Annotated in this window: 56 protein-coding genes and 1 riboswitch; of the genes, 19 read left to right on the top strand and 37 right to left on the bottom strand. The window is 62.1% G+C overall.

The window, feature by feature from the left end:
• Positions 1-58 precede the first annotated feature (58 nt).
• The 13 genes from JZ00_RS14680 to cobO form a co-directional block, all read right to left on the bottom strand.
• Positions 59-607 carry a glutathione peroxidase gene (locus JZ00_RS14680; protein ID WP_039591930.1) on the bottom strand — a complete coding sequence of 183 codons (549 nt, stop codon included), beginning with the start codon at positions 605-607 and terminating at the stop codon, positions 59-61.
• Between the two features lie 182 nt (positions 608-789).
• On the bottom strand, positions 790-1,998 hold the full coding sequence (locus tag JZ00_RS14685) for an MFS transporter (RefSeq protein WP_039591929.1): 1,209 nt from the start codon (positions 1,996-1,998) through the stop codon (positions 790-792).
• Between the two features lie 52 nt (positions 1,999-2,050).
• Positions 2,051-2,455, bottom strand: a complete 405-nt coding sequence (locus JZ00_RS14690) for a MarR family winged helix-turn-helix transcriptional regulator (protein WP_039591928.1) — start codon at positions 2,453-2,455, stop codon at positions 2,051-2,053.
• 72 nt (positions 2,456-2,527) lie between these two features.
• A complete protein-coding gene (locus JZ00_RS14695; protein WP_039591927.1) occupies positions 2,528-3,259 on the bottom strand; it encodes an adenosylcobinamide-GDP ribazoletransferase in 732 nt (243 codons plus the stop codon).
• A 2-nt stretch (positions 3,260-3,261) separates the two neighbouring features.
• Positions 3,262-3,837: an alpha-ribazole phosphatase family protein gene (cobC, locus tag JZ00_RS14700; protein ID WP_039591926.1), complete on the bottom strand. Its 576-nt coding sequence runs from the start codon at positions 3,835-3,837 to the stop codon at positions 3,262-3,264.
• Positions 3,834-4,889, bottom strand: a complete 1,056-nt coding sequence (gene cobT / locus JZ00_RS14705) for a nicotinate-nucleotide--dimethylbenzimidazole phosphoribosyltransferase (RefSeq protein ID WP_039591925.1) — start codon at positions 4,887-4,889, stop codon at positions 3,834-3,836. Before cobT ends, cobC begins: the two co-directional genes overlap by 4 nt.
• Positions 4,886-5,407, bottom strand: a complete 522-nt coding sequence (gene cobU, locus JZ00_RS14710; RefSeq protein ID WP_039591924.1) for a bifunctional adenosylcobinamide kinase/adenosylcobinamide-phosphate guanylyltransferase — start codon at positions 5,405-5,407, stop codon at positions 4,886-4,888. The genes cobT and cobU overlap by 4 nt, the downstream gene beginning before the upstream one ends.
• Positions 5,408-5,519: 112 nt before the next feature.
• A complete protein-coding gene (locus JZ00_RS14715) occupies positions 5,520-6,971 on the bottom strand; it encodes a cobyric acid synthase (protein WP_039591923.1) in 1,452 nt (483 codons plus the stop codon).
• Entirely contained in the window at positions 6,968-7,960 is a 993-nt protein-coding gene (cobD, locus tag JZ00_RS14720) for a threonine-phosphate decarboxylase CobD (protein WP_039591922.1), read from the bottom strand. Before cobD ends, JZ00_RS14715 begins: the two co-directional genes overlap by 4 nt.
• Positions 7,953-8,861, bottom strand: coding sequence for an adenosylcobinamide-phosphate synthase CbiB (gene cbiB, locus JZ00_RS14725; RefSeq protein ID WP_039591921.1), 909 nt, complete (start codon positions 8,859-8,861; stop codon positions 7,953-7,955). The genes cobD and cbiB overlap by 8 nt, the downstream gene beginning before the upstream one ends.
• Entirely contained in the window at positions 8,858-9,505 is a 648-nt protein-coding gene (gene bluB, locus JZ00_RS14730; RefSeq protein ID WP_039591920.1) for a 5,6-dimethylbenzimidazole synthase, read from the bottom strand. The genes cbiB and bluB overlap by 4 nt, the downstream gene beginning before the upstream one ends.
• Positions 9,502-10,839, bottom strand: coding sequence for a cobyrinate a,c-diamide synthase (locus JZ00_RS14735; RefSeq protein WP_039591919.1), 1,338 nt, complete (start codon positions 10,837-10,839; stop codon positions 9,502-9,504). Before JZ00_RS14735 ends, bluB begins: the two co-directional genes overlap by 4 nt.
• Entirely contained in the window at positions 10,836-11,447 is a 612-nt protein-coding gene (cobO, locus tag JZ00_RS14740; protein WP_039591918.1) for a cob(I)yrinic acid a,c-diamide adenosyltransferase, read from the bottom strand. Before cobO ends, JZ00_RS14735 begins: the two co-directional genes overlap by 4 nt.
• Before the next feature lie 80 nt (positions 11,448-11,527).
• Positions 11,528-11,753, bottom strand: a riboswitch (cobalamin riboswitch).
• Positions 11,754-11,913: 160 nt separating this feature from the next.
• Here cobO and JZ00_RS14745 point away from each other — a divergent pair.
• On the top strand, positions 11,914-12,498 hold the full coding sequence (locus tag JZ00_RS14745) for a hypothetical protein (protein ID WP_039591917.1): 585 nt from the start codon (positions 11,914-11,916) through the stop codon (positions 12,496-12,498).
• Positions 12,499-12,602: 104 nt separating this feature from the next.
• A complete protein-coding gene (locus JZ00_RS14750; RefSeq protein ID WP_039591916.1) occupies positions 12,603-13,913 on the top strand; it encodes a PQQ-dependent sugar dehydrogenase in 1,311 nt (436 codons plus the stop codon).
• Between the two features lie 12 nt (positions 13,914-13,925).
• Here JZ00_RS14750 and JZ00_RS14755 read toward each other — a convergent pair whose 3' ends face one another.
• From JZ00_RS14755 to JZ00_RS14775, 5 genes are all read right to left on the bottom strand, one after another.
• A complete protein-coding gene (locus tag JZ00_RS14755) occupies positions 13,926-14,459 on the bottom strand; it encodes a C40 family peptidase (RefSeq protein WP_039591915.1) in 534 nt (177 codons plus the stop codon).
• A 165-nt stretch (positions 14,460-14,624) separates the two neighbouring features.
• On the bottom strand, positions 14,625-15,251 hold the full coding sequence (locus tag JZ00_RS14760; protein WP_039591914.1) for a C40 family peptidase: 627 nt from the start codon (positions 15,249-15,251) through the stop codon (positions 14,625-14,627).
• Positions 15,252-15,463: 212 nt separating this feature from the next.
• A complete protein-coding gene (gene hda / locus JZ00_RS14765) occupies positions 15,464-16,168 on the bottom strand; it encodes a DnaA regulatory inactivator Hda (RefSeq protein WP_003178999.1) in 705 nt (234 codons plus the stop codon).
• Between the two features lie 169 nt (positions 16,169-16,337).
• Entirely contained in the window at positions 16,338-17,411 is a 1,074-nt protein-coding gene (locus JZ00_RS14770) for an AI-2E family transporter (protein WP_039591913.1), read from the bottom strand.
• 32 nt (positions 17,412-17,443) lie between these two features.
• Entirely contained in the window at positions 17,444-18,499 is a 1,056-nt protein-coding gene (locus JZ00_RS14775; RefSeq protein ID WP_039591912.1) for a DUF2066 domain-containing protein, read from the bottom strand.
• A gap of 367 nt (positions 18,500-18,866) precedes the next feature.
• Between JZ00_RS14775 and purM the strand changes: the two genes are divergently transcribed.
• From purM to JZ00_RS14795, 4 genes are all read left to right on the top strand, one after another.
• A complete protein-coding gene (gene purM / locus JZ00_RS14780; protein WP_003204658.1) occupies positions 18,867-19,925 on the top strand; it encodes a phosphoribosylformylglycinamidine cyclo-ligase in 1,059 nt (352 codons plus the stop codon).
• Between the two features lie 11 nt (positions 19,926-19,936).
• Entirely contained in the window at positions 19,937-20,587 is a 651-nt protein-coding gene (gene purN / locus JZ00_RS14785; RefSeq protein WP_039591945.1) for a phosphoribosylglycinamide formyltransferase, read from the top strand.
• 8 nt (positions 20,588-20,595) lie between these two features.
• Entirely contained in the window at positions 20,596-21,309 is a 714-nt protein-coding gene (locus JZ00_RS14790) for a DUF3108 domain-containing protein (protein ID WP_030142402.1), read from the top strand.
• A gap of 273 nt (positions 21,310-21,582) precedes the next feature.
• Positions 21,583-21,777, top strand: coding sequence for a hypothetical protein (locus JZ00_RS14795; RefSeq protein WP_039591911.1), 195 nt, complete (start codon positions 21,583-21,585; stop codon positions 21,775-21,777).
• Between the two features lie 80 nt (positions 21,778-21,857).
• Here the strand turns inward: JZ00_RS14795 and JZ00_RS14800 are convergent, their stop codons facing one another.
• From JZ00_RS14800 to cysM, 5 genes are all read right to left on the bottom strand, one after another.
• The gene (locus JZ00_RS14800) at positions 21,858-22,397 is read right to left on the bottom strand and encodes a DUF2058 domain-containing protein (RefSeq protein ID WP_039591910.1); all 540 of its coding nucleotides are present in this window, start codon (positions 22,395-22,397) and stop codon (positions 21,858-21,860) included.
• Positions 22,398-22,423: 26 nt separating this feature from the next.
• Positions 22,424-23,257, bottom strand: a complete 834-nt coding sequence (mazG, locus tag JZ00_RS14805; protein ID WP_039591909.1) for a nucleoside triphosphate pyrophosphohydrolase — start codon at positions 23,255-23,257, stop codon at positions 22,424-22,426.
• 64 nt (positions 23,258-23,321) lie between these two features.
• Positions 23,322-25,568: a GTP diphosphokinase gene (relA, locus tag JZ00_RS14810; protein ID WP_030142406.1), complete on the bottom strand. Its 2,247-nt coding sequence runs from the start codon at positions 25,566-25,568 to the stop codon at positions 23,322-23,324.
• Positions 25,569-25,668: 100 nt separating this feature from the next.
• Complete coding sequence (rlmD, locus tag JZ00_RS14815) at positions 25,669-27,039, bottom strand: 23S rRNA (uracil(1939)-C(5))-methyltransferase RlmD (protein ID WP_039591908.1); 1,371 nt, start codon at positions 27,037-27,039, stop codon at positions 25,669-25,671.
• Entirely contained in the window at positions 27,039-27,941 is a 903-nt protein-coding gene (gene cysM, locus JZ00_RS14820) for a cysteine synthase CysM (protein ID WP_039591907.1), read from the bottom strand. Before cysM ends, rlmD begins: the two co-directional genes overlap by 1 nt.
• Before the next feature lie 310 nt (positions 27,942-28,251).
• Here cysM and JZ00_RS14825 point away from each other — a divergent pair, with 310 nt between their 5' ends.
• The 4 genes from JZ00_RS14825 (at position 28,252) to JZ00_RS14840 (ending at position 33,000) form a co-directional block, all read left to right on the top strand.
• Complete coding sequence (locus JZ00_RS14825; RefSeq protein ID WP_039591906.1) at positions 28,252-31,002, top strand: response regulator; 2,751 nt, start codon at positions 28,252-28,254, stop codon at positions 31,000-31,002.
• 66 nt (positions 31,003-31,068) lie between these two features.
• On the top strand, positions 31,069-32,058 hold the full coding sequence (locus JZ00_RS14830) for a 2-hydroxyacid dehydrogenase (protein ID WP_039591905.1): 990 nt from the start codon (positions 31,069-31,071) through the stop codon (positions 32,056-32,058).
• 103 nt (positions 32,059-32,161) lie between these two features.
• The gene (locus JZ00_RS14835) at positions 32,162-32,596 is read left to right on the top strand and encodes a hypothetical protein (protein WP_039591904.1); all 435 of its coding nucleotides are present in this window, start codon (positions 32,162-32,164) and stop codon (positions 32,594-32,596) included.
• Positions 32,596-33,000 (top strand): META domain-containing protein, encoded by a 405-nt coding sequence (locus JZ00_RS14840; protein ID WP_039591903.1) that lies wholly within the window; start codon positions 32,596-32,598, stop codon positions 32,998-33,000. The genes JZ00_RS14835 and JZ00_RS14840 overlap by 1 nt, the downstream gene beginning before the upstream one ends.
• 57 nt (positions 33,001-33,057) lie before the next feature.
• On the opposite strand, the gene JZ00_RS14845 is transcribed toward JZ00_RS14840, so the two are convergent.
• Positions 33,058-33,525, bottom strand: a complete 468-nt coding sequence (locus JZ00_RS14845) for a TlpA family protein disulfide reductase (protein ID WP_039591902.1) — start codon at positions 33,523-33,525, stop codon at positions 33,058-33,060.
• A gap of 104 nt (positions 33,526-33,629) precedes the next feature.
• Here JZ00_RS14845 and arsC point away from each other — a divergent pair, with 104 nt between their 5' ends.
• From arsC to JZ00_RS14860, 3 genes are read left to right on the top strand one after another with little or no spacing between them, the layout of a single operon-like run.
• Positions 33,630-33,983: an arsenate reductase (glutaredoxin) gene (gene arsC, locus JZ00_RS14850; protein ID WP_039591901.1), complete on the top strand. Its 354-nt coding sequence runs from the start codon at positions 33,630-33,632 to the stop codon at positions 33,981-33,983.
• The gene (gene wrbA, locus JZ00_RS14855; protein ID WP_039591900.1) at positions 33,980-34,585 is read left to right on the top strand and encodes an NAD(P)H:quinone oxidoreductase; all 606 of its coding nucleotides are present in this window, start codon (positions 33,980-33,982) and stop codon (positions 34,583-34,585) included. Before arsC ends, wrbA begins: the two co-directional genes overlap by 4 nt.
• Positions 34,578-35,003, top strand: a complete 426-nt coding sequence (locus tag JZ00_RS14860) for a DUF2069 domain-containing protein (RefSeq protein ID WP_039591899.1) — start codon at positions 34,578-34,580, stop codon at positions 35,001-35,003. Before wrbA ends, JZ00_RS14860 begins: the two co-directional genes overlap by 8 nt.
• A gap of 44 nt (positions 35,004-35,047) precedes the next feature.
• Here JZ00_RS14860 and JZ00_RS14865 read toward each other — a convergent pair whose 3' ends face one another.
• Positions 35,048-35,722 (bottom strand): DNA-3-methyladenine glycosylase I, encoded by a 675-nt coding sequence (locus JZ00_RS14865; RefSeq protein WP_039591898.1) that lies wholly within the window; start codon positions 35,720-35,722, stop codon positions 35,048-35,050.
• 68 nt (positions 35,723-35,790) lie between these two features.
• Positions 35,791-36,615: a tRNA 2-thiocytidine(32) synthetase TtcA gene (gene ttcA, locus JZ00_RS14870; protein WP_039591897.1), complete on the bottom strand. Its 825-nt coding sequence runs from the start codon at positions 36,613-36,615 to the stop codon at positions 35,791-35,793.
• Between the two features lie 395 nt (positions 36,616-37,010).
• Between ttcA and JZ00_RS14875 the strand changes: the two genes are divergently transcribed.
• Positions 37,011-37,613 carry a Yip1 family protein gene (locus JZ00_RS14875; protein WP_039591896.1) on the top strand — a complete coding sequence of 201 codons (603 nt, stop codon included), beginning with the start codon at positions 37,011-37,013 and terminating at the stop codon, positions 37,611-37,613.
• Positions 37,614-37,772: 159 nt separating this feature from the next.
• The gene (locus tag JZ00_RS14880; protein WP_039591895.1) at positions 37,773-38,267 is read left to right on the top strand and encodes a SprT family zinc-dependent metalloprotease; all 495 of its coding nucleotides are present in this window, start codon (positions 37,773-37,775) and stop codon (positions 38,265-38,267) included.
• 26 nt (positions 38,268-38,293) lie between these two features.
• On the opposite strand, the gene JZ00_RS14885 is transcribed toward JZ00_RS14880, so the two are convergent.
• Both JZ00_RS14885 and JZ00_RS14890 read right to left on the bottom strand, forming a co-directional pair.
• On the bottom strand, positions 38,294-39,475 hold the full coding sequence (locus tag JZ00_RS14885) for a CaiB/BaiF CoA transferase family protein (protein WP_039591894.1): 1,182 nt from the start codon (positions 39,473-39,475) through the stop codon (positions 38,294-38,296).
• A 169-nt stretch (positions 39,476-39,644) separates the two neighbouring features.
• On the bottom strand, positions 39,645-40,976 hold the full coding sequence (locus JZ00_RS14890; protein WP_039591893.1) for a dicarboxylate/amino acid:cation symporter: 1,332 nt from the start codon (positions 40,974-40,976) through the stop codon (positions 39,645-39,647).
• A gap of 331 nt (positions 40,977-41,307) precedes the next feature.
• Between JZ00_RS14890 and JZ00_RS14895 the strand changes: the two genes are divergently transcribed.
• The gene (locus JZ00_RS14895; RefSeq protein ID WP_039591892.1) at positions 41,308-42,306 is read left to right on the top strand and encodes an AraC family transcriptional regulator; all 999 of its coding nucleotides are present in this window, start codon (positions 41,308-41,310) and stop codon (positions 42,304-42,306) included.
• 33 nt (positions 42,307-42,339) lie between these two features.
• Here the strand turns inward: JZ00_RS14895 and JZ00_RS14900 are convergent, their stop codons facing one another.
• The 3 genes from JZ00_RS14900 to JZ00_RS14910 all read right to left on the bottom strand — a co-directional run bounded on the left by JZ00_RS14900 (position 42,340) and on the right by JZ00_RS14910 (position 45,053).
• A complete protein-coding gene (locus JZ00_RS14900) occupies positions 42,340-43,686 on the bottom strand; it encodes an ATP-binding protein (RefSeq protein ID WP_039591891.1) in 1,347 nt (448 codons plus the stop codon).
• Positions 43,683-44,360: a response regulator gene (locus JZ00_RS14905; RefSeq protein ID WP_039591890.1), complete on the bottom strand. Its 678-nt coding sequence runs from the start codon at positions 44,358-44,360 to the stop codon at positions 43,683-43,685. Before JZ00_RS14905 ends, JZ00_RS14900 begins: the two co-directional genes overlap by 4 nt.
• A gap of 93 nt (positions 44,361-44,453) precedes the next feature.
• Positions 44,454-45,053, bottom strand: coding sequence for a membrane protein (locus JZ00_RS14910; protein ID WP_039591944.1), 600 nt, complete (start codon positions 45,051-45,053; stop codon positions 44,454-44,456).
• Positions 45,054-45,196: 143 nt separating this feature from the next.
• Here JZ00_RS14910 and JZ00_RS14915 point away from each other — a divergent pair, with 143 nt between their 5' ends.
• Together JZ00_RS14915 and JZ00_RS14920 are read left to right on the top strand one after the other, a co-directional pair.
• Entirely contained in the window at positions 45,197-45,988 is a 792-nt protein-coding gene (locus JZ00_RS14915) for a dienelactone hydrolase family protein (protein ID WP_039591889.1), read from the top strand.
• A 137-nt stretch (positions 45,989-46,125) separates the two neighbouring features.
• Positions 46,126-46,860, top strand: coding sequence for a 4'-phosphopantetheinyl transferase family protein (locus tag JZ00_RS14920; protein ID WP_198725485.1), 735 nt, complete (start codon positions 46,126-46,128; stop codon positions 46,858-46,860).
• 19 nt (positions 46,861-46,879) lie between these two features.
• On the opposite strand, the gene JZ00_RS14925 is transcribed toward JZ00_RS14920, so the two are convergent.
• Both JZ00_RS14925 and JZ00_RS14930 read right to left on the bottom strand, forming a co-directional pair.
• Entirely contained in the window at positions 46,880-48,490 is a 1,611-nt protein-coding gene (locus JZ00_RS14925; RefSeq protein ID WP_039591887.1) for an ATP-binding protein, read from the bottom strand.
• On the bottom strand, positions 48,487-49,209 hold the full coding sequence (locus tag JZ00_RS14930) for a response regulator (RefSeq protein ID WP_039591886.1): 723 nt from the start codon (positions 49,207-49,209) through the stop codon (positions 48,487-48,489). The genes JZ00_RS14925 and JZ00_RS14930 overlap by 4 nt, the downstream gene beginning before the upstream one ends.
• 760 nt (positions 49,210-49,969) lie before the next feature.
• Here JZ00_RS14930 and JZ00_RS14935 point away from each other — a divergent pair.
• Positions 49,970-52,861: a ribonucleoside-diphosphate reductase subunit alpha gene (locus tag JZ00_RS14935; RefSeq protein ID WP_039591885.1), complete on the top strand. Its 2,892-nt coding sequence runs from the start codon at positions 49,970-49,972 to the stop codon at positions 52,859-52,861.
• Positions 52,862-53,116: 255 nt separating this feature from the next.
• Here JZ00_RS14935 and flgE read toward each other — a convergent pair whose 3' ends face one another.
• Genes flgE through flgB form a run of 4 tightly spaced genes read right to left on the bottom strand, consistent with a single transcriptional unit; the run spans position 53,117 to position 56,036 of the window.
• The gene (gene flgE / locus JZ00_RS14940; protein ID WP_039591884.1) at positions 53,117-54,415 is read right to left on the bottom strand and encodes a flagellar hook protein FlgE; all 1,299 of its coding nucleotides are present in this window, start codon (positions 54,413-54,415) and stop codon (positions 53,117-53,119) included.
• Between the two features lie 28 nt (positions 54,416-54,443).
• Positions 54,444-55,166: a flagellar hook assembly protein FlgD gene (flgD, locus tag JZ00_RS14945; protein WP_039591883.1), complete on the bottom strand. Its 723-nt coding sequence runs from the start codon at positions 55,164-55,166 to the stop codon at positions 54,444-54,446.
• A 15-nt stretch (positions 55,167-55,181) separates the two neighbouring features.
• On the bottom strand, positions 55,182-55,625 hold the full coding sequence (gene flgC / locus JZ00_RS14950; RefSeq protein ID WP_039591882.1) for a flagellar basal body rod protein FlgC: 444 nt from the start codon (positions 55,623-55,625) through the stop codon (positions 55,182-55,184).
• Positions 55,626-55,628: 3 nt separating this feature from the next.
• Positions 55,629-56,036, bottom strand: a complete 408-nt coding sequence (gene flgB / locus JZ00_RS14955) for a flagellar basal body rod protein FlgB (protein ID WP_039591881.1) — start codon at positions 56,034-56,036, stop codon at positions 55,629-55,631.
• Positions 56,037-56,066: the final 30 nt, after the last annotated feature.

Here is a 56,066-nt window from a genome sequence, read left to right on the forward strand (position 1 = left end):
CTGAAGCGAAAAAAGCCCCGCTCTCTGCAAAGAGGCGGGGCTTTTTGATGGCTGATGATCAGGGTTTGGAAGCAATAGCCGTCTCGACTGCCTTGATGAAATCAGGATCGTCGGGCTTGATCCGGCTGGAAAAACTGCCGACCACCTTGCCCTGGCGATCAACGACGTATTTGTAGAAATTCCACTTCGGCGCGCCGGACTGTTCGGCCAGATGCCTGAACAAGGGAATGGCGTCCGCACCTCGTACCGGCTGCGGCTCGGTCATAGTGAAGGTCACGCCATAATTGACGTAGCAGACCTTGGCCGTCTCCGCCCCGTCCTTCGACTCTTGCTTGAAATCATTGGACGGCACGCCCAGCACTTCCAGCCCTTCGCCTTTGTAGCGCTGGTTAAGCGCCTCGAGCCCTTTGAACTGCGGAGCGAACCCACAGAAGCTGGCCGTGTTGACCACCACCAAAGGCTTGCCGGCGAAGCGCTGGCACAAGTCAACGGTTTCCTTGGCCCGCAACTTGGGCAGCGACCCCTCCAGCAGCGGCGGGCACCCGGCTGCCCATACGTGCCCGGTCACAGCCAGCAACAGGGCGGGAACAGCAAACCAACGCATCATGTCGGATTTTCCTTGTAGACCTGTCAGACCACGACGTTACTCCGCGCGCCCAGTGCCGTCCACACGTCAACAGTTGCCCATGCCCAGCTGCATCAAGGCCAACCCGCCTTGGTGCCAGCCCCACCAGGCAATTGCCAGCAGCGCCGCGGCGCCGAGTGCGATCAACCATGGGCCGAAGCGGCTCATGCCGCACCGGCCTGGGCTTGCAGGCGCGCCACCGGACGCTCGCGTACCGGCCAGTTCAATGCCGCAGCCAACAGACTGAGCAGGATCGACACCTGCCAGATCAAGTCGTAGCTGCCGGTGCGGTCGTACACGACGCCGCCCAGCCAACCGCCGAGGAACGATCCCAGCTGGTGAAACAGGAACACGATCCCACCCAGCATCGAGAGGTTTCGTACGCCGAACAACGTGGCGACCGTCCCGTTCGTCAGCGGCACCGTCGACAGCCAGAGGAAGCCCATCGCCATGCCGAACAGATAAGCCGTGGTGGTTGTCACCGGCAACCACAGGAACAGCCCGATGACCACCGCCCGCGCCAGATAAAGCCCGGTCAACAGGCGCGGCTTGGACATCCGCCCGCCCAGCCAACCGGCGGTGTAGGTGCCGAAGATATTGAACAGCCCGACGAGGGCCAGCACGGTGGTGCCGACGCTGGCCGGCAGGTGCTGGTCCACCAGATAGGCCGGCAGATGCACACCGATGAATACCACCTGGAAACCACACACAAAAAAGCCAACGGCCAGCAGCCAGAACCCTGAATGACTGCACGCTTCGCGCAACGCTTCGGAGAGGGTTTGCTCATGCCCGGCCAGCGGCGCTGGCGCGTCCTTGAGCATGCTAACCAGCGGCACGATCAACGCCACCAACAGGCCCAGCGCCAACAGCGCCGCGGACCAGCCGAGCCACCCGATCAAGCCCAACGTGCCCGGCAGCATGGCGAACTGGCCGAAGGAGCCGGCCGCACTGGCGATGCCCATGCCCATGCTGCGTTTTTCTGGCGGCACGGCCCGTCCAACCACGCCAAGGATCACTGAGAACGAAGTACCGGACAGGCCGATACCGATCAACAGGCCGGCACTCAACGACAGCGACCAGGGCGAGTCGGCCATGCCCATGAACACCAGGCCGAGCGCATAGAGAACGCCACCGATCAATACTACTTTTGCCGCGCCGAAGCGATCCGCCAGGGCACCGGTGAAAGGCTGCGCCAAGCCCCAGATCAAATTCTGCAAGGCAATGGCAAAGGCAAACACTTCACGGCCCCAGCCGAATTCCGCGCTCATCGGCGCCAGGAACAGCCCGAAGCCATGCCGCACACCCAATGACAACGCCAGTATCAGCGCACTGCCCACCAGGACCCAACCACAGGTACGCCACATCGATGTCATTCTTATTCTCCAGTCGCGGGTATATACCCACTTGTCATCGGACGAACCGGCTTCACGCCAGTTCATCCAGCAAGGCCAGCAAGGTCGCACGCTTTTCGGCACCGAGCTTATCGATCAATTTCTGTTGCGCCGCTTCCCAGGCCGGCAACGCCGCCGCCAACCGGGCCTTCCCCGCGTCGGTGAGCACGACGATGCGGTTGCGCAAATCGTCGCCCTCAGCCAGCTTCACCAACCCCTCGCCTTCCAGCACCCGCAGGTTGCGCCCGAGGGTGCTGCGGTCCAGACCCATGGCCTCGGCCAGGGAGGAAATGCTCGGCTGGTCCAGGCGCGCCAGGTTATTGAGCAGAGAATACTGGGCAACGTTGATCCCGAAGCCATCGAGAGCGCCGTCGTAATACCTGCTGACGCCACGCGCGGCGCGACGCAGGTTGATGCACAGACATTGGGAAGGCAGCATGATGCGTGTATATACCCGCGACTAGATGAATGCAAATTTAAATCAGCGCTCGCCCGCTGGCAACGTGCGAATTCAGCTTAAGACCAATGCCACCAGAACGGCCGTTTCCAGCAGCTCCAGCAAGGCACCCGCGGTGTCGCCGGTGCAACCCTGCAGCCTGCGCAACATTATCTGCCTCAAGCCGATGAATACGGCCGCGGCGACTACCAGCGTCCACAGCCCTGGCCCCCCCATCACCAGCACGCAGCCCAGTGCGCTGATCGACAGCACCTGCCAACCCGAGCGGCGCGGCAAGTGATCAGCCAGTGCCTGGCCCAGCCCTCCGGCACGCACATACGGCGTAGTGAGGAACAAGCCCAGCAAAGCAGCACGCCCCAGCATCGGCACAATCAGTAACGCAAGTGGCTGCCTCTGCTCGATCAGCGCCACCAGCGCCGTCCATTTGAGCAGCAACACCAGCACCAGCGTGACCACGGCGATCGGCCCGCTGCGCGGATCCTTCATGATCAGCAACGTACGTTCGCGATCACCGAAACCGCCGAGCCAGGCATCGGCGCTGTCGGCCAGGCCATCCAGGTGCAAGCCGCCGCTGAGCAGCACCCAGGCCGTCAGCAGCAGCGCGGCATGCAGCGTCACCGGTGCGCCCAGCAACACCGCATCGAGCAGCCAGAGCAGACCACCGAACAACAACCCCACCATGGGATAGAACAACAGCGAACGCCCGAGCTGCCCGGGCTCTGGCATGCCTGGCAAGCGGACCGGCAAGCTGCTGAGGAATTGCAGGGCGATCCAGAAGGGCAACATGCTCAGCCCGCCTCTTCAAGCACTGGACCGGACGACACCGTCAGGGAAAACAGCGCACCATGGCCGACTTCGACGTTCAATAATTGTTCGCGCGGCATTGCGCGGGCCTGTGCCAGCAGCAACCGCATCACGCCGCCATGACTGACCAGCAAGACGCGCTGTCCGGCATACGCCAGGTGCAAGCGTTCGACGGCCGCCAGGACCCGCGCCGAAAACGCCAGCACCGGCTCACCGTCGGGTGGCGTAAAAGCGTAAGGATCGGCCCAGAAGCGGCCGAGGGCGTCGGCGTCGGTCTCCATCAACGCTGCTGCGCTGCGGCCTTCCCACGCGCCGAAATGCAACTCTTGCAGGTCTTTGTCCACATGCACCGGCACACCCAGCCGGGCGCCGAGTTGTTCGGCGAAACGGGCGCATCGCTGCAACGGCGAACACACCAGGCGATCCCAGGGCCCGCCCTGCGCCACCGCTGCATGCATTTGCTCCCAACCCTTGGCCGTCAAGGCGTCATCGAGACTGCCGCGCAAGCCGCCGCCCAGTTCGGTTTCGCCGTGACGCAGCAGGTCCAGGCGCAAGGTCATGCCGGGCGATCCGCCACGGCCGCTTCGGCAAACGTCGCCATCTGCCCATGAAGGTCACAGGCCAGGCGTAACAACGGCACCGCCAACGCCGCACCACTGCCCTCGCCCAGGCGCAAATCCAGATCCAGCAGCGGTTCGGCACCAAGGGTTTCCAAGACGTGCTTGTGGCCCGGCTCGGCGCCGCGATGACCGAACAGCAACCATGCCCGGCATCCAGGATTGAGCCGCATCGCCACCAACGCCGCAACGCTGCAGATGAAACCATCCACCAGCACGGCGATGCCCTGCTGGGCACAGGCCAGATAGGCGCCGGCCAACGCCGCGATTTCAAAGCCACCGAGATTAAACAAAACCTGCAACGGATCGCCATTCGCGCCGCCGTGCAGCGCCAGGGCACGCTCGATCACCCGCGCCTTGCGACTGACACCCGCCGCATCCAACCCCGTGCCGGGCCCCACCAGGTGCGTCACCGGACAATCGAGCAAGGCACAAGCCAAGGCGCTGGCCGCGGTGGTGTTGCCAATGCCCATCTCGCCGCCAATGAACAATTGCGTCCCGCCGACAACGGCACGCATCACACTGTCGCGCCCGGCTTGCAAGGCCAGCTCGCCCTGGGACTGGCTCATCGCCGATCCCTGGATGAAATTCGCGGTGCCAGGGCCAAGGTTCAAATGACGCACGCCGGGCAGGTCCAGCGAAAGCGTCACGGTGCCCAGGTCCACGACTTCCAGCGAAGCGCCCAGTTGCCGGGCGAGCACGCTGATGGCCGCGCCACCCTTGACGAAGTTGTGCAGCATCTGCCCGGTGACTTCCTGGGGATAAGCCGAGACACCTTCGGCCACCACGCCGTGGTCGCCAGCGAAAATCGTGATCCAGAGCCGGTCCAGGCTCGGCTTGAGCTGCCCTTGCAGGCCCGCCAGTTGCACCGCCACCGATTCCAGGCGCCCGAGGGAGCCGGTCGGTTTGGTCAGCTGTTGCTGACGGGCCGCAGCCTGCTCCAGCGCCTGGTTATCGACGGGCTTGCACGGGTCCAGCCACCAGCGATGATTCATAATGCAGTTCCTTTAAGGGTCAGGGACAAGCCGGCGACGGTCAACACGACGCGTTGGCAACGTTCGGCCAGGGCTTGATGCAGCCAACCGGCTTCATCGACATAACGGCGCGTCAGCTCGCCCAGCGGCACGACGCCCATGCCGGTCTCGTTGCTGACGAATATGACTTCACCGGGGAGCACGCCGATGCAGTCCAACAGCGCTTCACGCTCGGCAATCAACCGTTGCGGATCGTCGAGCATCAGCAGGTTGGTGAGCCAGAGGGTCAGGCAATCCACCAGCAGGCACCGATCGCTTGCGGCGTTTTCCCGCAGCACCCACGCCAGCGCCAAGGGTTCCTCCACCAGCGCCCATTCGGCCGGACGCCGGGCACGATGCTGGGCGACACGCTGGTTCATCTCGCCGTCGAGGGGTTGGCTGGTGGCGATGTAGGTCACCGGCAAACGAGTGTCCGCCGCGAGTTTTTCGGCCAGGCGACTCTTGCCGGAGCGGGCGCCGCCGAGGATCAGTTGCAGCATGGAGCGTTACCTTTTATGTGTGGGCCTATTCGTGAGCAAGCCCGCTCGCGCAGGGGAATGCAATTCAATATGCAAGAGCGGGCTCGCTCGCGAAGGGGTCGGTAGCGTCACCTCAAATCCCACAGAGTTCACGCAACAACCCAGTGTCCAGATGCCGCTCCACCAGGTCCGCCAGTCGCTCGATATCCCGCTCGCGCAAGCCGTGGTAATCCACTGCCTGTACGTCCTCCAAACCGGCCCAACGCAGCAAGGCACTGCTGGCCGCGGGTGATTCGAACAACCCATGCAGATAGGTGCCGAAAACCTGCCCGTCGAGGCTTTGGGCGCCATCGCAACGGCCGTCGTCCAAGTGCACCGCAGCGTTTTCCAGGGCGGGGCCGACGGTTACGCCTGCGTGGATCTCATAGCCGCTGATTGCGGCGTTTTCCAACGTCAGTCGCCCATGAACGTTGCGCAGTTGCTTCTCGCGTTCCAGGGTCGTTTCGAAATCCAACAAGCCCAATCCGGCACTGGAGCCTGCCGCCCCTTCCAGCCCGAGCGGGTCATGGACGTGGTGGCCGAGCATCTGCAAACCGCCACAGATGCCCAATAACTTGCCGCCGTAGCGCAGGTGTCGATGGATCGCCGTTTCCCAACCATTGGCGCGTAGAAAGGCCAAGTCGCTACGCACACTTTTCGAACCGGGCAAGATGATCAGGTCGGCTGGCGGGATGGCCTGGCCGGGGCCGATGAATTGCAGATCGACTTGCGGATGCAGGCGCAGCGGGTCGAAATCGGTGTGGTTGCTGATGCGTGGCAATACTGGCACCACCACCTTGAGCACCTGTTCGGCCTTGTCGGCCTGGCGCCGGTCGAGGCCATCCTCGGCCTCCAGGTGCAGGTCCATCACGTAGGGCAACACGCCAATTACCGGCTTGCCGGTGCGCGCTTCCAACCAATCCAGCCCCGGCTGCAGCAAGGCGATATCGCCGCGAAAACGGTTGATGATGAACCCCTTGACCCGCGCCTGTTCACTGGACGAAAGCAACTCCAGGGTGCCGACCAGATGGGCGAATACCCCGCCACGATTGATGTCGGCGATCAGCAGCACCGGGCAGTCCACCGCCTCGGCGAAACCCATGTTCGCGATGTCGCCGGCCCGCAGGTTGATCTCTGCCGGCGACCCCGCGCCCTCGACCATGACGACCGGATACGTCGCGCTCAACCGTGCATGGGAGGCCAGCACCGCTTGCATCGCAATGGCTTTGTAATCGTGATAGGCGACGGCGTTCATGGTGGTGACGGCACGACCATGGATGATGACTTGCGCGCCCGTGTCGCTGTTGGGCTTGAGCAGGACCGGGTTCATGTCGGTGTGCGGTTCGAGGCCGCAGGCCTGGGCCTGGACCGCCTGGGCCCGGCCGATCTCGCCGCCGTCGGCAGTTACCGCGCTGTTGAGCGCCATGTTTTGCGGCTTGAACGGCACCACGCTCACACCCTGGCGCGTGACCCAACGGCACAATGCGGTAACCAGGGTACTTTTGCCGGCATCGGAGGTGGTGCCCTGCACCATCAGGGTCGTCATCGAATGTCCTTGGTGTAGGCCTCGAAAGCCTGTTCGAGGCGCAGGAAACCGGCGTCATCGGCCGGCAGTCCGAAACGCAGGCTGCTGGTGTGCGTGAACAAGCGCAGCAGAATGCCGCGATGGGCCATGAATTCGTACAGGGCCTGGGCGTGCTCGGTCACCAGCCATTGAAACAATGCGCAACCGCCCTGGGGCTTGAAACCGAAGCGCTCCAGCGTCAGTGTCAGGCGTTGGCTGGTGGCTTCGCAGCGCTGTCGTTGGCGAATGTGGGCCTCGGTATCCAGGAGACACGCCTCGCCCAGGACCCGGGTCGGCCCGCTCACGGCCCACGGCCCGACTTGCTCGGCAAGCAGCTTGAGCAGGCGTCGCTCGGCCAGGACAAACCCCAGGCGAACCCCGGCCAGGCCAAAGAACTTGCCAAACGATCGCAACACGATCAGCCCGACCTGATGGGCGTGGGCGCTGAGGCTCAGGTGCGGCGTGATGTCCATGAACGCTTCGTCCACCACCAGCCAGCCGCCGCGCTGGGCCAACCGTGCGTGCCAGTCCAGCAAGCGTTCGGGGCTCAGGCTCAGGCCCGTGGGGTTGTTCGGATTGACCACCACCAGCACATCGAGGCTGTCGAGGAAGAAATCCACTTCCGTCTCCAGCACTTCGCGCACGATGTAACCGCTGCGCCGCCAGGCTTCGGCGTGTTCGGCGTAACAAGGAGACAAGACACCGACCTTGCCGGCCCGGCGCAGGCGCGGCAAGAGCTGGATGGCCATCTGCGAACCGGCAACCGGCAACACGTGCGTCGCTTCGTAATAATCGCAAGCGGCCTGTTCCAACCCATCATCGGCCTCGGGCAGGCGCGCCCAGGCCCGTAGTGGAACCGGCGGAATATCGAACGGCCAGGGCGCTAGGCCGCTGGACAGGTCGAGCCAGTCGGCCTCGGCAATGCCGTATTGCCGGGAAGCGTTGCGCAGTCGTCCACCATGCTCAAGCATAGAACTCGGCTCCGAGGCAGAGAATCAGCAGCCATAACCATACGCCGCGCTGCACCAATTGCCAGCCGCGATCAATCGAATCGGCGCTGGCCGGAACGCCTTCGCCCAAGGGCGGACGTTGATGCAGCTCGCCGTGATAGACCGCCGCGCCGCCCAACTCCACACCCAGGGCTCCGGCACCGGCGGCCATGACCGGCCCGGCATTGGGGCTGTCCCAGGTCGCCCCCTGGGTGCGCCAGCATTTGAGCCCCAGGCGGGTCTTGCCAAGCAGCGCGTAGGTCAACGCCACCAGCCGCGCCGGAATATAGTTGAGCAGGTCATCGATCTTTGCCGCCGCCCAGCCAAAACGTTCGAAGCGCTCGTTGCGATAACCCCACATGGCGTCGAGGGTATTGCTCAACCGATACAACACCACCCCAGGCGCGCCTGCCACCGCGAACCAGAACAAGGCGGCGAATACTGCGTCGCTGCCATTTTCCAGCACCGACTCGGTGGCGGCGCGGGCCACGGCGTTTTCATCCAGCCCAGCGGTTTCGCGGCTGACCAGGTAACTCACCCGCTGGCGTGCCTCGTCCAGATCGCCCCTGCGCAGCGCGCGGGCAACCGGCTCGACATGCTCGCCGAGGCTGCGCAAGCCGAGGGCGCAGTACAACGCAAGGATGTCCACCAGCCAGCCCAGCAATGGCGCCCAGGACAAGGCCGTGGCCAGCAAGGTCAAGGGCAGCACGGCGATGATCCACGCCGTGACACCGTGACTGCGCCAGCCTCGCCCACCGGAGTTGAAACGTTGTTCGAGACGATTGGCAAAACGACCGAACGCGACCAACGGATGCCCGCGCCGGGGCTCACCCAGCAGCGCATCCAGCGCCACCGCGGCGGCACTGAGCAACGCTACGCTCATGGGCGCACGCCCCAGCGATTTTCGTAGATCAGTTCGTTGAGCGGCCGCGGTTGCGCCCAGCCTTCCAGGGCGAGCATCGGCGCCGGATAAAAGCCCTCGACCGGACCCAGGCACAAGATTGCCAGCGGCTTTGCCCCGGCGGGCAAGCCCAGCAGATCAGCCAGGGCCTGGGGCTCGAACAATGACACCCAGCCCATCCCCAACCCTTCGACGCGGGCCGCCAGCCATAGATTCTGGATGGCGCAGGACAGCGAGGCCAAGTCCATTTCCGGTAAGGTCCGGCGGCCAAAGATGTGCCGCTCGCGATCGTCCATCAACGCGGCCACCAGCACCTCGGCGCAGTCGTGGATGCCTTCGACCTTGAGCTTCATGAATTCGTCGCTGCGCTCGCCCAGCGCTTCGGCAGTGCGGACACGCTCTTCTTCCACCAAATGCTGGATTTCGCCGCGCAAGGCGCGATCACTGATGCGAATGAATCGCCACGGTTGCATCAGCCCGACGCTGGGAGCCTGGTGTGCGGCTTCCAGCAAACGGCCCAGCAGTTGCGGCTCGACGGAGCCGCCACTGAAATGGCGCATGTCGCGGCGCTCGGCGATGGCGCGGTAGACGGCTTCGCGTTCGGCCGCAGAGAAGGCGTCAGTCATGGCTTGCTCGCAAAGACTGCAACAGGGGCCGGAGCAAACAGCGCGGCAATCGCCCTCGGATTGGACGGGAAATAAAAATGCACATAGGAGGCCGTCATCCGCCCTTGTCGGAAAACCGCCTCCGCCCCTCGCCCACCATTGGGGCTATGGCCGCGGGCAATCGGCTCAAGGGAGGTGCTGGACAGGGAATGATGATAGGTATGCCCGCGCAGGTTGCCTTCCGGCAAATCCACCGATTGCAATGCGAGCGCCGCCAGGCGCTTCTGCATTTGCGCATCACCGCTCAACAAACCGAGCAGTTCGGCGCGCGTGCCGTCGACGTCGGTCAGTGAATCGAGCAGGTACAGCATGCCGCCGCATTCGGCGAGCAGCGGTTTGCCATCTGCATGATGGGCACGGATTGCTGCAAGCATGGGCGCGTTCTGCGCGAGTGCGACGTGGTGCAGTTCGGGGTAACCGCCGGGCAGATAAAGGCTGTCCGCGTCGGGCAATCGGGTGTCGTGGATCGGCGAAAAGAAACTCAACTGCGCGCCCATGGCCCGCAGCAGATCGAGGCTTGCGCCATAGGTGAAGGCGAACGCTTCGTCACGGGCCACGGCGATGCGTACCCCGTCGAGCCACGGTTCAACAGCAGTCAATTGCGGAGCCGCGAATTCCACCGAAGGCGGCAAGGCCACTTCACAACTGCCCGCCAGCGCCTCGGCGGCGGCATCGAGACGGACATCCAGATCATTCAGCTCGCTGGCCTGCACCAGGCCCAGATGGCGGCTCGGCAGTTCGATGCCGGTTTCCCGCGAGAGCGCGCCGTACCAGCGCAAGCCCTCGGTCAGGCTGCCTTCGAGCAACTGCGCATGGCGCAAGGTGCCGACCCGGTTGGCCAAGACCCCGGCGAAGGGCAAGTCGGGTTGATACCGCGCCAAGCCCAGGGCCAAGGCGCCGAACGTCTGGGCCATGGCCGTGCCGTCGATGACCGCCAGCACCGGCACGCCGAAATGCCGGGCCAGGTCGGCGCTGGACGGCGTGCCGTCGAACAGGCCCATTACGCCTTCAATCAAAATCAGGTCTGCTTCTGCAGCGGCTTCCCACAACAGCCGGCGACTTTCCTGTTCGCCAACCATCCACATGTCCAGCTGATAGACCGGCGCGCCGCTGGCTCGCTCAAGGATCATCGGGTCGAGAAAGTCGGGACCACACTTGAACACGCGCACCTTGCGCCCCTGGTTGCGGTGCAACCGTGCGAGGGCCGCGGTGACGGTGGTCTTGCCCTGGCCCGAGGCCGGGGCGGCAATCAATACCGCCGGACAGTGGCGGCTGGCAGTCGACGCATGGCTCACAGTTCGACGCCTTTCTGCGCCTTGATACCGGCCTGGAACGCGTGCTTGATCATGCCCATTTCGGTCACGGTATCGGCCAGCTCGATCATCTCGGGCTTGGCGCCGCGCCCGGTCACGACCACATGTTGCATGGGCGGACGGGCTTGCAGATCGCTCAAGACTTGATCGAGGTCGAGATAGCCGTGCTTGAGGGCAATGTTCAGTTCGTCGAGCACCACCAGGCCGATCGACGGATCGCTGAGCAATTCACGCGACACGGCCCACGCGGCTTCGGCGGCGGCGATGTCGCGCTGGCGGTCCTGGGTTTCCCAGGTAAAGCCTTCCCCCATGACGTGAAAGCGCACCTGTTCCGGGAAGCGGCGGAAAAACAGCTCTTCACCGGTGCTGTTGCGACCCTTGATGAATTGCACCACGCCGCATTGCATGCCATGCCCCATCGCCCGGGCCAACATGCCGAATGCCGAACTGCTTTTGCCCTTGCCATTGCCGGTCAGCACCAGCAGCAGGCCACACTCGTTCGGTGAATTGGCGATACGCTCGTCAATCACGGCTTTCTTGCGCAGCATGCGCGCCAGGTGGCGTTCGTCGCGATCGGGCGTGTCGGTCATGGGGGAGCTCTCCGTTGGGACTGGATAACGGCGGGCGGGCAGAAAAAAGACGGCAAGGTGCCTGGCATCGCCCACCGTGATGCCGTTGGATGAATCAGGCCGGTCTCCGGGCTCATGAGCGGCGTAATGCCTGGCTGCGCGCCTTCCCATGTCATTCGACACAGTGGCGGGGGCCTGTGTGGCCACAAGCGCAGCGTTGACTCATTTACCGTTGCGGGGGCAGCGCCGGGTTTGCATGTACGCACCGGCTTCCCTGTTTCACCCTATCGGCCGTTGCCATAGAGCACCTGAAACAAGCCGCGAAGGTTAGAGGGTTGGGGGTGGAGCGTCAATTAAAGCCGCGATGGGCACCACGACGGATATTGGCCGGGATCAATAAACTGACGTCAATCTTGTGTGAAGCTGGCGCAAGTGATATCAAATAGACATTACGACCCGATATCACAAGAACAAGAGGGCAATTCACATGCAAGGCATGATCATCAGCAATCCGAAGCTGGAATTCCTGCGCCCAGTGCTGGAACGCTGGTTTGATTGTATCGACCGATACAACGCCGTGCGCGGCGATAACGACACGCCCTATTGGCACAATGAAAAAGCCAATCTCGGATTGCTGGCGGCCGCCGCCTGGATGGCGGAGATGGTCACGCTCCAGGGCGCAGCGACCCGCAAACAGAATGAAGAAGGCGAACGCAACGTCAGCGCCGACCTGTTGATCGCCAGCAGCGATGAGCGCGCCTTCATCCAGGCCACGCAACGCTGGCCGAAGGTCAACAACCTGAACCTGACCCAACCTTTGCTGGAAGCCACCAGCGACGCCAAGCGCATCAGCTACGCCAGCGACCTGAAATTGGGCTGCCTGTTCGTCGCCCCGCAAAAAGCCCAGCAAAGCGCCACGCCAGAAGAGTTGCAGGACATGATCGACGACCTGCAGAAGGAAAACACCTGCGCCGTGGCCTGGTATTTCCCATATGCCTACCGCAAGTTGCGCAACGAGGCCGGCCACTATCACCCGGGGATCGCCGTGCTGTTCAAGCAGGCTCATGGCTGATTCTGCCTACAAGGATCGCTTGATTGGCTGGCAGCCCCGCTATTGAACCATCCCACGTCTACGCTTCTCTATGAGTAACCACATGCACTCATAGGGAAGCCCGCATGCTCAAGCCAAATCACCTGTTGATCGCCGCCCTTGCCACAGGGCTTGTCGCTTGCGGCGAGTCGTCGACCTTGCAGGTTTCCGACGGCATCGGCCCGTCACCGAAACTGCCCGAGCCGAACAAGACCCTGATGCCTACGGTGAATATCGCCGAAGCCGTCGGCTGGCCGGATGGCGCCAAGCCAACGCCGGCGCCAGGCCTGCAGGTGATGGCCTTTGCCGAAGGCCTGGATCATCCACGCTGGCTCTACGTGCTCCCCAACGGCGATGTGCTGGTGGCCGAGACCAACGCCCCGCCCAAGCCCGACGATACCCAGGGCATCCGTGGCTGGGTGATGAAAAAAGTCATGGACCGTGCCGGCGCTGGCGTCCCCAGCCCAAATCGCATCACCCTGCTGCGGGACGCCAATCACGACGGCGTCGCCGAGACCCGGACGATTTTCCTGGAAAACCTCAATTCACCGTTCGGCATGACGCTGGTGGGCACTGACCTGTATGTGGCCGACACGGACCGGTTGATCCGTTTCCCTTATAAAGAAGGCGAGACGCAGATCAAGGCACAACCCACCAAGGTCGTCGATTTACCCGGCGGCACGCTCAACCACCACTGGACCAAGAACGTGATCGCCAGCCGAGACGGCAGCAAGCTGTACGTCACCACCGGCTCGAACAGCAACGTCGCGGAAAATGGCATGGAAGCGGAAGAAGGTCGTGCGGCCATCTGGGAGGTGGATCGGGCTACCGGCAGTCACCGCATCTTCGCCTCAGGCCTGCGCAACCCCAACGGCTTGGCATGGGAGCCTCGCAGCGGCGCATTGTGGACGGCGGTCAACGAACGGGACGAGATTGGCAGCGACCTGGTGCCGGACTACATCACCTCAGTGAAGGACGGCGGCTTTTATGGCTGGCCCTACAGTTATTACGGGCAGAACGTCGACGTCCGGGTCGAGCCACAGAATCCCGAGCTGGTGGCCAAGGCCATCGCGCCCGACTATGCCGTCGGCCCTCACACTGCGTCCCTGGGACTGACTTTCGCCGAAGGCAGCACGTTGCCCGCGCCGTTCATGGAGGGCGCCTTCGTCGGGCAACACGGCTCCTGGAATCGCAAGCCCCACAGCGGCTACAAAGTGATCTTCGTCCCGTTCAAGGCGGGCAAGCCGGAGGGGCAGCCTGTGGATGTGCTGACGGGTTTTCTCAACGCAGACGAAAAGGCCCAGGGCCGGCCGGTGGGCGTGGTCATCGATAAACAGGGTGGGTTGCTGGTGGCCGATGACGTGGGAAACAAGATCTGGCGGGTGTCAGCCAAATGACCATCAGCAAACCTATGGATTGCGCGCCAGGTGCTCCGGCTGCAATACACGCTTGGCTCCCAAGTACGCTTTCTGCCAATAGGCCTTGGATAAGCTGTCGAGCTTGACCGTCCCGCCCGTGGCAGGCGCATGGACGAAACGTCCCTCGCCCACGTAAATCCCGGCATGGCTGACCTGGGAACCGCCGTTGGTGGCGAAGAACACCAGGTCGCCCGTCTGCAATGCGTCTTTGCCGACCTGCGGCGCGCGCATGCTGATCATCTCGCGAGTGGAACGCGGCAAGGAGATCCCGGCGGCGTCACGGTACACATAACCGATCAAGCCACTGCAATCGAAGCCTGAATCCGGCGTATTGCCGCCCCAACGATAGGGCGTCCCCACCAGGCCCAGCGCGCGGAAAAGCACGTCTTCAGCAGCGGGGGAAAAAGTCTGGGAGGGTGCGAATACCACCGGAGCGCGCACTGGCGCGGGCGGTGGAGTGCGACTGGCACAGGCGCTGAGCAGCGCGGCAAGAACAATCAGAGCGAGGCGGGCCGACGTCGACATATGCAGAACAATCCTGATCTGGATGCGGCTTTTCTGCCGTGGAGATGAAAACAAATCCGCCCGCGCAGTACGCAGGCGGATTGCCATCAATCAATGATCAAGGATTCTAGCGGCTATGGGGCAAACTTCAAGTAAGACTTTAAGTTTGCCTTACAAGTTGTGTGCTTACTTGCGAGCCGTGACCACGGTTGGAGCCATGGCGAGGGCGCGCTTGGCTTCGATGAAGGTCTTGCTCCAGTAGCTGTCGCCGAGGCTGTCGATCCGCACGCCACCGCTGCGGCGGCTGCTGGAATGGATGAACTGGTTGTCGCCCAGGTAGATACCGGCGTGGCTGACGCGACCGCGACGACCATTGGTGCTGAAGAACAGCAGGTCACCGGGTTCTAGCTGGTTGCGAGCGACCAGCGGAGCCTTCACGTTGATCATTTCGCGAGTGGAACGTGGCAGGTTCATACCCGCCTCTTCGCGAAACAGGTAGCCGATGAACCCGCTGCAATCGAAGCCGGCTTCAGAGGTACCGCCAAAACGATAACGAGTGCCGATCAGGGACATGCCTCGTTCCAGGATGCTGTCTGCCAGCACCGGAAGCTGATAAGGCTTGCTGCCGGCAAAGTCTGCCAGCTCTTTATCGGAGGCCACTTCTTCCTGGAACGCTACGGAGGAAGACTGGGCGGTTACAGTGTTCTTGACCTGTGGTTGTTGTGCTTGCTGGGACACCGGGGAGTGGGCAGCGCAACCGAACAACAGGGTAACGAGTGCGAGAGGCACGAGGGGTGCGAAGCGATTTAGCATGGGCACGACCGTGGCTGAAGTAGTAAAGATGGCGAGACTATGCCTTCTATCAACCTCATTTGCAAATTCAATCGGTGCAAATGTGACTTCTCGGTTTTACGTTTACATCTAAGCGCTTAAGCCCATTTTGAACGTCATGTGGCCTGCCACCCAGCAGGACCGCAGGTTTCGCCGCGTCCGGAACAGGCTATCGGCCACTACGGGTGACGGTTCTACCAACCCAGGGTTTCTTTCAAAAAAGGAATAGTCAGCTTGCGCTGCGCCTGGAGCGAGGCCTGGTCGAGGCGTTCGAGCAGCTCGAACAATGCGCTCATGCTGCGAGTGCCTCGGGTGAGGATGAAATGCCCGACCTCGTCGGTCAGGTGCAGGCCACGCCGGGAAGCGCGCAGTTGCAGCGCGCGCAGTTTGTCTTCATCGGAAAGCGGGCGCATCTGGAAAATCAGCGCCAGGGTCAGGCGGGATTTCAAGTCCGCCAGTTTCACCGGCAACTCCCGTGGCGAGGTCGACGCGGCGATCAGCAAGCGTCGGCCGCTGTCGCGCAACCGATTGAATAGATGAAACAGCGCCTCTTCCCAGTCAGCCTTGCCGGCCACGGCCTGGAGGTCGTCCAGGCAGACCAGTTCGTACTGCTCAAGGTTGTCGAGGATTTCTACGCCGCGATCCAGCAGTTCCGCCAGCGGCAGGTACACCGCAGGTTCGCCCAGTTGTTCGAACCGCAGGCACGCGGCCTGCAGAAGATGCGTACGCCCTACTCCGTCCTTGCCCCACAGATAGATCAGGCTTTCGGTCCAGCCGGCGTCGGCTTCGCAAAGCCGCTCGACATAGCCGAGTGCAGCGGCATTGGCGCCTGGGTAGTAGTTGATAAAGGTGGCGTCATCACGCAGACGCACACCAAGGGGCAGCTGAATCGGTTTCATGCTGACTGAACGGTTCCAAAGGAACCATTAGTGGCCTCTGTGTAAAGTTCGCAAAGTTTATACCCGTGACGCGGACCGCACAATGCGCCGGACCACGAGCAAAATCAAAGGTTTGCAGCGGCAAGGGCGCGGAGCGCCAGTTTCCCTGACACCCCGTGCGCCCTGCACACTACAGGTCGGGGTCTTCAATGCCGCTGTAGATGTCCGAATCCTTGTACAAATCGTGCATATGGCGCACCAGCACCATGATGACTGCCGCAACCGGCAACGCCAGCAGTACCCCGGTGAAGCCGAACAACTCTCCGCCCGCCAGGATCGCAAAGATCACCGCCACCGGATGAAGGCCAATGCGGTCGCCCACCAGCAGCGGCGTCAGCACCATGCCCTCCAGGGCCTGCCCGACCATGAATACTGCCACGATGCCAATCATCGGGTAGAGATCGCCGCCGAACTGGAACAACCCGGCGATCAATGCCGCGCCAATGCCAATCACAAACCCCATGTACGGGACGATGGCCGCCAGGCCGGCGATCAGGCCGATCAACAGCCCCAGCTCCAGCCCCACCAACATCAGCCCCGCCGCATAAATAAAGCCCAGCGCGACCATGACCAGCAATTGCCCGCGCACGAACGCCCCCAGCACTTCATGGCATTCACCGGTCAGCGTCATGATGCGTTCTTCGCGGTGACGCGGCAGCAGGCTGCGGATCTTGGCCATCATCAGGTCCCAGTCCCGCAGCAGATAGAAGGCCACCACGGGAATCAGTACCAGGTTTGCCAGCCAGCCGATCAACGCCAGGCTCGACGCCGTGGCCTGGGTCAGCACCACCCCGACGATGTCGGTGGTCTGGCCCATGTGCTCGCTGATGGCCGCCTTGACCTTGTCGAACTTCCAGAAGCCGTCCGCCAACCCCAGTTTCGATTGCACCCACGGCACCGCGCTGTGTTGCAGCCAATCGAGCATCTGCGGCGCCAGCTCATACAGGCGCAGCAGTTGCTTGGCGAGCATGGGGATCAGTACCAGCAACAGGGCGCTGACGATCAAGGTAAACAGCGCGAACACCGCCACCACGCCCCACGTCCTGGACAAGCCGAGCTTTTCCAGGCGATCCACCACCGGATCGAACAGATAGGCCAACAGCAGCGCAACCAGGAATGGCGTGAGGATCGGGTGCAGCAAATAGATAAACGCAACCAGCAGGGCGACCCCACCCAACCAGAACCAACGCCGCGTATCGCCCATGAACCACTCCTGACTCTATAAAGGAAGAAATCCTACCAGCGAAACCGCAGGTTCGGCGCTGGCGCGGGCGTCGGTTGCGGCGAAATTGCCCCATCGGCTGCTGGCTGGGCCACAGGTGGCGGCACGACAACTTCACCGACGGGCATTTCCTGCAGCTTGGTCAAGGCCAATTGCGCCTTCAACTGTTCCGCGCTGCCATTGACCTTGTAGACGATCACGTCGCCTTCGACCCGTTGCAACTGCCCTCCAAACGGTTCAAGCAGGCGCCCCAGCGCCGCATAACGTTCCAGATTCATGCCCTGCACTTCGAGCAACTGTTCGGTCGCCACGCCCGGCTTGGCGACGAAGCGCGGCGCCAGGCGCTGGCTCACCGCCAACATCACGGCATCGGCCAGTGCCGCAGGGTCGCCACCCTGGGCATTGCCCTGCTCGCGCTGGTCACCCAGCCACAGGCGCCAGGTCGCTTGCCACTGGCCGCCCTCTTCCTTGGCGTGGACCGCCAACAACGCGTCGGAACCATAACGCTCCGACACCTCGCGCAACGGCGCCGGGTCATTGCCTTCCAGGTTCGGCGCGGTGGCGACAATCTGCTCGCTCAAGTCCGCCAGCGGCAGGTGCAGCGGCAATCCCCGGTGCTGGGCGGCGCGGCGCAGCGGCGTGGCACTGGCCTGGCCATCCCCCACCAGGCTGGAACCCTCCGCCGAGTCGTTCAGCCACCACCCCAGGATCGAGGGCCGATTGGCCCCCCACAGCGACAACCCCGCCGAACGCAACGCGCGGTCGGTGCTGGCGGGATCGAAATCCACCTGCAGGCTTTCCGGCGGACCGGCCTCGTAGCCATATTGAAGAATGATTTGTTGCGGGTCCTTGCGGATCGCCGCCAGGCCAGGGCTCTGCGCGGCCTTGGCGTCGCCGGTCAGGCGCAGCACCAAGGTATCCAGCGCTCGCAACGTTGCCTGGTTACGCTCATCCGGCGCCTGGCTGCTGACCGGTTCACGTACCTGATAAAGGTTGTTGAGGGTTTCGGCATGGCTCGCCAGGCTGATCAGCGACAGGCAGCCAACAGACAAGAGTTTGAACAGACGCATGGAAAATTCCCGGACATAACGGCTGGCACCGGCCGTGTGGAGAAGACTGAGCATGGCTGTGACACGGCACCTGGCAAAACATTCAGCCGCCCGATGCAAGTTTCGACGCTGCCACAACCATAGTCGCTTACCGCTACACCTTATACAGACGCGCCACGCAGTACCAACAGAAGAAATATCGGTTTTTTTCCAAGGATATGTCCCTGCCCGTCGGCACGAGGATGGCCGCTGCCCCTCAAGCCTGATAAAATCGCGCGCCTTCGCAGACCGGCATTGGCTGGGCATCCGGAATAATTCATACAACGGTTATTCAAGGGCCCCGGCGATCGGTCGTTACCCAGAATTCCCCCCTTTAAAGGCCTGGATCATGAGCAAGCAACCCTCCCTGAGCTACAAGGACGCCGGTGTGGACATCGACGCCGGTGAAGCATTGGTCGAACGCATCAAGAGCGTCGCCAAGCGCACTGCGCGCCCGGAAGTCATGGGCGGCCTGGGCGGTTTCGGCGCCCTCTGCGAGATCCCGGCCGGCTACAAGCAACCGGTGCTGGTCTCGGGCACCGATGGCGTCGGCACCAAGCTGCGCCTGGCTTTGAACCTGAACAAGCACGACAGCATCGGCATCGACCTGGTCGCCATGTGCGTGAACGACCTGGTGGTGTGCGGCGCCGAACCACTGTTCTTCCTCGATTACTACGCCACCGGCAAGCTGAACGTCGACACCGCTGCCCAGGTGGTGACCGGCATCGGCGCTGGCTGTGAACTGTCCGGTTGCTCCCTGGTGGGCGGCGAAACCGCTGAAATGCCTGGCATGTACGAAGGCGAAGACTACGACCTGGCCGGTTTCTGCGTCGGCGTCGTTGAGAAAGCCGAGATCATCGACGGCTCGAAAGTTGCCGCCGGCGACGCCCTGCTCGCCCTGCCGTCCTCCGGCCCGCACTCCAACGGCTACTCGCTGATCCGCAAGATCATCGAAGTCTCGGGCGCCGACATCGAGAACACCCAGCTCGACGGCAAGCCGCTGGCCGACCTGTTGATGGCCCCGACCCGTATCTACGTCAAGCCTCTGCTCAAGCTGATCAAGGACACCGGCGCCGTCAAGGCCATGGCCCACATCACCGGTGGCGGCTTGCTGGACAACATCCCGCGCGTACTGCCAAAAGGCGCCCAGGCGGTGGTCGACGTGGCGAGCTGGACCCGCCCGGCCGTGTTCGACTGGCTGCAAGAGAAAGGCAACGTCGATGAAACCGAAATGCACCGCGTGCTGAACTGCGGCGTGGGCATGGTCATCTGCGTGGCCCAGGAGCACGTCGAGACTGCCCTGAACGTATTGCGTGAAGCCGGTGAGCAACCTTGGGTCATCGGCCAGATCGCCACTGCGGCCGAAGGCGCCGCACAGGTCGAGCTGAAAAATCTTAAGGCACATTGATGCACGAGCAGATGCCTGCAACCTGTAACGTCGTGGTGCTGCTGTCCGGCACCGGCAGTAACCTGCAGGCCCTGATCGACAGCACACGGACCGGCGACAGCCCGGTCCGTATCCGCGCGGTGATTTCCAACCGCGCCGATGCCTACGGCCTGCAACGTGCCAAGGACGCAGGTATCGACACCCGCGTCCTGGATCACAAGGCGTTCGAGGGCCGCGAAGCCTTCGACGCCGCGCTGGTCCAACAGATCGATGCGTTCGATCCGCAACTGGTGGTCCTGGCCGGCTTCATGCGCATCCTCAGCCCCGGCTTCGTGCGTCACTACCAGGGACGCCTGTTCAATATCCATCCCTCGCTGTTGCCCAAATACAAAGGGTTACATACTCACCAGCGCGCGCTGGAGGCCGGAGACACGGAGCATGGCTGCTCGGTGCACTTCGTCACCGAGGAACTCGATGGTGGACCACTGGTCGTACAGGCAGTAATACCGGTAGAGTTGCACGACACGCCGCAAAGCCTGGCGCAAAGGGTTCATGCCCGCGAGCACCAGATCTACCCGATGGCCGTGCGTTGGTTTGCCGAAGGCCGGCTGACCCTCGATGATCGGGGAGCCTCACTGGACGGCCAGTTGCTCGCCGCCAGCGGCCATTTGATTCGATACTAGGAGATTTTATGCGTCGCGCCCTGCTCTTCGCTTGCGCTCTGCTTGCCTTGCCACTGGCACAGGCCGCAGACCTTCAACCGTTCTCCGCCAGCTACACCGCCGACTGGAAGCAGTTGCCCATGAGCGGCACCGCCGAGCGCAGCCTGACCAAGGAAGCCAACGGCACCTGGAAGCTGAGCTTCAAGGCTTCGATGATGATCGCCAGCCTGACCGAAGAAAGCACCCTGACCCTTGACAAGGACACCCTCCTGCCGCAGTCCTATCACTTCGAGCGCGGCGGCCTGGGCAAGGCGAAAAAGGCTGACCTGGATTTCGACTGGAACACCAAGATGGTCACCGGCACTGATCGCGGTGACGCGGTCAAGATTCCGCTGAACCGGGGCATGGTCGACAAATCCACCTATCAGCTGGCGCTTCAGCACGATGTGGCGGCCGGCAAGAAAAGCATGAGTTATCAGGTCGTCGATGATGGCGAGATTGATACCTATGATTTCCGCGTCCTGGGCTCGGAGAAAGTCGACACCAAGGCCGGCCAGATCGACGCGATCAAGGTCGAGCGCGTACGCGACCCGACACAGAGCAAGCGCATCACCGTGCTCTGGTTCGCCAAGGACTGGGATTACCTGCTGGTGCGCCTGCAACAGGTCGAGACCGACGGCAAGGAGTACAACATCATGCTCCAGGACGGCACGGTCAACGGCAAGGCCGTGAAAGGCAGCTGATCCACGCCGATAGCAAGAAGCCCCGCGAATGCGGGGCTTTTTTATACCTGAATTCAGGCCCCCCACAGGATCTGGCGTCCGCTTGACGACATGAAAACTTCTTCATGAACGCCACCTGCGACCGAATGCCGCGCACTACTTGGCCTGCCGGATCGTTTCACTTTTCATGAAAACTTCTTAACGCACCGGGGCATTTACTTAGCACGCTATCCAAACCTATAACAAAGTCCTGCACACGCCTTGCTGCAGATAACAGAGATTGGAGCTTGCAAGATGACTGTGAAAGTAACTGAACGCGACGACGCTCACATGTCCCACGAAGGCATTGCCGCCGGCATCCGGATCTGGGACGTGCATCAACAGGATTTGCTGGTGGGAATGTTCCACTCCGAAACAGACGCCCACAGCTACAAGGCTGAGCTGGAGCGAGAGGAAAGGCAGCGCTTGCGCGAGACCGCGCAATCCTGAACCGCATAAAACACCTGTGGGAGCGAGTTTGCTCGCACCCATAGGTTTCTGTGTTTCAACTCAATGACACTGCGCCCTGCTTACCACATCAAGTCATCAGGAATCTGATAAGCCGCGTACGGATCATCGGCATCCACTTCTTCGGTCTGGGTGTTGAGCTGGACGATGCGCTTGGGGTCGCGCTCCTGAATTTTCAGCGCAGCCTCGCGCGGGATCACTTCATAACCGCCAGCATGGTGGACGATCGCCAGGGAACCACTGCTCAACTTGTTGCGCATCAGGGTATTGACGCAGATGCGCTTGACCTTCTTGTCGTCGACAAAATTGTAGTAGTCGTCAGTGGTCAGCTTCGGCAGGCGCGAGACTTCGATCAATTGCTTGATCTGTGCAGCACGGGCCTTCTGCTCGGCCTTCTCCTGCTGCTGGCGGTTGAGTTCCTGGTCGCGCTTGACCTTTTCGGCCATGGCTTCCTGCGCCGCCCGCTGCTGGGAATCATCCAGTTCGATCTGGCCTTTGTGGGCCAGGCGCTGCTGTTTCTGTTTCTCTTTGCCGACCTGCTTGGCCTGCTTTTGGTTGACCAGCCCTGCTTTAAGCAACTGGTCGCGAAGGGAAAGGCTCATGGTGCTTACTCACTTAGGCAACGGCCTCAGCCACAGCTGGGCAAATTCTTTTCCTGACGTTTGGCTTCGCCCCACAAGGCGTCCAACTCTTCGAGGGTGCAATCTTCCATGGGACGACGGGTGTCGCGCAATGCCTGTTCGATAAATCGGAACCGCCGCTCGAATTTCCCGTTGGCATCGCGCAGCGCGGTTTCCGGGTCGACCTTGAGGTGGCGAGCCAGGTTCACCACACTGAACAGCAGATCGCCGATCTCGTCGCTGATGGCTGCCGGATCGTTGTCAGCCATGGCTTCGAGCACTTCATCCAGTTCCTCGCGGACTTTGTCGAGCACCGGCAAGGGTCCCGGCCAGTCGAAACCCACCTGTCCCGCACGCTTCTGCAACTTCGCCGAGCGGGACAACGCCGGCAGCGCTCCCGGTACATCATCGAGCAGCGACAACTGTTCGGGGGCCGACGCCTTTTCGGCGCGTTCTTCTGCCTTGATTTCCTCCCAGCGCTGCTTGACCTGCTCTTCGCTCAGGCGCGGGATATCCACGGGTGCATACAGGTCACCAGTAGGAAACACGTGGGGATGGCGACGGATCAGCTTGCGGGTGATGCTGTCGACCACGCCGGCGAATTCGAAGCGGTTCTCTTCCCGGGCCAACTGGCTGTAGTACACCACCTGAAACAGCAAGTCGCCCAACTCACCTTGCAAGTGATCGAAATCGCCGCGCTCGATCGCATCGGCCACTTCGTAGGCTTCTTCCAAGGTATGAGGGACGATGGTGGCGTAGGTTTGCTTGATGTCCCAGGGGCAACCGTACTGCGGGTCCCGCAGGCGGTTCATCAGGTGGAGCAGGTCTTCGAGGCTGTACATCAATCGATCCCGTCACAAAAAAACTGTGGGAGCTTGCTCCCACATAAACCAAGGCAACCAGCGCTTAACCCGGCGTCCGGTTACGCCGGGTCTCGATGATGTTCGGCAACTGGGAAATCCGCCCCAGCAGCCGCCCCAGCGCATCCAGCCCCGGAATCTCGATGGTCAGGGACATCAGCGCAGTGTTGTCTTCCTTGTTCGAACGGGTATTGACCGCGAGCACGTTGATGCGCTCGTTCAGCAACACCTGGGACACGTCACGCAGCAAGCCGGAACGGTCGTAGGCGCGGATGACAATGTCCACCGGATAGGTAAGCACCGGCACCGGACCCCAGCTGACCTGGATGATCCGTTCCGGTTCGCGCCCCGCCAATTGCAGCACCGAGGCACAGTCCTGGCGGTGAATGCTCACGCCGCGACCCTGGGTGATGTAGCCGACGATCGCATCCCCCGGCAGCGGCTGGCAGCAGCCGGCCATCTGGGTCATCAGGTTGCCCACGCCCTGGATCTGGATGTCGCCGCGCTTGCCTGGCTTGTAGCCGGTGGCCTTGCGTGGAATCAGCTCCAGTTGCTCGTTGCCGCGCTCCGGCTCCACCAATTGTTGGGCGAGGTTGACCAGTTGCGCCAGGCGCAGGTCGCCGGCACCGAGGGCGGCGAACATGTCCTCGGCGGTCTTCATGTTGGCTTTTTCGGCCAGCTTGTCGAAGTCCACCTGCGGCAGGCCCAGGCGACTCAGCTCGCGTTCGAGCAAGGTCTTACCGGCCGCGACGTTCTGGTCACGGGCCTGCAGTTTGAACCAATGGACGATTTTCGCCCGTGCCCGCGAGGTGGTGATGTAGCCCAGGTTCGGGTTCAGCCAGTCGCGGCTTGGCGTACCGTGCTTGCTGGTGATGATCTCGACCTGCTCACCGGTCTGCAGGCTGTAGTTGAGCGGCACGATCCGCCCGTTGATCTTGGCACCACGGCAGTTGTGGCCGATCTCGGTGTGGACGCGGTAGGCGAAATCCAGCGGCGTCGCGCCTTTCGGCAGGTCGATGGCGTGGCCGTCCGGGGTGAAGATATAGACCCGGTCCGGCTCGATGTCGACGCGCAACTGTTCGGCCAGGCCGCCAATGTCGCCGAGTTCCTCGTGCCATTCCAGCACTTGGCGCAGCCAGGAGATTTTCTCTTCGTAGTGATTGGACCCGGACTTGACGTCGGTGCCCTTGTATTTCCAGTGGGCGCAAACGCCCAGCTCGGCTTCCTCGTGCATGGCATGGGTGCGGATCTGCACTTCCAATACCTTGCCCTCCGGACCGATCACCGCAGTGTGCAGCGAGCGGTAGCCGTTTTCCTTCGGGTTGGCGATGTAGTCGTCGAACTCCTTCGGAATATGCCGCCACAAGGTATGGACGATCCCCAGCGCGGTGTAGCAGTCGCGCATTTCAGGGACCAGCACGCGAACGGCGCGAACGTCGTAGATCTGGCTGAATTCCAGGCCCTTGCGCTGCATTTTGCGCCAGATCGAGTAGATGTGCTTGGCCCGGCCACTGATGTCGGCTTCGACGCCGGTGGCCTGCAACTCTTCGCGCAGCTGGGTCATCACATCGGTGATGAAGCGCTCGCGATCCAGGCGCCGCTCGTGCAGCAGCTTGGCGATCTGCTTGTATTGGTCGGGTTCCAGATAGCGGAAGGACAAGTCCTCCAGCTCCCACTTGATGTGACCGATGCCAAGACGGTGGGCCAAGGGCGCGTAGATGTCGAAGACTTCCCGGGCAACGCGATTGCGCTTTTCGTCATCGGCGGACTTCACGGCACGGATGGCGCAGGTGCGCTCGGCCAGCTTGATCAGCGCGACGCGCACGTCGTCGACCATCGCCACCAGCATCTTGCGCAGGTTTTCCACCTGGCCCTGGGTGCCCAGTACCATGGACTGGCGCGGGCTGAGACTGGCGCTGATCGCCGCCATGCGCAACACGCCATCGATCAGCTTGGCGACCACGGTTCCGAAACGCTGGCTGACAACCGGAAGTTGGATCTGCCCTTCGCGGACACCGCGATAAAGCACTGCGGCGACCAGCGAATCCTGGTCCAGCTTGAGGTCGGCGAGGATCTCGGCAATCTCGAGGCCCGTCTGGAAACTCGACGTCCCTTCGGACCACAGGTTCTTCGCCGCATTGTGTTGCTGCTCCGCCTCGCGAGCGAACTCGCAGGCGGCCTTCAAGGCCTCGCGATCCAGTGCCGTGTCGATACTGACCGCGTGATCGAGCCAAGCCTCGAGATTGATACTGCCGTCAGTGTTGATCGGCTGGTGTGCTCTCACCTGTACCATCTTTACCTACCTTCCCTACGACGCAGATTCAATGCGTCAACTTCGCTGACCTTCGCTGCCCGTGTTCCCGCCCAGGGCTGTGGCGGGTGGCACGAGCGGGTCAGTCGGACAAGCCATCCTGGCTCGCTTCAAATAACGCCATGGCCTCGACATGCGCCGTTTGAGGAAACATATCGAGAATCCCGGCACGTTTTAACCGGTAGCCCTGCTTGATCAGTTCGACCGTATCCCGCGCCAAAGTTGCCGGGTTGCACGATACATAAACCAACCGTCTGGCCCCGAGGGATGCCAGCTTGCGCACCACCTCGAAAGCACCGTCACGGGGTGGGTCCAAGAGTACCGCAGAAAAGCCTTCGCCGATCCATTCGGCACCCGCCAATGGCTGGGATAAATCGGCCTGAAAAAAAGCAGTGTTATGCAAATTGTTGCTGATGGCGTTGGCGGCAGCACGCTCGACCATGGTCTGCACGCCCTCCACCGCCACCACTTCGCGCACCTGCCTGGCCAGCGGCAAGGCAAAATTGCCCAGGCCGCAGAACAGGTCCAGCACCCGTTCCTCGGGGCGCGGCGCCAACCATTGCAACGCTTGGGCGACCATCGCTTCGTTGACGGCGGCGTTCACCTGGATGAAATCCCCTGGCCGGTAAGCCAGGTCCAGGTCCCAGGTTTCCAGGCGATATCCCAGGGATTGCCCGGGATCGACCGGTTGCGGCTCACCTTCGCCATGCAGCCACAATTGGGCTTCGTGGAACGCGCAGAAGTCCTTGAGGATCGTCAGGTCGGCTTCCGACAACGGCGCCATGTGGCGTAGCAATACCGCGAGGGACGAACCTGCGAACAATTCCACATGCCCCAGCGCCTGGGGTTTGCTCAAACGTCGCAGCATTTCCGGCAGGCGGCTCATGATCGGCTGCAAGGGCTGTACCAGCACCGGGCAATCACCGATGGCAACGATGTCCTGGCTGCCGGCGGCGCGCAAACCCACTTCGAGTTTTTTCGCCTTCAGGTCCCAACGCACCGCTACCCGGGCGCGACGGCGATAACCGAACTCCGGCCCGCTCAACGGTGCGGCCCATTCATCCGGCTCGACCCCGGCGACCCGCGACAGTTGCTCGGCGAGCATGCGCTGTTTCAGGGCGAGTTGTTCGTCATGGGGCAAATGCTGGACGCTGCAGCCACCGCAACGACCGGCATGGATACACGGCGCTGGGCGGCGCAGTTCACTGGACAGGAACACCCGCTCGGTACGCGCCTCGACCACTTTGCCGTGGGCACCGAGCACCCGCGCCTCGACCTCCTCACCCGCCAGGGCGCCGAGGACGAACCAGGTACGGCCATCGACGAACGCAATGCCGCGGCCGTCATTGGCCAGGCGTTCAATGGTCAGGCGCTGCTTTTTACCGGTGGGCACTTGCGGGGCCCGGCTTCCGCCGCTGGGCTGGAAGCGCAAGCCTCTATCTTGCTTGGCCATCAGTTGGGCGCGTCGAAAATGCCGGTCGACAGGTAACGGTCGCCACGGTCGCAGATGATCGCGACGATCACTGCATTCTCAACCTCCCTGGACAAGCGCAGCATTCCCGCCACGGCACCGCCCGAGGACACGCCGCAGAAGATGCCTTCTTCACGCGCCAGGCGACGGGTCACGTCCTCGGCTTCGCTTTGGGCCATGTCGATGATGCGGTCCACGCGCTCGGCCTGGTAGATCTTCGGCAGGTATTCCTGGGGCCAGCGGCGAATACCGGGAATCGCGGAACCTTCCATCGGTTGCAAGCCGACAATCTGGACGTTCGGGTTCTGTTCTTTCAAATAGCGCGACGTGCCCATGATGGTGCCAGTGGTGCCCATCGAGCTGACGAAATGAGTAATCGTGCCGTCGGTCTGGCGCCAGATCTCCGGACCGGTGGTGGTGTAGTGGGCCTCGGGATTGTCACCGTTGGCGAACTGATCGAGCACCTTGCCCCGGCCTTCGGCCTGCATGCGCTCGGCCAGGTCCCGGGCGCCTTCCATGCCCTCCTCCTGGGTCACCAGGATCAACTCGGCGCCGTAGGCCGTCATCGCGGCCTTGCGCTCGGCGCTGGAGTTGTCGGGCATGATCAGGATCATCTTGTAACCCTTGATAGCCGCCGCCATCGCCAGGGCGATGCCGGTGTTGCCGGACGTCGCCTCGATCAGCGTATCGCCGGGCTGGATCTGCCCGCGCAACTCACCACGAGTGATCATCGACAGCGCCGGGCGGTCCTTGACCGAACCCGCCGGGTTATTCCCTTCGAGCTTGAGCAACAGCGTATTGCTGGTCGCACCGGGCAGGCGCTGCAGGCGAACCAGCGGAGTATTGCCGACGCAATCGGCGATGGTGGGGTACTGCAAAGTCATGGCGTATTCGCAATCCGGGCTGCGGGGGCGCCTATCATACCGGCAAACCCGGCGAGGCCATATCACGCAAAGTAAGGGGGTTATGGCTTCTGGGAATAAGCGATTGGCAATCGGATCCCACCCCGTGGCGAAGGAGCCTGCTCGCCTCGCCACAACGACAACGTCCGGCGCAGAGGCGAAAACCGTGTTTCGTATGCACGGGGACACGAATTTTACGGAGAAGGCTCGCCCGCGAATCGCTACACTGCGCAGATAATGCGTGCCGGATGCGCGCACAGTTCAATCAGACCGCTGGATGCAGGAGACAAGTGTGCTCAAGAAACTGGGAATCAAAGGCCGTGTGCTGTTGCTGACCCTGTTGCCGACCAGCCTGATGGCGCTGGTCCTGGGCGGCTATTTCACCTGGATGCAGCAATCGGACCTGCACGCCCAGTTACTGCAACGGGGCGAGATGATCGCCGAGCAGCTGGCACCGCTGGTCGCACCTGCGCTGAGCCGCCAGGACATTGAACTGCTGGAGCGAGTCGCCACCCAATCCCTCGAGCAAACGGATGTGCGCGCCGTGACCTTCCTGGCCCCCGACCGCGCGCCACTGGCCCATGCCGGCCCGACCATGCTCAACCGGGCACCGGAGGGCAACAGTACCCAACTGCTGCAACGCACCGGCAACGATGCCACCCGCTACTTGCTGCCGGTGTTCGGCAAGCACCGCAACCTGGCCGGCGAACTGATTCCCGAAGAAGCCGACCGCCTGCTCGGCTGGGTAGAGCTGGAGTTGTCCCACAGCGGCATGTTGCTGCGTGGTTATCGCAGCCTGTTTGCCAGCCTGCTGTTGATCGGCGCCGGCCTGTGCCTGACCGCGCTGCTGGCCCTGCGCATGGGCCGCACGATCAACCGCCCGCTGAGCCAGATCAAGCAAGCCGTGGCGCAGCTCAAGGACGGCCACTTGGAAACCCGCTTGCCGCCGCTGGGCAGCCAGGAGCTGGACGAATTGGCGTCGGGCATCAATCGCATGGCCGGCACCTTGCAGAATGCCCAGGAAGAATTGCAGCACAGCATCGACCAGGCCACCGAGGATGTGCGCCAGAACCTGGAAACCATCGAGATCCAGAACATCGAGCTGGACCTGGCCCGCAAGGAGGCCCTGGAAGCCAGCCGGATCAAATCCGAGTTCCTGGCGAACATGAGCCATGAGATCCGCACACCGCTCAACGGTATCCTCGGTTTCACCCATCTATTGCAGAAAAGCGAACTGACTCCGCGCCAGCTCGATTACCTGGGCACCATCGAAAAATCCGCCGACAGCCTGCTCGGGATCATCAATGAGATCCTCGATTTCTCGAAGATCGAGGCTGGCAAGCTGGTGCTCGACAACATCCCGTTCAACTTGCGGGACCTGTTGCAAGACACCTTGACCATCCTCGCCCCCGCCGCCCACGCCAAGCAGTTGGAACTGGTGAGCCTGGTCTACCGCGACACGCCGTTGTCGCTGGTAGGCGATCCGCTGCGCCTCAAGCAGATCCTCACCAACCTGGTGAGCAACGCGATCAAGTTCACTCGTGAAGGCACCATCGTCGCTCGCGCCATGCTCGAGGAAGAACACGAAGACAGCGTGCAATTGCGCATCAGCATCCAGGACACCGGCATTGGCCTCTCTGCCCAAGACGTACGGGCGCTTTTCCAGGCGTTCAGCCAGGCCGACAACTCCTTGTCCCGGCAACCCGGCGGCACTGGCCTGGGCTTGGTGATTTCCAAGCGGCTGGTGGAACAAATGGGCGGCGAGATCGGCGTGGACAGCACCCCGGGCGAAGGTTCCGAGTTCTGGATCAGCCTGCGCCTGCCCAAGACCCGCGATGATGCCGAGGACCTGCCGGGGCCGCCACTGCTGGGCCGACGCGTGGCCGTCCTGGAAAATCACGAATTGGCCCGCCAGGCCTTGCAGCACCAGTTGGAAGATTGTGGGTTGCAAGTCACGCCGTTCAACACACTGGAAAACCTGACCAACGGGGTCACGGTTGCTCACCAGACCGACCAGGCCATCGATCTGGCGGTGCTGGGCATTACCAGCAATGAGGTGCCACCGGAGCGTCTCAACCAGCACATCTGGGATCTCGAACACCTGGGCTGCAAGGTCCTCGTGCTCTGCCCGACCACCGAGCAGACGCTGTATCACCTCTCCGTTCCCAACCCCCACAGCCAGTTGCAGGCCAAGCCGGCCTGCACACGCAAGTTGCGGCGCTCGCTGTCCGATCTGGTCAACCCGCGTCCACCGCGCAACGAACCCAGCGAACCGGTGCCCAGCCGCGCCCCGAAAGTACTGTGCGTGGACGACAACCCGGCCAACCTGTTGCTGGTGCAGACCCTGCTCGAGGACATGGGCGCGCGGGTGCTCGCGGTGGAAAGCGGCTATGCCGCGGTCAAGGCCGTGCAAAAGGAAACCTTCGACTTGGTCTTGATGGACGTGCAGATGCCTGGCATGGACGGCCGCCAGACCACCGAGGCAATTCGCCAGTGGGAAAGCGAGCGGCACTGCACGCCGCTGCCGATTGTCGCCCTCACCGCCCACGCCATGGCCAACGAGAAACGTGCCTTGCTGCAAAGCGGCATGGATGACTACCTGACCAAACCCATCAGCGAGCGGCAGTTGGCCCAGGTCGTGCTCAAATGGACCGGCCTGGCGTTGCGCAACCAAGTGTCGGACCGCGGGCTGGCCGTCCACGGCAGCGGTGAACTGCTGGTGCTCGATCACGAAGAAGGCCTGCGCCTGGCCGCCGGCAAGGCCGACCTGGCCGCGGACATGCTGGCGATGCTGCTGGCCTCCCTGGAAGCCGACCGCGAAGCGATTCGCCAGGCCAGCGAAGCCAATGATCACCATGCACTGATTGAGCGGGTCCATCGCCTGCATGGTGCCACGCGTTATTGCGGCGTACCGCAATTGCGCGCCGCCTGCCAGCGCAGCGAAACCTTGCTCAAGCAACAGGACCCCAAAGCGGCAGAGGCCCTAGAAGATCTGGAGCGCGCCATTGATCGCTTGGCCGAAGAGGCACGCGTCAGCGCCTGACCCAGGGCAATGGTTAGCGGCGCAAGGGCTGCTAGGCTGGTTCCATCCCAACGCCAGGAGGCCGTCATGCGTGCCATTCTTTTCAGCAGCCAGAGCTATGACCGCGACAGTTTCAGCAACGCGCCTTTACCCGCAGGCCTGGCGCTGCAGTTTCAACCCGCCCGCCTGAACCTGGACACCGTGGCCCTGGCCGAACGACACGAAGTGGTCTGCGCCTTCATCAACGACGACCTGAGCGCCCCGGTGCTGGAACGGCTTGCCGAGGGCGGCACGCGACTGATCGCCTTGCGTTCGGCCGGCTACAACCATGTGGACCTGCCCGCCGCCAAACGCCTCGGATTGAGCATTGTCCGGGTACCGGCCTATTCGCCCCATGCCGTGGCCGAACACGCCGTGGCGCTGATCATGGCCCTCAACCGATGCCTGCATCGCGCCTGCAACCGCACCCGGGATGGCAACTTCAGCCTCAACGGGTTGACCGGTTTCGACCTGGTGGGCAAGACCGTCGGGGTGATCGGCACGGGCCAGATCGGCGCAACCTTCGCCCGGATCATGGCCGGTTTCGGCTGCCAGTTGCTGGCGTACGATCCGTTCCCCAATCCCCGGGTCGAAGCCCTGGGCGCTCGCTACGTGTCCTTGGAAGATTTGCTGGCACACGCGCAAATCGTCAGCCTGCACTGCCCGCTCAACGAACAGAGCCGACACCTGATCAATGCCCGTTCCCTGGAAACCATGCAGCGCGGCGCGATGTTGATCAACACCGGCCGTGGCGGCCTGGTGGAAACACCGGCCTTGATCGAGGCGCTGAAGAGCGGTCAGCTGGGGTATCTGGGGCTCGATGTCTATGAAGAAGAGGCCCAGCTGTTCTTCGAGGACCGCTCCAACCTGCCTTTGCAGGATGACGTACTGGCGCGGCTGCTGACCTTCCCCAACGTTGTGGTCACCGCGCACCAGGCGTTCCTGACTCGCGAAGCATTGGCGGCGATTGCCACCACCACCCTGGACAACATTGCGGCCTGGGCGGCCGGCGCGCCGCAAAACCTGGTGGATAGCTGAGTCAAACCTCCCATAGCGGATGCAGTTTCGTCGGCCAATCTTTCATCGAGTCCATGCCCAAGCCATGCCCCGTGCTAGCATGTCGCGCCTATTTGGAGGACCCATGGCCGAACACGATTTCCGCTACACCCTGATGAACCCACAGCACACCTTGACCGAGGTCCGCGCACTGGCGCCGGGCCGTTACCAGGTCACCGGCAATGGCGGTTCGATCCAGGCCAACGACGTATTGCTCGTGACCCTCAAGGGCAGCAAGGACCTGTCCATGCGCCTGACCGTGGACACCGTCCGCCATTTGCTCAAGCCGATGGGCCAGTGGACCGCCATGACCACCGGCCCGGTGTTCGGCGAACTGGCGATCCACACCTGGCAGGTCGATTGCGACCGCTGCGCCAAGCAATTGAGCTTCGAATTCGCCGTCGATGCCAAGCTCGGCACCAAGGCCCAGAAACCGGCCGCCAACGCGCGCATCGCCGAGCTGGGCTGGAAAACGGCTGGCGAGAAGCATCTGTGCCCTCAATGCCAGGAAGCCGCTTGATGAAAGGCCTGGTCCTGGCGGCGCTGATCGGCGCCGGCCTGATGGGTTGCGCCAGCGAGCCGGTGCAGCTGCAACAAAACCGCAGCTACATCCTTGAATGGATCGGCGAGCGGCCATTGATGGACTACAGCCACCTGACCATCACCCTCGGCGATGATGGCCGAGCCTATGGCAATGCCGGCTGCAACCACTGGTTCGCGCCTTACACCTTGAAGGGCGACCGGCTGAGTTTCGGCAAGATCGGCAGTACCCGCAAACTCTGTTCCCCGGCGGTCATGGAACAGGAGACGCGTTTCTTGCGGGCGCTGGAGAAGGTCGAACGCTGGGACGTCTCCCCCATCGAGCAGATGCGGTTCTGGCCGGCCCAGGGCAAGCCGCTGCGGTGGTGGCTGGAAGAAGGTTGAGGCCAGGCCTGACCAAGCAGTGGCGAGGGAGCTCGCTCCCTCGCCACAAAAGCCCCACTATTTCAGCGCCTGCAACGCCTCGAGCTTCGCCATCACCGCCGCCGCCGTCTGCTCGCCCAGCAGTTGCTCGCGCACCTTGCCCTGCTGGTCGATGATGTACGTCACCGGCAATCCTTCGCTGCGAGGAATATCGAAGAATTCGGCCGGGTCCTGGGCCAGGACGCTGAAGCGAATCCCCATCTTGTCGCTGGCGCTCTTGAGTTCTTCGCCCTGCACCTGGTCGAAATTGACGCCGAACACGCCCACGTTGCGCCCCTTGAGCTGTTCAGCCAGCGCATTGAATTCCGGAATCTCAGTGCGGCAGGGTGCGCACCATTCGGCCCAGTAATTGAGGACCACCCATTGCTTGTCCAACCGTTGCGAAGCAATCGGCTGGCCGTTCTGATCAACCCCGTAGTCGTTTCCGCAGCCGGCGAGCAACAAAATGCCGATGAATGTCAGTGCCGCCGCCAATCGCCTTGTCATGTGTCGTTCCTTGTCTGAAATATGAACGCTGGGTGCCCATCAGGTGCTAGGCGCCGCGGTGCACAGTAGAATAGCCGCCACCTTACGCAAGATGCGACCTGCTCATGACCGACCTGACGCTTTATCACAACCCGCGCTGCTCGAAATCCCGCGGTGCGCTGGAACTGCTGGAGGCCCGTGGCCTGGCGCCCACCGTGGTCCGTTATCTGGAAACCCCGCTCGATGCCGCGCAGCTGAAGCGCTTGTTGGGCAAGCTCGGCATCAGTGCGCGGCAATTGCTGCGCACCGGCGAGGACGAATACAAAACCTTGAACCTGGCTGACCAGAGCCTGAGCCAGGACGACCTGATTGATGCCATCGCTGCCCACCCGAAGCTCATGGAACGGCCAATCCTCGAAGCCGGTGACAAAGCCGTGATCGGCCGTCCACCGGAAAAGATCCTGGAGATCCTGCCGTGACCACGCCGTACATCCTGGTGTTGTATTACAGCCGCAGCGGCTCCACCAACGAAATGGCCAGGCAGATTGCCCGTGGCGTCGAGCAAGCCGGGCTGGAAGCCAGGTTGCGCACGGTGCCGGCGATTTCCACGGAATGCGAAGCGGTGTCGCCGGATATTCCTGAGCAGGGCCCACTCTACGCCACGCTCGATGACCTGAAGAACTGCGCCGGCCTGGCCCTGGGCAGCCCGACCCGGTTCGGCAACATGGCCGCGCCGCTCAAGTACTTTCTCGACGGCACCAGCAACCTGTGGCTGACCGGCGCCCTCGTGGGCAAGCCGGCCGGCGTGTTCACCTCTACCGCGAGCCTGCATGGCGGCCAGGAAACCACGCTGTTGTCGATGATGCTGCCACTGCTGCATCACGGCATGCTGATCACCGGCCTGCCCTACAGCGAATCGGCCCTGATCGACACCCAGGGTGGCGGTACGCCCTACGGCCCGAGCCATCACGCTGGCGCCGACGGTAAAAGCGGCTTGAACATGCATGAAGTCGAGCTGTGCCGAGCGTTGGGCCTGCGCCTGGCGAAAACCGCCCTGCTGCTGGAGAACGGCCGTGGCTAAGAAGCCGAAAATCCTGCCCCCCATCCAATGGCTGGAACCGCGCGTACGCATCGCCCGTGTGCTGAGCCTGCTGTGCTTTTTCGGTTTGGTGGGGTTGCTCAGCGCGTATTACCTGCTGGTCGCCGACCTGCACGGCGCGCGCCCGTGGGTCATCCTGCTGATCGAGTTGGTGCCCCTGCTCATCCTCGCGCCGGGCATGCTCAGCGGTAGCCCACGCGGGCATTCCTGGATGTGCTTCGTGGTCAATCTCTACTTCATCAAGGGAGCGCTGGCCGCCTACGATCCGAACCGGCATGTGTTCGGCTTGCTGGAAATGGCAGCAAGCGTTGCGGTGTTCTGCTCGGCGTTGCTGTACGTGCGCTGGCGGTTTCAGTTGAACCGGCGGTTGGCGGGAGAAGGCGAACCCTGCGTCGCCTGATAGGCCACTATCGCGAGCTTGCTCGCGATAGTGGCAACCCGGTCTCAATGATTCACGGTGTAAGCCAGCATCATCGAAATCTGCGACATCGGTCGACCGCCACTCTCTTCATGCCACTGGTTGAAGGCATTCTGCACCGTTGCCAGGTCCCGCAGGCTGCTGGGGACCTTGTCGATGATGTCCTGGGCGTTGAGTGCCGCCACGACGTCGTAACTGGGCACAAAGGTGTCTTTGCCCATCATCCGCAAGAAGCGCGGTGCCGACAGGCCGCCCAGTTGATGGCCGTGCTTTTTCAGGTAGGTCCACAGGCCGACAATGTCGGTCACCGGCCAGTCGGCGATCAACGCACCGAAGCTGCCCTTTTCATGGGCCACGTCCAGTATCAACTGCGCGTTGCGAGGCACGCTCTTGAGCTTGCCCAGATGGCGGATGATCCTGGCATCCTGCATCAGCCGCTCCAGGTGCTCGGCGCTCATCAGCACGACTTTCTCCGGGTCGAACTTGAAGAACACCTCTTCGAAGGCCGGCCACTTGGCGTCCACCAGGCTGTGCTTGAGCCCGGCGCGGAACACCCGCAACGCCAAGGTCGAGAGATAGCGGTCATCGCTGATTTTGCGCAGTTGCGCCGGAGTCTTGGGTACAGGCAGGTGGGCTTCCAGTTCAGCCGCCGAACCGAAGCGGTTCAGACAATACTCGTGCAGCCACTTGTAATCGCGCATGCCCTCTCCCATGGGTTAAAAATAAAAACGGCGCTCTCAAGCGCCGTGAATAGCTATCGCTGAAATCGTCAGAGGTTCACCACATTGACGAATCGCGGCGTGGCGTTTTCGTCGATGCGCAGGTTGGTGAAGTCGAACAGGTTGCGGTCCGCCAGTTGCGACGGGATGACGTTTTGCAGGCCGCGGAAAATGCTCTCGGTACGCCCCGGGGTCTTGCGCTCCCATTCCTGGAGCATTTCCTTGACCACCTGGCGCTGCAGGTTTTCCTGGGAGCCGCACAGGTTGCAGGGAATGATCGGGAACTGCTTGAAATCGGAATAGGCTTGGATGTCTTTCTCATTGCAATAGGCCAACGGGCGAATCACCACGTTGCGCCCGTCGTCGGCCCGCAGCTTGGGCGGCATGGCCTTGAGCGAGCCGTTGTAGAACATGTTGAGGAAGAAGGTCTCGACGATGTCGTCGCGGTGATGACCCAGGGCCATCTTGGTCGCGCCGATCTCGTCGGCGAAGGTGTAGAGCGTTCCGCGGCGCAAGCGTGAGCACAGCGAACAGGTGGTCTTGCCTTCAGGAATCAGCTCCTTGACCACCGAGTAGGTGTCTTTCTCGACGATATGGTATTCAACGCCCAGCGACTCCAGGTAGGCCGGCAGCACATGCTCCGGGAACCCGGGCTGCTTCTGGTCCATGTTCACCGCGACGATCTCGAACTTGATCGGTGCAACCTTCTGCAAATGCATCAGCACGTCGAGCAAGGTGTAGCTGTCCTTGCCGCCAGACAGGCAGACCATCACCTTGTCGCCGTCCTCGATCATGTTGTAGTCGGCGACCGCCTCACCGGCCAGGCGGCGCAGGCGCTTTTGCAGTTTGTTCTGGTTGACCGTAAGAGTGCCCATGACGCGAAATCCGTGAGGTGTGACGAAAGGCGGGCATTTTACGCAAAAAATATGTGCCATGGCACGACCCTTTGTGCCGAGGGGGCTTGCTCCCGCTAGGTTGCGAAGCGACCCTCTGGGGTGGTGCTGTTGGCGTCTGCTTCGCAGCCGAGCGGGAGCAAGCTCCCCCGCCACAGGAACATTTGCCTGGCGTAAGGTTCAGCGCACAGATCACGCCGCGATTAACCCGCTTCGTTACAGCGCGATTTGCTCTAAGCCGCCCATCCCCTTGGCGCCCACTCCTTTCTATACTGCGGCATAAGGTCGCACACACTTACAGACCTTAACTTACCCGGCCACTTGGCCCGTAGGCGCTCCGTTGGGGGGCGATGGCAATAACAAAGGAGTGACTGACTATGATCCATCATGTCGTGGGGCTCTTTACCCACCCTGATCAAGAATGGAAGGAAATCCGTGGCGATCAGGAGGAAAGCATCAGCCACATGTACCTCACCCACACGCTGATCCTTGCGGCCATCCCCGCGGTCTCGGCGTTCATCGGCACTACTCAGGTGGGATGGGTCATCGGCAATCGTCCACCGGTCATGCTCACCCAGGAAAGCGCGCTGTGGATGACCATCATGTCGTACCTGGCGATGCTGGGCGGCGTAGCGGTGATGGGGGCGTTCATCCACTGGATGGCACGCACCTATGACGCCAACCCGAGCCTGGCCCGCTGCGTCGCGTTTGCCACCTACACCGCGACACCGTTGTTCATCGGCGGCCTGGCGGCGCTCTATCCCCACATGTGGCTGGGGATGATCGTCGGCACCGCAGCGATCTGCTACACGGTCTATCTGTTGTACGTGGGCCTGCCGACGTTCATGAACATTCCCCAGGACGAAGGCTTTCTGTTTTCCAGCTCGGTGCTCGCCGTCGGCCTGGTCGTGCTGGTGGCTATCATGGCGTTCACCGTGATTGTCTGGGGGCTGGGCGTTGGTCCGGTCTACACCAATTGAAGGATTGAGGTTCTCCAACAACAAACGATCTGCCATCACAGGCCGCCGCAAGGCGGCCTTCCTCTGTGCCTGGACCCGTCGAGGCGACCACTGGGCGCCTCGACGATTCGCAACGGCCAGCGCTTGCGGCATACTCGCGTTTCTGGAGACCCGTAAAGCATGCTCGAGCAACTCAATACCCGCGTCGAAGAGTGTTACCAACAAGCCGAATCCTTTTTCAAACGTCCTTTCAAACGCCCGGTGGTCAGCCTCAAGTTGCGTGGCCAGAAGGCCGGTGTCGCGCACCTTCACGAAAACCTGCTGCGCTTCAATCCACAGCTGTACCAGGAAAACGCCGAGGACTTCCTCAAGCAGACGGTAGCCCACGAGGTCGCGCACCTGATCGCCCACCAACTGTTCGGCGACCGCATCCAGGCCCATGGTGAAGAATGGCAACTGATCATGCGCGGGGTCTACGAGCTGCCGCCCAACCGTTGCCACACCTACGAGATCCAGCGCCGCACCGCGACCCGCTATATCTATAGATGCCCTTGCGACGGCAGCGATTTCCCGTTCACGGCGCAACGCCATCGCCTGGTGCGCCAGGGGCGGCGATATTTGTGCCGCAGTTGCCGCAATACGTTGGTGTTCAGCGGGGAGACCAGGGTTGAATAGCAGGCTTTTGGATGTCTGGGCTGGCCCTACAAAATCACATTGCCATCGCGCAACTGGGCAATCCGCTCATCAGTGAACCCCAATTCCCCCAACACCTGGTCCGTATGCGCCCCCAAGCTCGCGCCGATATGCCGCGGCTCGGGCAGCCCTTCGGAAAACTTCAATGGGCAGGCGATCTGCGGCTGTCGCGAGCCATCGCCACGGGGCACTTGCGTGACCAATTCCCGAGCCTTCAACTGGGGATGCTCAAGCGCCTCGTCCAGCCCCAGCACCGGCTCGACGCAGGCATCAATTCCGGCAAACATGCTGCACAACTCGGCAAAATCATGTTTTTCGAACTCGGCTTGCAGAGCCAGCTTGAGGGCGTGTTGCTGTTCAGGCTTGGGCGAAAGCCCCTGGCCCGCCAGCTCCGGTCGCCCAAACGCCGCGCAGAGCGCCTGCATGAACGCCGGCTCCAGGCTGCCCACCGCCATCCACCGACCATCACGGCTGCGGTAATAGTCATAGAAGCTGCCGCCGTTGAGCACATGGTTTTCCCACCCAGGCGTCATACCGCAAGCCAGGTAACCGGCGCCGGCCAGTGCGTTGAGGCTGAATGCGCAGTCGGTCATGCTCACATCCAGGTGCTGGCCCAACCCAGTCTGCTGACGGGCGATCACCGCCGCCAACAGCCCGATCACCCCGTGCAATGAACCGCCAGCGATGTCCGCCGCCTGGATCCCCAGCGGCAACGGGCCGCTGCCGGCACGGCCGGTGTGGCTCGCCAAACCCGCCAGGGCCAGGTAATTGATATCGTGGCCGGCGCGCGCCTTGTAGGGACCGGTCTGGCCGTAGCCGGTAATCGAGACATAAATCAGCCTCGGATTGATCGCCTTCAAGGCTTCATAGCCCAAGCCCAACCGCTCCATCACGCCGGGGCGGAACTGTTCCAGGACGATGTCATGGTCGTTCAGTAGCTGCCTGATGATTTCCAGCGCCTCTGGTTGCTTGAGGTCCAGGGCCAGGCTGCGCTTGTTGCGGTTGAGATACGCATGGCTGGCTGAGACGCCCTGGTCATGGGGCGGCAGGATCCGCAGCAGATCCGGACGGTCTGGCGATTCGACCCGCAGCACCTCGGCCCCCATGTCCGCCAGCAACAGCGAGGCGAACGGCCCCGGCAGCAGGGTCGAAAAATCCAGTACCTTGAGCGATGCCAGTGGACCTTGCATGGAAAGATCTCCGCCTTGATATGCATCCAAGCCTAGGCAGCGGCTGGCGACGGAGCAATCACCAGGGGGGTCGTTCGGGCTGACAAATCCGCTCATGGCGAAGCCTCTTCATCCAGATTGCGCCCACTAAAAAACCCGCCGAAGCGGGTTTTTTATTGCAGGCTGAAGCTTACTTGGTTGGCAGAGCGCTTTCTGGCGCGGCAACCGCGTCGTCGTCTTCGCGCACGTCGGAGATACCGCGACCACCGGAAGCCAGTTCGGTCTGCAACTGGTCTTCGTCCAGCTCCTTGACCCACTTGGCAACCACGATCGTGGCGACGGCATTACCCACCAGGTTGGTCAGGGCGCGGGCTTCGGACATGAAGCGGTCGATACCCAGGATCAACGCCAGGCCGGCAACCGGCAAGGTGCCCACGGCCGACAGCGTGGCCGCCAGCACGATGAAGCCGCTACCGGTTACGCCGGCGGCCCCCTTGGACGACAGCAGCAGTACCAGCAACAGGGTGATCTGGTGAGTCAGGTCCATCGGGGTGTCGGTGGCCTGGGCGATGAACACCGCGGCCATGGTCAGGTAGATCGAAGTACCGTCGAGGTTGAACGAGTAGCCAGTCGGGATGACCAGGCCCACCACGGACTTCTTGGCGCCCAGGCGCTCCATCTTGATCAGCATGCGTGGCAGCGCCGATTCAGAAGAAGAAGTACCCAGCACGATCAGCAGCTCTTCACGGATGTAGCGAATCAGCTTGACCACGCTGAAGCCATGGGCGCGGCAGATGGCGCCCAGCACCACCAGCACGAACACTACGCAAGTGATGTAGAAACAGATCATCAGCTGGCCCAGTTGCACCAGCGAACCGACACCGTAGGCGCCGATGGTAAAGGCCATGGCACCGAACGCACCGATCGGGGCCAGCTTCATGATCATGTTGATGATGATGAACATCACGTGGGCGAAACGGTCGATGAAATCCAGCACCGGTTTGCCGTACGAACCCAGGCGATGCAGGGCGAAACCGAAGAGCACCGAGAACATCAGCACTTGCAGGATGTCGCCGTTGGCGAACGCACCCACGATGGTGTTCGGGATCACGTTGAGGATGAAGGCGATGATGCTCTGGTCTTTACTGGCACTGATGAAACCGGCGATCTTGCTGGTGTCCAGGGTCGACACGTCGATGTGCATGCCGGCGCCCGGTTGCACGACGTTGACCACGACCAGGCCGATCAGCAGGGCGATGGTGGAAACGATTTCGAAGTACAGCAGCGCATAGCCGCCGGTCTTGCCCACCGACTTCATGTTCTGCATGCCGCCGATGCCGCTGACGACGGTACAGAAAATGATCGGGGCGATGACCATTTTGATCAATTTGATGAACCCGTCACCGAACGGCTTGAGGGCAACGCCGGTCTGCGGGTAGAAGTGGCCGAGCAAAATGCCGATGGCAATGGCTACGATCACCTGGAAATACAGGGATTTGTACAGGGGCTGACGAGTCGTCATGGCAAACTTTCCTCAAGAGTCCCGTGTGACAACATCCACCTGTTGTCCACGACACCTCAATTGCGAACCCTCCTGCACTGGAGGGATTTGTTTTGTCGGCTGCACGCGGCAGACCTGCACAGGGCATCGCAAGGCCCGTGCCATTTTTCAGAAATGCCCTACAACCCGCGTCGCATCACGCTTTTGTTTATTCATCGTCGATTAAACAAGTGGCGAAGGATGGCGGATATCCGCCAAGACGCGGTTTCTCACTCCTGGATTTGGCGGATATCCGCCTTGCCCGGCTCGGACGCCCTGCTACCATCGCCCGCTTAACGGACGGATTTGAGCCATGCGCCAACGCACCATTGCCAGCCACTTCGCCCGCGCAGCCCTGGGCGGGGCGCGCCGGGAAGGGTTTGACTACCTTCCCTTGCTGCAACGATTGGGCATCAGCCCGGAACTGCTCGATGAACCGCGAGCGCGGATCGCCCCGGAACAGTTCGCCCGCCTGTTGCAAGCGCTATGGGCGGATCTGGGCGACGAGTTCCTGGGATTTGGCCAGGCACCGAGTAAACCCGGGACGTTTGCCATGATGTGTCACACGTTGATTCACTGTCGGACCCTGGGCAAAGCCCTGCAGCGGGGCTTGTTGTTCTACAGCCTGTTTCCCGATGCGCCGAGCCTGACGCTGGAAACCGAAGGCGACCGGGTACGGTTAAGCCTGGACGAGTCGACGCTGCGCGACCCCGATCACTTCCTGGCTGAAAGCCTGCTGGTCATCTGGCATCGCCTCGGCAGTTGGCTGATCGGCCAGCGGATCGGCCTTGAACAGGCGACCTTCAGCTATGCCAGGCCCAGCCATGGCGCGGAATACGACCTACTGTTCCCCTGCCCACTGGTATTCGAAGCCCCCCGCAGCAGCGTGTTGTTCCATGGCCGCTACTTGGAAATGCCGTTGCTGCAGGACGAGCGAACCCTGAAGTATTTCCTCGAACGCTCCCCCGCCGACCTGCTGTCGCGCCCGGACGACGGCCACAGCCTGACCAGCCAACTGCGTCGCCTGCTCAGCCGCGACACGGCGCGCTGGCCCGACCTGGACACCGTCGCCGCGCATCTGCATACCAGCGCCCAGACGCTGCGCCGGCATCTTCGCGAAGAAGGCACCAGCTTCCAGGAGCTCAAGGATCAGTTGCGGCGGGATATCGCCATCTACCATTTGGGGCGCGCAGACCTGTCGTTGCAGCAGATTGCCGAGCAGTTGGGGTTCTCCGAGCCATCGGCGTTTCATCGGGCGTTCAAGAAGTGGACGGGGTTGACGCCCGGGGCTTATCGGGAGCAGGAAAACTGAGCGGTTCCCTCGAACACACCGAGAATATTCCAATCAAACCACCGGAAAATGAATCCGGAACGCCGCCCCGCCCAATTCCGAATCCCCCAGGGTCAACCGCGCGCCGTAGCTTTCGATGATGTCCTTGACCACCGCCAACCCGATCCCCTGCCCCGGATGCTGGCGATCCAGCCTTTCGCCTCGCTGGAGAATCCGCGCACGCTGGTCCGGCGGCACGCCCGGTCCATCGTCCTCGACGCTCAGTTCCGTACCGCCGAGGACCTCCTGCAGGCTGACCCGGACTTCCCCCAGGCATAGCCGGTAGGCGTTCTCCAAGAGGTTGCCGAGCATTTCCAGCAGCGCGCCTTGTTCGATTGGCACCTGGCAATGCTCCGGCAAATCGAATTCGACCTGCACGCGTTTGTCCCGATAGACCTTGTCGAGGGTGTCGCACAGGCTTTGCAGGACCGGGCGCAGGGGCACCTGGTGGCGCACCAGGCCGCTTTTACGCAGGCTGGCGCGCTGCAACTGATAGCCGATCTGCTGGCTCATGCGTTCGATCTGGGTTTGCAGCACCCAAGCCTGACCACGATCCTGCGGCCGCCGGGCCATGTCTTCGCTGACGCCTTGCAGTACCGCCAGGGGGGTTTTCAAGCTGTGGGCCAGGTCATCGAGGGAGTCTCGATAACGGCTGCGCTGCTCGCGCTCGCTGTGCAGCAGGCGGTTGAGGGAGCCGGTCAGGCGCAACAGCTCGCGGGGGTGGGCGGTGCTGAGGCTTTCGCGGGTGCCGGCTTCGATTTCATCCAACTCCTGGCTCAGGCGTCGCAAGGCGCGCAAGCCCCAGGTCAGGCCGATCCACAACAGCGCCAGCAATACCAACAGGGCAGCGCCAAACCCCAGGTAAAGATTGTCCCGCAGCCCTTGCAAGGTGATTTCATAATCGCGCACCGGCTGCAGGGTAACGATACTGAACGCCGCGCTCTGGCCGCCCAGCAGCTTGACCTCGACGTCATAGACGAAGAATTCCTGGCCGTTGTCCTCGCGGATACGAGCGAACTGGTTGCCCTGCCCGTCATAACGCGGCGAGTAATTGATGCGCTCTTCCTGGGTCGCCTTCGACCGCCAGACCAACCGTCCCTCCCGGTCATAGATGTAGCCCAGCAGGCGCGCGTCGGCGAGGTTGTATCGCTCGTCCGGCAACTGCGCCGGCATCTTCAGTCGATTGTTTTCCACCCGGGCGGCGGATATCAGCGTGGTCACATCCGAGGCCAGGCGCTGCTCGATGGATTCCTGCAAGGCCAGGCTGAACGCCCCTTGCATCGCCGGCAACAACGCCAGCATGAACAGCACCGCCAGGGTCATGGCGGCCAGCATCAAGCGCAGTCGAAGCGAACGGATCACTGGCAGCGCTCGTTGAACAGGTAACCCAGGCCCCGCACGGTGTCGATCGGCTTGAAGCCGGCCGGGGCTTCGAGTTTGCGGCGCAGGCGTCCGACCAGTACTTCGATGACATTGGGATCGCGCTCGTCGTCATCCGGGTACAGCTGTTCCATCAAGCGGTCCTTGGCAACCACTTGCTGGTGATGGCGCATCAGGTATTCCAGGATGCGGTACTCGTAGGCCGTCAGCGCCAGCGGCTCTTCGTCGAGGGACGCCTGCTTGCGGTTGAGGTCCAACTGCAACGGACCGGCGACGATGGTCGACTGGGTGAAACCGCTGGAGCGACGCAGCAGGGCGTTGAGCCGCGCCTCCAGCTCTTCGAACTGGAAAGGCTTGACCAGGTAGTCGTCGGCCCCGGCGGCAAGGCCTTCGACCTTGTCCTGCCAATTGCCGCGGGCGGTCAGGATCAGGATCGGGAAGGACTTGTCCTGTGAGCGCAGGCGGCGAATCAGTTCCAGGCCGCTGATGCCCGGCAGGCCCAGGTCGATCACCGCCAGGTCATGATTGAATTCGCGGACCTGGTACAAGGCTTCTTCGGCATTGGCCACGGCCTGCACCACATGCCCGCTGTCGGTGAGACGGGTTTGCAGGTGATGACGCAACAGCGCTTCGTCTTCGACAACCAATAGTTTCATGGGGCCTCTCCCAGGCGATTCAGAACAGCCATGTCAGACAAGGCGCCGGATCGTCTTGGGCCGACCCGGCTGCACGTTTCCATCTCCTGCCAGCTAGAACGTGTAGTTCGCCGACAGGTAGGTCTGGGCGCTGCTGGTCAGGTCCAGCGAGCCGACCTTGGCGCCATTGTGCGGGCTCATTTCAGTGCTGGCATTGCTGCGCAGGTAACGGTACCCCAGTTCCACCGAGGTGTTTTGCGAAATTTGTTGCAGGACGCCGCCTTGCAAGCCCACCGCGTAGCCGATATCGGTGTCGCGGCTGAAACCTGGCGAGTCCTGGGTCAATTTGGTCAGGCCCGCCGTCCCACCCCCGAACAGTTTGGTGCTGCTGGTGACTGGATAGAACACGTCATAGCTGCCCAGCAGGTTTTCCTGGCGCAACTTGATGCCGTTGTGACTGCCCGACACGTTGTCATAGGTGGCGTAGTAGCGACCTTGATCGTTCTGCCGGCCGAGGCGCAGGCCATAGGTGGTGTCCTTGCCGATCACGCCGTCGGCGTTCGGGTTGTTCAGGTTCTGGTTCAGGGCGCTGGACTTCTTGACCTTGTCGCTGGTCTGGCCGAGGGTCAGGCTGGCGAAGTTGTCATCGGCGTGGGCCATGGCGCTGGCACCCAACACGGTGAAGGCCAACAGCAGTGTTTTCATATGGGTCATGATCAGGTTCCTTTTGAAGCGATGGTTGTGTGAAGTCGCCGCCACGATAGCCATTGCTCCCTGAACCCCTCTTGAACGTTCTCTGAACCTGGGCTGAACGAATCGGCTAGTCTGTGTGCACCACTTTTTTAAGGAGATCGATCATGCGCAGGTTGCTTGCTGTTGTACTTCTGGCCTTGACTGGCGCAAGCCACGCCGCCATCCAGACCCAGGAGATTCCCTACACCAGCGCCGACGGCACGAAGCTGGTCGGCTATTACGCCTACGACGATGCGATCAAGGGCCCGCGCCCGGGCGTGGTGGTGGTGCATGAATGGTGGGGGCTGAACGATTACGCCAAGCGTCGCGCCCGTGACCTTGCCGGCCTGGGCTACAGTGCCCTGGCCATCGACATGTACGGCGACGGCAAGAACACCGAGCATCCCAAGGACGCCCTGGCCTTCATGCAGGCAGCGCTCAAGGACGGCAAGGCGGCCAGCGCGCGCTTCCAGGCCGGGCTGGACCTCTTGAAGAAACAACCCCAGACCGATCCGGACAAACTCGCCGCCATCGGCTATTGCTTCGGCGGCAAGGTGGTGTTGGACGCCGCGCGCCAAGGTGTCCCGCTGGCCGGCGTGGTGAGTTTCCACGGTGCCCTGGTCACCAACACGCCAGCCACCCCGGGAAGCGTCAAGGCCAAGATCCTGGTGGAGCACGGCGCGCTGGACAGCATGGTCACCGAAGACAACGTGACCGCTTTCAAGAGCGAGATGGACAAGGCCGGCGCCAAGTATGAGTTCGTCAGCCTCGACGGCGCCAAGCACGGTTTCAGCAACCCCGACGCCGATCGCCTGAGCCACGGCGAGCATGGCGGGCCAGACATTGGCTACAACAAGGAAGCCGATGAGAAATCGTGGGCGGATATGCAGAAGTTCTTCAAGAAGATTTTTGGCTGAGAACACTTCATTCAGCTGAAAAAATGATGTTTTGGTGGCGAGGGACCTTGCTCCCTCGCCACAAAAACCAACCGCTCTTCTATTCACCAGGCTAGGCCCACTACCCAGCCTCCAGCCAACCCGGCAAAATGCCCGGCATGAACCCGATCCCCGCCCTGCCCGCCTGCTGCTCGCCTCTGGACAATCATTGGCTGCTGCCCGACGCCCTGTCCGATACAGTGCTGCTCAGTACTCGCTTCGATCCGCTGCTGCTCGTCGCGACTGATTTCCCGGACAGCGCCATCGAACCGCCGGCGAGCATCCAACGCTCGGTTGCCAAGCGCCAGGCGGAATTCCTCGCCGGGCGAATCTGCGCCCGGGCGGCCTTGCATCGGCTTGACGGCATGGCGTGTGTTCCCGCCATCGGCGAGGACCGCGCCCCGGTGTGGCCTGCCCATGTCAGCGGTTCGATCACCCACAGTACCGGCCGGGCGGCGGCCATCGTTGCGCAAAAAAGACGCTGGCAAGGGCTGGGCATGGACCTGGAAAACCTGCTCGACCCCGAGCGCGCCGAGCGACTGGCGGGTGAGATCCTCACTCCCGCTGAACTGCTACGCATGGCGACGGTTGCGCGCGACGACCGGGCGCTGCTGGTAACGTTGACCTTCTCAGTCAAGGAAAGCCTGTTCAAGGCGCTGTACCCGATTGTCGGGCAGCGTTTCTATTTCGAGCATGCCGAAGTGCTGGAGTGGTCCCACGACGGGCAAGTGCGCCTGCGGCTCCTGACCGACCTGTCGCCCGAGTGGCGTCATGGCAGCGAGTTGCAAGGGCAGTTTGGGCTCAAGGATGGGCAGTTGCTGAGCCTGGTAGGGATCGAGGCCCGAGACGCGTAGATCTGGAGCGCCGCACCTTTCAAGACCGATCCTGATGCCTCGGCCAACTCAAGCTGAAACATGCCCCGCCCAGGCTTTTGCTTCTGTTGATCAGCGCGCGGCCATCGTGCCAGTGGATGATCCGCCGCACGATCGACAGCCCCAGTCCGTGGCCGCCCGACGCTCGCGCCCGGCTGTCGTCCAGGCGCAGGAACGGCTTGAATACCCGTTCCCACGCGGCCTCCGGCACACCCGGCCCGTCATCCTCGACATCGACCCGGCAGCGCAGTTGGCCGACCTGGTAACTCACGGTGACCCGGGATCTGGCATGGCGCATGGCATTGCCCACCAGATTCTGCAGGGCGCGATGCAGGAAACGCGGCTCGGCCTCGACCCAGGCGCCGTCGCAATCGGCGGCGGACAGGCACAGGCCACGCTCCACCGTGATCCCGGCGCGCAAAGGCCCCAATTCTTCTATGACCTGATTGACCAGCGCATCCAGATCCACCCGCTGGAAATTCAACGCCGGCGAGCCTTGCTCCAGGCGCGCATACGTCAGCATCTCGTCTACCAGGCGATCCAGATCTTCGATGTCGTGGTCCATGCCGGCCAGGTATTTATCGCGGGCCTCGGGCGTGCTGGCGCTGCCGAGCATTTCCAGGCCGAAGCGCAGGCGCGCCACTGGCGTGCGCAATTCGTGGGACACCGCGCGCACCAACTCCCGCTGGATCGCCAACAATTGCTGCAAGTGCTCGGCCATGCCATTGAACGCAGCGGCCAGACGCCCCACCGAATCGGCGCCCCGGGCCGGCACGCGGGTTTCCAGGCTGCCCTGGGCGATCTGGGTGGCGGCTGATTCCAGGCCGCGCAAGCGTCGCTCCAACTGACGCACCAGCAAGTAGACGATCAAGCCGATCAGGCTCAAGCCCAGCGCCGCGATCAGCACCAGCCATTCGGGCGGATAAGGATTCATCTGGTACAACGGGCCGATCTCCAGGACCCACGGCGTGCCGACCATCCCGGCGAATACCCGGATCGAGTCGCCACCCTTGCCCAGCGCCATCACCGTGTCGCCCTCGGACACCCGCCGACGCTGGTCTTCATCCATGTCCGCCTGGTCGACGGTCATCAGGCGCAGGTCGAAACCGAAGCCCTTTTCCTGTTTGAGTTGCGCAAGCCGCTCGGGCTGCTCGGCCACGGGGTAGCGCACCAGCTCGTCGGCCAGCAAATAGATTGTCGCCCGGGCCAATTGCTCGCTGATCTGGCGAACTTCGCCTACCAATGTCAATTGCTCGCCATCGCTGACCAACCGATAGACCTTGGCCGCGTGGGGGCCGGTCTGCTCCACCAGGACCTGCCCGCGCAATACTCGGGTGCGCTGGCCCAGGTCGAGGTCGCCCTGGCTGAGCACCTGCAGTTCCAGCGGAATGCCCAGCAGGCGCGCCCACACCGCCAACGCTCGACGGCGCTCGGTGTCATTCATTGGCCGCAAATTATCGGCCATCAAGGAAAACGTCCCGTGGGCCAGGCGCTCGCGGTACTGCTCGGCGCGCGTCTGATTAAGCTGGTGCAGCGCCAGCACGCCAAGTACCGCGACCAACACCAGCGCCGCGCACATGCCGCCATAGATCCGCAGGAAGATCGAGTTCACGGAGCGGCGTCTACGCAAGCTTCAGGCACGAACAGGTAGCCTTTGCTGCGAATGGTCTTGATCAGTCGTGGATGGTCGGGGTCATCGCCGATCTTGGGGCGGATGCGCGAGATGCGCACGTCGATGGAGCGATCCTGGCCGTCGTAGCCGATGCCGCGCAGGGCGGTGAAGATTTCTTCCCGGGACAGGATGCGCCCGGCATTGGACACCAGCAGCCACAACAGGTCGAATTCGGCGCTGGTCAGTTCGATACCGTTGCCCTGCAACCAGGCTTCACGCAAGGCGTCGTCCACCACCAGCGGGCCGAATTCCAGGCGCCGCGGTCTCTGCGGCACCGACGGTTCCGGCTCACTGCGCCGCAACAGGGCCTGGATGCGCGCCAGCAACAGGCGTGGGCGCACCGGCTTGCAGACGTAGTCATCGGCCCCAAGGTCCAGGCCCTGGATCTGGTCGGTGTCATCGGTACGCGCCGTCAGCATCAGGATCGGTCCGTTGAAGCGTTCGCGCACCTTGCGGCAAATGCTCAGGCCGTCTTCGCCAGGCAGCATCAGGTCGAGGATGACCAGGTCCGGCTGCTCGTCGATGATCCGTTGCGCCGCCACCGCGCCGTTGCCTTCGATGGCGACGTGCAGGCCATTGCTCTCCAGGTACTCGCGGGTCAGCTCGGCCAGACGCTGGTCATCCTCGACGATCAAAATCTGCCAGGCTTCTTGTTCCACGGGGGGCCTCGTCTTGCTGTGAATATAAAAGAAGGATCAGCACTATCCCGTGCCCGCTTGGAAATCTGCATCCTCCCGTTTTTTTGTCATCTTAAAGGAGGATAAACACGCCCACGCACCGGCCGATTGTATAAACGCGACCTGCGTAGAAAACAAGCGGACAAATGCGTTCGGTCGGGCTGGATTTGTGTGGTAACGTCCGCGCCCGCAAAAAACTCCGGGCTGTTTTCGAGTCGTCAAAATCGTTGAAAAAAGGCTCGCTCCAGCTAGGTCGCGGCCTACAGAGCAGTTCCACGTTTCGCACACAAATTACGCACAGGCTTATCCACAGGCAGCACGTTGATTCATGTCCAAAAACGCATTATCTTGTAGCCCGCCGCGTAAAAAACCCTACATGTAGGGTTTCAGGCCAAAAACCAAACACAAGTCGGATAGAGAATTCAAGCGCTTTTCTTGCCTCTGTCCTCCTGCAACACCGCAGTTTTCCAAGTCCAGAACCGCCCCTGCGGATGGCAACCGTTTCCCAGGTCGAAAACGACCGGAACGGTACGGGTGTTGCAGTCCTTTGCTGCCACCTTAGCAAACCCGGTCTAGAGCCCAGGCTCGCGACCCAAGAACTTCGGATGGACGCGACGCCACAGGCCCGCGTCCTACTGTCCCGAAGTTGTTATACCCGGCGCCAGTCGGTTGTAGTGCTTCAGGACGGAACGGTGGGCACCGTGATGGTGCCCAAATAAACATAGAGAACGTGGAGACACCCATGCACACCGACACAACTCGCGAGAACCCGCAGGGCACCGCGCCGCTGGCCGCCGATTCGAGCCCGGATCTGTCCGCCACCGCGCCGGGTCAACTGCGCGTGATCAAGCGTAACGGCACTGTCGTTCCCTACACCGATGACAAGATTACCGTCGCCATCACCAAAGCGTTCCTCGCAGTTGAGGGCGGCACCGCTGCCGCCTCGTCGCGAATCCACGACACCGTCGCCCGCCTGACCGAACAGGTCACCGCGACCTTCAAGCGTCGCATGCCGTCGGGCGGCACCATCCACATCGAAGAAATCCAGGACCAGGTCGAACTGGCCCTGATGCGTGCCGGCGAGCAGAAAGTAGCTCGCGACTACGTGATCTACCGTGACTCCCGCGCCAAGGAACGTGCTACCCGTTCCCCTGCCGACGCACCGGTCCAGGCCCACCCTTCGATCCGCATCGCACGCGCCGACGGCAGCCTGGCGCCGCTGGACATGGGCCGCCTGAACACCATCGTCACCGAGGCCTGCGAAGGCCTGGAAGAAGTCGATGGCGACCTGATCCAGCGCGAAACCCTGAAGAACCTCTATGACGGCGTCGCCCTGAAGGACGTCAACACCGCACTGGTGATGACCGCGCGGACCCTGGTGGAACGCGAGCCGAACTACTCGTTCGTGACCGCACGCCTGCTGATGGACACCCTGCGCGCCGAAGGCCTGAGCTTCCTGGAAGTCGCCGAGAGCGCGACCCACCACGAAATGGCCGACCTCTACGCCAAGGCCCTGCCGGCCTACGTCGCCAAGGGTATCGAGTACGAATTGCTGAACCCTGTCCTGGCCGAATTCGACCTGGAAAAACTCGGCAAGGCGATCAACCACGAGCGCGACCAGCAGTTCACCTACCTGGGCCTGCAAACCCTCTACGACCGTTATTTCATCCACAAGGATGGCGTGCGCTTCGAACTGCCGCAGATCTTCTTCATGCGCGTGGCCATGGGCCTGGCGATCGAAGAGAAGCAGCGCGAAGACCGTGCGATCGAGTTCTACAACCTGTTGTCGTCCTTCGACTACATGGCCTCGACCCCAACCTTGTTCAACGCCGGCACCCTGCGTCCGCAGCTGTCGAGCTGCTACCTGACCACCGTTCCGGATGACCTGTCGGGCATCTACGGCGCCATCCACGACAACGCCATGCTATCGAAATTCGCCGGTGGCCTGGGCAACGACTGGACCCCGGTTCGCGCATTGGGCTCGTACATCAAGGGCACCAACGGCAAATCCCAGGGCGTCGTGCCGTTCCTCAAAGTGGTCAACGACACCGCCGTCGCGGTCAACCAGGGCGGCAAGCGCAAGGGCGCGGTCTGCGCCTACCTGGAAACCTGGCACATGGACATCGAAGAGTTCATCGAGCTGCGCAAGAACACCGGTGATGACCGTCGTCGTACCCACGACATGAACACCGCCAACTGGATCCCCGACCTGTTCATGAAGCGCGTCTTCGATGACGGCAAGTGGACCCTGTTCTCGCCATCCGAAGTGCCGGACCTGCACGACCTGACCGGCAAGGCCTTCGAAGAGCGCTACGAGTACTACGAAGCCCTGACCGAGTACAACAAGATCAAGCTGTTCAAAGTCGTCCAGGCCAAAGACCTGTGGCGCAAGATGCTCTCGATGCTGTTCGAAACCGGCCACCCATGGCTGACCTTCAAGGACCCGTGCAACCTGCGCAGCCCGCAGCAGCACGTGGGCGTGGTCCACAGTTCGAACCTGTGCACCGAGATCACCCTGAACACCAACAAGGATGAGATCGCGGTCTGCAACCTCGGCTCGATCAACCTGCCGAACCACATCGTCGATGGCAAGCTGGACACCGCCAAGCTGCAACGCACCGTGAACACCGCCGTGCGCATGCTCGACAACGTGATCGACATCAACTACTACTCGGTGCCGCAAGCGAAGAACTCGAACTTCAAGCACCGTCCGGTCGGCCTGGGCATCATGGGCTTCCAGGACGCTTTGTACCTGCAGCACATCCCGTACGGTTCGGACGCTGCGGTCGAGTTCGCCGACAAGTCCATGGAAGCGGTCAGCTACTACGCGATCCAGGCTTCCTGCGACCTGGCCGACGAGCGCGGTTCGTACGAGACGTTCCAGGGTTCGCTGTGGTCCAAGGGCGTCCTGCCGCTGGACTCGCAACAGATCCTGATTGCCCAGCGCGGCGAGAAGTACATCGACGTCGACCTGAAGGAAACCCTGGACTGGGCACCGGTTCGCGCCCGTGTGCAGAAAGGCATCCGTAACTCGAACATCATGGCCATCGCACCGACCGCCACCATCGCCAACATCACCGGCGTGTCGCAGTCGATCGAACCGACCTACCAGAACCTGTACGTGAAATCGAACCTGTCGGGCGAATTCACCGTGATCAACCCGTACCTGGTTCGCGACCTCAAGGCCCGCGGCCTGTGGGACTCGGTCATGATCAACGACCTCAAGTACTACGACGGTTCGGTGCAGCAGATCGAGCGCATCCCGCAAGAACTCAAGGAGCTCTATGCCACCGCGTTCGAAGTGGACACCAAGTGGATTGTCGATGCCGCCAGCCGTCGCCAGAAGTGGATCGACCAGGCTCAGTCGCTGAACCTGTACATCGCCGGCGCCTCGGGCAAGAAGCTGGACGTGACCTACCGCATGGCTTGGTACCGTGGCCTGAAGACCACCTACTACCTCCGTGCCCTGGCCGCGACCAGCACCGAGAAGTCGACCGTCAACACCGGCAAGCTGAACGCGGTTTCCGCTGGCGGCAACCACGGTGACGACTCGGTCCTGGCTGCTCCAGCCGGACCGGCGCCAGTGCCAAAGGCCTGCGCGATCGACGAACCGGATTGCGAAGCTTGCCAATAAGCTGAGCGGGTAGGTGTTGCGAAACTCCTGCTGAAGAAGCCCCCGATAGGCCACTGGTTTATCGGGGGTTTTCTTTTGCCTGGGATAAGGTGCTGACTGACCTACCGCTTTCGCGAGCCGGCTCGCACACACTTGTCCTGCGTACACATACGCCCTGCTCGCGAAGAGGTCGAGACAGGCAACACAGAATAGCCGCGCACAAAAAAGCCCCTCTTTCGAGGGGCTTGTTGTGTAGCCTTCAAGCAACCATCGGCATCAAGCCATCTGAATGATGGTCTGCATGATGGTGCTCTGGGTGGAGATGGTCTTGGCGTTTGCCTGGTAGTTGCTTTGCGCCTTGATCAACTCGACCAGTTCGTTGGTCAGGTTGACGTTGGACTCTTCCAGGGAGTTGGAGACGATCGAACCCAGGGTGCCGGTTTGTGGCGCGTCGTAGCCTGGTATACCCGAAGCGAAGGTTTCTTTCCAGCTGGTGCCGCCTACTGGCTGCAGACCCTGCTCGTTGGTGAAGCTGGCGAGGGCGAGCTGGCCGATCGGCTTGGTCTGGTTGTTGCTGAAGTTGGCGAGCATCACACCGCTGCCATCAATGGTCAGGTTGGTGATCTGGCCAGTGGCGTAACCGTTCTGGGCCGGGATCGACCGCGCGGTGTCGGCGTTGAACTGAGTGGTGTTGCCCATGGAGATTGTGATGCTCGGCGCGCTGGCCGCGCCGTTGGCGGTCCATGTGCCGTTGGTCACGGTGCCCGGAACCCAGCCGGTCAGTACCAAATCACTGCTGGTACCCGCTGGAGGAGTGGTGACCGAGGTCAACCTGCCGCTCGAATCGAAGTTCATGGTCGAAGGAACAGGCGCGGTCGCACCGGTCGTGGTCGGCAAGCTGCCATCGAGGTTACGACCATCGATCAAGGTATAGACGTTCCAGGTGTTGCCGGCCGTCTTGACCATGTACTGGTCCATGGAATGCTGGTTACCCTGGGTGTCGTAGATCGGAGTGGTGAACTGCTTGGTGAAAGTAGCGGTATCGGCCGGGTTGAACGCGGCGGTAATCGGCGTTGCCGTCGAGTTCAGGTTGATGGTCGACGAAACCAGGCTGGTGGCTTGTGGCGGCAGGTTCGAGGTATCGATGCGCAGATCGGTCAGGATGCCGTTCTGGATCTTGCCGTTGGCATCCACGCCATAGCCCTGCAGACGTGCAGTGCCGTCACTGTTGGTGACGTAGCCTTCCTTGTCGGTCTTGAACGTACCGGCACGGGTGTAGCTCAGGGAACCGTCGTTGCTCAGGACAAAGAAGCCCTGGCCCTGGATGCCCATGTCCAGCACGTTGCCGGTGTTGTTCACGTCACCCTGGCCGAACTGCTGGGAAACGTTGGCCAGGCGCACGCCGTTGCCGACGGTCTTGCTGCCCGAACCCAGCTTGGTGGCCGAGTAGACGTCTTCGAATTCCGCGCGGGACGATTTGAAACCGGTGGTCGCCACGTTGGCGATGTTGTTGCCGGTCACGTCCAGCTGTTTGTTGGCTGCATAGAGACCGCTAAGGCCGATGTTGAAAGACATGTTGACTCCTTTTGCCGGTTAGTCGGCTCTACATACCAATAGTTTGTACTTTGGACAGGGCAATGCTGCCCAGCCCGGCCAGGTTGAGCATGAGCTCACCGCCCGTCTGGCTGATCGTCACGCTGCTGACCGTGGCCGGCAGGTTGGTGATCAGCGATGTGGCCTGGCCATCGATGGTGGTCGAGGCCGCGAAGGTGTACGTGCCCGACTCGACGGTCGTGCCCGCATCGTTCTTGCCATCCCAGATGAAGGCGGAGTTGCCAGATTTCTGGCTGCCCAGGTCGATGGTGCGGACGGTCTTGCCATCCTTGTCCATGATCTTGACGGTAAGGGAGGACACCGCTGCCGGAACCACCACGGTGCCGTTGAGGCTCTTGGAAGTATCGACCACGGCCTTGTCACCCGGAGCGATCACCGAACGCCCGACCAGGGACGAAGCTTGCAACGCCTGGGACGAGTTGTAGTTGCCGGCGATGCCGCTGACGGTATCGTTGAGCGTGGTGATGCCTTCCAGGCTGCTGAACTGCGCCAACTGGGCAACGAACTCACCGTTGTCCTGGGGCTCCAGCGGGTTCTGATTCTTCAGTTGGGTAACGAGCAGTTGCAAAAACGCATCCTTGCCCAATTCCTGGTTGCCGCTCGCCGCATTGGTTGCCGCGCCCAGGCCATCGGCCTTGGTGTTGGTCTTGACCGAGGAATTGGCGAGAATCTCGTTGAGGCTCAAACCGCCGGTGGTGTTGGTGACGCTCATGTGACTCGCCCCTTATCACTGACCGAGGGTCAGGACCTTCTGCATCATGGTTTTGGCGGTGTTCATCATTTCGACGTTGGTCTGGAACGAACGACTGGCGGAAATCATGTCGGCCATTTCTTCGACGACGTTGACGTTCGGGTAATAGACATAACCCTTGGCGTCCGCGGCCGGATGGTTTGGCTCATAACGTGCTTCGAGGTTGCTCTGGTCTTCGACTACGCCCAGTACCTGTACGCCCTGCCCCGCCGCGTCCTGGTCCTGGAACAGCGAGTCGCTGCCGCCGGACTGGCCGCCCTGGAACATGGTGGCGAACACCGGGTGGCGGGCGCGATAGGTCTGGTCGATGCTCGACGAAACGGTCTCGGCGTTGGCAATGTTACTGGCGACGGTGTTCAGGCGAGTGGTCTGGGCACTCATGGCACTGCCGGCGATGTTGAAAACGCTCGCGATCGACATGGCTTACTCTCCACGCAGGGCCGATACCAGCCCTTTGAATTTACTGTTGAGCAGGGTGAAGCTGGCCTGGAAGTTCACGGAGTTTTCCGCGTAGTTGGACTGTTCCAGTTGAGCGTCCACGGTGTTCTGGTCGATCGACGGCTGCATCGGCGTGCGATACATCAAGGATTCGTCGCCGCTGCCCACGCCCTCGGCTTCGATATGACGGCTGTTGGTCATATTCAAGGCGAAGTGGCCGTTCTTGGTTTTCTCGTTCTGCTCGGCGAGCACCTTGGAAAAATCCAGGTCACGGGCCTTGTAGTTCGGGGTGTCGGCGTTGGCGATGTTGTTGGCCAGGACTTCGGCACGCTGGGCGCGGAAGCTCAGGGCCTGTTCGTGGATACCGAGCGCTTTATCGAAGCTGATGCTCATGTCGGAAACCTTTGGGTGACCAGAATGTAC

The sequence above is a fragment of the Pseudomonas frederiksbergensis genome (genome assembly GCF_000802155.2).
Classification (GTDB): domain Bacteria; phylum Pseudomonadota; class Gammaproteobacteria; order Pseudomonadales; family Pseudomonadaceae; genus Aquipseudomonas; species Aquipseudomonas frederiksbergensis_A.

Coding starts and splice junctions, on each gene's coding strand:
- JZ00_RS14680 (WP_039591930.1), bottom strand. CDS start 607: ATGATGCGTTGGTTTGCTGTTCCCGCCCTGTTGCTGGCTGTGACCGGG.
- JZ00_RS14685 (WP_039591929.1), bottom strand. CDS start 1,998: ATGACATCGATGTGGCGTACCTGTGGTTGGGTCCTGGTGGGCAGTGCG.
- JZ00_RS14690 (WP_039591928.1), bottom strand. CDS start 2,455: ATGCTGCCTTCCCAATGTCTGTGCATCAACCTGCGTCGCGCCGCGCGT.
- JZ00_RS14695 (WP_039591927.1), bottom strand. CDS start 3,259: ATGTTGCCCTTCTGGATCGCCCTGCAATTCCTCAGCAGCTTGCCGGTC.
- cobC (WP_039591926.1), bottom strand. CDS start 3,837: ATGACCTTGCGCCTGGACCTGCTGCGTCACGGCGAAACCGAACTGGGC.
- cobT (WP_039591925.1), bottom strand. CDS start 4,889: ATGAATCATCGCTGGTGGCTGGACCCGTGCAAGCCCGTCGATAACCAG.
- cobU (WP_039591924.1), bottom strand. CDS start 5,407: ATGCTGCAACTGATCCTCGGCGGCGCCCGCTCCGGCAAGAGTCGCCTG.
- JZ00_RS14715 (WP_039591923.1), bottom strand. CDS start 6,971: ATGACGACCCTGATGGTGCAGGGCACCACCTCCGATGCCGGCAAAAGT.
- cobD (WP_039591922.1), bottom strand. CDS start 7,960: ATGCTTGAGCATGGTGGACGACTGCGCAACGCTTCCCGGCAATACGGC.
- cbiB (WP_039591921.1), bottom strand. CDS start 8,861: ATGAGCGTAGCGTTGCTCAGTGCCGCCGCGGTGGCGCTGGATGCGCTG.
- bluB (WP_039591920.1), bottom strand. CDS start 9,505: ATGACTGACGCCTTCTCTGCGGCCGAACGCGAAGCCGTCTACCGCGCC.
- cobO (WP_039591918.1), bottom strand. CDS start 11,447: ATGACCGACACGCCCGATCGCGACGAACGCCACCTGGCGCGCATGCTG.
- JZ00_RS14745 (WP_039591917.1), top strand. CDS start 11,914: ATGCAAGGCATGATCATCAGCAATCCGAAGCTGGAATTCCTGCGCCCA.
- JZ00_RS14750 (WP_039591916.1), top strand. CDS start 12,603: ATGCTCAAGCCAAATCACCTGTTGATCGCCGCCCTTGCCACAGGGCTT.
- JZ00_RS14755 (WP_039591915.1), bottom strand. CDS start 14,459: ATGTCGACGTCGGCCCGCCTCGCTCTGATTGTTCTTGCCGCGCTGCTC.
- JZ00_RS14760 (WP_039591914.1), bottom strand. CDS start 15,251: ATGCTAAATCGCTTCGCACCCCTCGTGCCTCTCGCACTCGTTACCCTG.
- hda (WP_003178999.1), bottom strand. CDS start 16,168: ATGAAACCGATTCAGCTGCCCCTTGGTGTGCGTCTGCGTGATGACGCC.
- JZ00_RS14770 (WP_039591913.1), bottom strand. CDS start 17,411: ATGGGCGATACGCGGCGTTGGTTCTGGTTGGGTGGGGTCGCCCTGCTG.
- JZ00_RS14775 (WP_039591912.1), bottom strand. CDS start 18,499: ATGCGTCTGTTCAAACTCTTGTCTGTTGGCTGCCTGTCGCTGATCAGC.
- purM (WP_003204658.1), top strand. CDS start 18,867: ATGAGCAAGCAACCCTCCCTGAGCTACAAGGACGCCGGTGTGGACATC.
- purN (WP_039591945.1), top strand. CDS start 19,937: ATGCCTGCAACCTGTAACGTCGTGGTGCTGCTGTCCGGCACCGGCAGT.
- JZ00_RS14790 (WP_030142402.1), top strand. CDS start 20,596: ATGCGTCGCGCCCTGCTCTTCGCTTGCGCTCTGCTTGCCTTGCCACTG.
- JZ00_RS14795 (WP_039591911.1), top strand. CDS start 21,583: ATGACTGTGAAAGTAACTGAACGCGACGACGCTCACATGTCCCACGAA.
- JZ00_RS14800 (WP_039591910.1), bottom strand. CDS start 22,397: ATGAGCCTTTCCCTTCGCGACCAGTTGCTTAAAGCAGGGCTGGTCAAC.
- mazG (WP_039591909.1), bottom strand. CDS start 23,257: ATGTACAGCCTCGAAGACCTGCTCCACCTGATGAACCGCCTGCGGGAC.
- relA (WP_030142406.1), bottom strand. CDS start 25,568: ATGGTACAGGTGAGAGCACACCAGCCGATCAACACTGACGGCAGTATC.
- rlmD (WP_039591908.1), bottom strand. CDS start 27,039: ATGGCCAAGCAAGATAGAGGCTTGCGCTTCCAGCCCAGCGGCGGAAGC.
- cysM (WP_039591907.1), bottom strand. CDS start 27,941: ATGACTTTGCAGTACCCCACCATCGCCGATTGCGTCGGCAATACTCCG.
- JZ00_RS14830 (WP_039591905.1), top strand. CDS start 31,069: ATGCGTGCCATTCTTTTCAGCAGCCAGAGCTATGACCGCGACAGTTTC.
- JZ00_RS14835 (WP_039591904.1), top strand. CDS start 32,162: ATGGCCGAACACGATTTCCGCTACACCCTGATGAACCCACAGCACACC.
- JZ00_RS14840 (WP_039591903.1), top strand. CDS start 32,596: ATGAAAGGCCTGGTCCTGGCGGCGCTGATCGGCGCCGGCCTGATGGGT.
- JZ00_RS14845 (WP_039591902.1), bottom strand. CDS start 33,525: ATGACAAGGCGATTGGCGGCGGCACTGACATTCATCGGCATTTTGTTG.
- arsC (WP_039591901.1), top strand. CDS start 33,630: ATGACCGACCTGACGCTTTATCACAACCCGCGCTGCTCGAAATCCCGC.
- JZ00_RS14865 (WP_039591898.1), bottom strand. CDS start 35,722: ATGCGCGATTACAAGTGGCTGCACGAGTATTGTCTGAACCGCTTCGGT.
- ttcA (WP_039591897.1), bottom strand. CDS start 36,615: ATGGGCACTCTTACGGTCAACCAGAACAAACTGCAAAAGCGCCTGCGC.
- JZ00_RS14875 (WP_039591896.1), top strand. CDS start 37,011: ATGATCCATCATGTCGTGGGGCTCTTTACCCACCCTGATCAAGAATGG.
- JZ00_RS14880 (WP_039591895.1), top strand. CDS start 37,773: ATGCTCGAGCAACTCAATACCCGCGTCGAAGAGTGTTACCAACAAGCC.
- JZ00_RS14885 (WP_039591894.1), bottom strand. CDS start 39,475: ATGCAAGGTCCACTGGCATCGCTCAAGGTACTGGATTTTTCGACCCTG.
- JZ00_RS14890 (WP_039591893.1), bottom strand. CDS start 40,976: ATGACGACTCGTCAGCCCCTGTACAAATCCCTGTATTTCCAGGTGATC.
- JZ00_RS14895 (WP_039591892.1), top strand. CDS start 41,308: ATGCGCCAACGCACCATTGCCAGCCACTTCGCCCGCGCAGCCCTGGGC.
- JZ00_RS14905 (WP_039591890.1), bottom strand. CDS start 44,360: ATGAAACTATTGGTTGTCGAAGACGAAGCGCTGTTGCGTCATCACCTG.
- JZ00_RS14910 (WP_039591944.1), bottom strand. CDS start 45,053: ATGACCCATATGAAAACACTGCTGTTGGCCTTCACCGTGTTGGGTGCC.
- JZ00_RS14915 (WP_039591889.1), top strand. CDS start 45,197: ATGCGCAGGTTGCTTGCTGTTGTACTTCTGGCCTTGACTGGCGCAAGC.
- JZ00_RS14920 (WP_198725485.1), top strand. CDS start 46,126: ATGAACCCGATCCCCGCCCTGCCCGCCTGCTGCTCGCCTCTGGACAAT.
- JZ00_RS14935 (WP_039591885.1), top strand. CDS start 49,970: ATGCACACCGACACAACTCGCGAGAACCCGCAGGGCACCGCGCCGCTG.
- flgE (WP_039591884.1), bottom strand. CDS start 54,415: ATGTCTTTCAACATCGGCCTTAGCGGTCTCTATGCAGCCAACAAACAG.
- flgD (WP_039591883.1), bottom strand. CDS start 55,166: ATGAGCGTCACCAACACCACCGGCGGTTTGAGCCTCAACGAGATTCTC.
- flgC (WP_039591882.1), bottom strand. CDS start 55,625: ATGTCGATCGCGAGCGTTTTCAACATCGCCGGCAGTGCCATGAGTGCC.
- flgB (WP_039591881.1), bottom strand. CDS start 56,036: ATGAGCATCAGCTTCGATAAAGCGCTCGGTATCCACGAACAGGCCCTG.